This window comes from Pseudomonas sp. HY13-MNA-CIBAN-0226 (assembly GCF_040310305.1).
Lineage (GTDB): Bacteria > Pseudomonadota > Gammaproteobacteria > Pseudomonadales > Pseudomonadaceae > Aquipseudomonas > Aquipseudomonas gregormendelii.
Window position 1 is genome coordinate 1 of the sequence record NZ_JBEOPS010000025.1, and the last position, 55919, is coordinate 55919.

Here is a 55919-nt window from a genome sequence, read left to right on the forward strand (position 1 = left end):
TCGTTCATGGAACCTCCAAGTTGGCGAAATCATATCGCCCTTAAGAGGTGTCCGGAATTATTAGACCAGTTCAGGCTGGCTCCCACAGGGAATCTGCGGTGCACACAAATCAACTGTGGGAGTTAGCCTGTTAGCGGTTCAAGTAATTCTCCATTGCCTGTTCCGGCCTCATCGCCAGCAGGCTGGCTCCCACAGGGAACCTGCGGTGCACACAAATCAACTGTGGGAGCCAGCCTGCTGGCGATTGAACGATAACGCGGTCCCTCAGATAACAAACAAATCCACAAACCGATTCACCGGTGTCGCCTCAAGCCGAGCCTGATCCTTGCACAGCTCGAAGATCTCAGCGCTACGCTGGCGGGTGAATCGTGTCAGCAGGTTCGTCCTGAACTTGTCCTCCAGCAATGGTATGCCTTCGGCACGACGCCTGCGATGGCCGATCGGGTACTCCACCGCTACGTTCTCGGTACTGGTCCCGTCCTTGAAAAACACCTGCACCGCATTGGCGATCGAGCGCTTGTCGGCTTCCAGGTATTCACGGGTGTAAACCGGACTTTCGACGATGACCATTTTCTCGCGCAGCACATCGATGATCGGGTGCGCAGCGTGGAAGGCATCCTCGTAGTGCTCGGCCACCAGGTTGCCGAACGCCAGTGGCACGGCCGTCATGTACTGGATGCAATGATCGCGATCCGCCGCGTTGGCCAGCGGGCCGACCTTGGAAATGATGCGGATCGCCGACTCGTGGGTGGTGATGACGATCCGGTCGATTTCATGCAGGCGGTTGCGTACCTGTGGGTACAGGGTCACGGCCGCTTCACAGGCGGTTTGTGCGTGGAACTCCGCGGGAAAGCTGATCTTGAACAGCACGTTTTCCATCACGTAGGTGCCGTATGTGCGGGAGAAGCTGAACGCGCGCTTGTCTTGCGGCTTGAGCGCCAGATCGTTGTTGGTGTGGCTGAACAAGACGTCGTAGAACCCCCACTGCCGGGCCGTCAGCACCCCTGGAATGCCCATTTCCCCGCGCATGGCGATGTCCGCCAGGCGTACCCCGCGACTGGTGGCATCGCCTGCTGCCCAGGACTTTCGCGATCCGGCATTCGGTGCATGTCGGTAGGTGCGCAGGGCCTGGCCGTCGGCAAAGGCATGGGACAAGGCTGACAGCAGTTGCTCGCGATTGGCGCCCATGAGTTTGGCGGTGACGGCGGTCGAGGCGACTTTGACCAGGATGACGTGGTCCAGACCCACTCGGTTGAAGGAGTTTTCCAGGGCAATCACGCCCTGGATTTCGTGGGCCATGATCATGGCTTCAAGCACTGCGCGCAGGGTCAGCGGCGCTTCGCCATTGGCCAGGCGTTTTTGCGACAGGTGGTCGGCTACCGCGAGAATACCGCCGAGGTTATCCGACGGGTGACCCCACTCTGCGGCGAGCCAGGTGTCGTTGTAATCTAGCCAGCGCACGATGCAACCGATATCCCAGGCGGCCTTCACCGGGTCGAGGCGGTAGCTGGTGCCCGGCACCCGGGCGCCAAAAGGCACCACCGTGCCGTCGACGATCGGGCCCAGGTGTTTGGTGCACTCGGGGAAGCGCAGGGCCAGCAGGCCGCAGCCGAGGGTGTCGATCAGGCAGTTGCGGGCAGTGTCCAGGGCTTCGGCAGATTCAACCTTGAAGGTGAGGACGTAGTCGGCGATGTCCTGCAGGACGGAGTCGTAGTCGGGGCGGTTGTTCTGGTCGACGTTGGTGCTCATGTTCGATTCACTCTTGAAGTGGTTCGTTGATGGGACCTCGGTTCAGGGCAATCAAATTTTATTATTGAAATGCTTTCCCACTGTAGGAGCTGCCGAAGGCTCGGGCCGCGTTCGGACGATCTTTTGATCTTGATCGTAAAAACCAGGATCAAAAGATCGCAGCCTTCGGCAGCTCCTACAGGGGCTGCCGTGCCGGGTTAGAAGGAATCACCCGGTACGCGCACGAAGCCTTCCATCAGCACCCGCGCACTGCGGCTCATGATGGCTTTTTTCACGGTCCACTCGCCGTCAACCAGGCTCGCCTCGGCGCCTACGCGCAGGGTGCCGGATGGATGGCCGAAGCGCACCGCATTGCGTTCGGTACCGCCGGCGGCGAGGTTGACCAACGTGCCGGAAATCGCTGCCGCCGTACCAATGGCCACTGCTGCCGTGCCCATCATTGCGTGGTGCAACTTGCCCATGGACAGCGCGCGCACCAGCAGGTCGACATCCCCCGTCTTGATCGCCTTGCCGCTGGACGCTACGTAGTCCGCAGGCGCAGCTACGAAGGCCACTTTCGGTGTGTGCTGACGCGTGGCCGCTTCGTCGAGGTTCTTGATCAGGCCCATGCGCAGGGCGCCGTAAGCGCGAATGGTCTCGAACATCGCCAGCGCTTTGGGGTCGCCGTTGATCGCACCCTGCAGTTCGGTGCCGGTGTAACCGATGTCTTGCGCGTTGACGAAGATGGTCGGGATGCCAGCGTTGATCATGGTCGCCTTGAAGGTCCCCACGCCCGGTACTTCCAGGTCATCCACGAGGTTGCCGGTGGGGAACATCGAACCACCGCCACCCTCTTCTTCCGCAGCCGGGTCGAGAAATTCGACCTGGACTTCGGCCGCGGGAAAGGTCACGCCATCGAGTTCAAAATCGCCAGTTTCCTGCACCTCGCCGTGGGTGATCGGCACGTGGGCGATGATGGTCTTGCCGATGTTGGCCTGCCACACGCGAACCACGGCCACGCCGTTTTGCGGGACGCGGCTGGCGTCCACCAGGCCATTGCTGATGGCAAAAGAACCGACCGCCGCCGACAGGTTGCCGCAGTTGCCGCTCCAGTCGACAAAAGGCTTGTCGATAGACACTTGGCCGAACAGGTAATCGACGTCGTGGTCGGCCTTGGTGCTTTTCGACAGGATTACGGTTTTGCTGGTGCTGGAGGTGGCGCCGCCCATGCCGTCGATTTGCTTGTCGTAAGGGTCGGGGCTGCCGATCACCCGTAGCAGCAAGGCATCGCGCGCCGGGCCTGGAACCTGTGCCGCTTCGGGCAGGTCTTTGAGGCTGAAGAACACCCCCTTGCTGGTGCCGCCACGCATGTAGGTGGCGGGGATTTTGATCTGCGGTGCGAACGGGGTTGCGTGAGGCATGGTGCTCCTTAAAAGACGCGACGGAACCTGAAGTCCCGTCGCGGCATATCGAGTTGTTAAACGGCCACCGCCGACTCTTCGAGGAAGTCCTGGGCGAAACGTTGCAGCACGCCACCCGCCTCGTAGATCGACACTTCTTCAGCGGTATCGAGGCGGCAGGTCACCGGCACATCGACGCGCTCGCCGTTCTTGCGATGGATCACCAGCGTCAATTCGGCACGCGGCGTACGCTCGCCAATCACGTCGTAGGTTTCGCTGCCGTCGATGGCCAGGGTATGGCGGTCGGTGCCTGGCTTGAACTCCAGCGGCAACACGCCCATGCCCACCAGGTTGGTGCGGTGGATGCGTTCGAAACCTTCGGCGGCAATCGCTTCCACTCCGGCCAGGCGCACGCCTTTCGCCGCCCAGTCCCGGGAAGAACCCTGGCCATAGTCGGCGCCGGCGATGATGATCAGCGGCTGCTTGCGCTCCATGTAGGTTTCGATCGCTTCCCACATACGCATCACCTGCCCTTCCGGCTCGACGCGCGCCAGCGAACCCTGCTTGACCTTGCCGTTTTCCCGGACCATTTCGTTGAACAGTTTCGGGTTGGCAAAGGTCGCGCGTTGCGCCGTCAAGTGGTCACCGCGATGAGTCGCGTAAGAGTTGAAGTCCTCTTCCGGCAGGCCCATTTTCGCCAGGTATTCACCGGCGGCGCTGTCGAGCATGATCGCGTTCGACGGCGACAGGTGATCGGTGGTGATGTTGTCCGGCAGCACTGCCAGCGGACGCATGCCCTTGAGCGGACGGGCACCGGCCAGCGCGCCTTCCCAGTAGGGCGGACGGCGGATGTAGGTGCTCATCTCGCGCCAGTCGTACAGCGGCGTGACTTTCGGGCCGGTGTCTTCGTGGATGGCGAACATCGGGATGTAGACCTGGCGGAACTGCTCGGGTTTGACCGATGCCTTGACCACTGCGTCGATCTCTTCGTCGCTTGGCCAGATGTCCTTCAGGCGAATTTCCTTGCCGTCTGCGTCCAGGCCCAACACGTCTTTCTCGATGTCGAAACGGATGGTGCCGGCGATGGCGTAGGCGACCACCAGTGGCGGGGACGCGAGGAACGCATTCCTGGCGTACGGGTGAATCCGCCCGTCGAAGTTGCGGTTACCCGACAGCACGGCGGTGGCGTACAGGTCGCGGTCGATAATTTCCTGCTGGATCACCGGATCCAGTGCGCCAGACATGCCGTTGCAGGTGGTGCAGGCAAAGGCCACGACGCCGAAGCCCAGTTGCTCGAGTTCGTCGGTCAGGCCGGCTTCATCGAGGTACAGCGCGACGGTTTTCGAGCCCGGCGCCAGGGACGACTTGACCCATGGCTTGCGGGTCAACCCCAGCTTGTTGGCATTTCGCGCCAGCAGGCCGGCGGCGATCACGTTACGCGGGTTGCTGGTGTTGGTGCAGCTGGTGATGGCGGCGATGATCACGGCGCCGTCGGGCATCTGGCCTGGAACATCGTCCCACTGACCGGAGATGCCTTTGGCGGCCAGGTCTGACACCGCGACACGGGCGTGCGGGTTGCTCGGGCCGGCCATGTTGCGCACCACCGAAGACAGGTCGAAGGTCAACCCACGTTCGTATTGCGCATGCTTCAAGCTGTCAGCCCACAGGCCGGTAGTCTTGGCGTAGTTCTCCACCAGCTGCACCTGCTCGTCTTCACGGCCGGTGAGTTTAAGGTAGTCGATGGTTTGCTGGTCGATGTAGAACATCGCAGCCGTGGCGCCGTACTCCGGGGCCATGTTGGAGATGGTGGCGCGGTCGCCGAGGGTCAGCCTGGACGCGCCTTCACCGAAGAACTCCAGCCATGCGCCGACGACTTTTTGCTGGCGCAGGAACTCGGTCAGCGCCAGCACCATGTCGGTGGCGGTGATGCCCGGTTGCAGCTTGCCGGTCAGTTCAACGCCAACGCTTTCCGGCAGACGCATCCACGACGCGCGTCCAAGCATCACGCTTTCCGCTTCCAGGCCACCCACGCCAATGGCGATCACGCCCAGCGCATCGACATGCGGGGTGTGGCTGTCGGTGCCGACGCAGGTGTCGGGGAATGCCACGCCGTCGCGCACCTGGATCACCGGAGACATTTTCTCCAGGTTGATCTGGTGCATGATGCCGTTGCCTGGCGGGATCACATCAACGTTTTTGAAGGCTTTTTTGGTCCAGTTGATGAAGTGGAAACGGTCTTCGTTGCGGCGGTCTTCGATGGCGCGGTTCTTCTCGAACGCTTCCGGATCAAACCCGCCGCGCTCGACGGCCAGGGAGTGGTCGACGATCAGCTGAGTCGGCACTACCGGGTTGACTTGCGCCGGGTCGCCGCCTTGTAACGCGATGGCGTCGCGCAGGCCGGCGAGGTCGACCAGCGCGGTCTGGCCGAGGATGTCGTGGCAGACCACGCGCGCCGGGAACCATGGAAAATCGAGGTCGCGTTTGCGCTCGATGAATTGCTTGAGCGATTCGGTGAGCGTGGCCGGGTCGCAGCGACGCACCAGGTTTTCCGCAAGGACGCGGGAGGTGTATGGCAGGGTGTCGTAGGCACCCGGCTGGATGGCTTCGACAGCCGCGCGGACGTCGAAGTAATCCAGATGGCTGCCGGGCAGCGGTTTGCGAAATTCAGTGTTCATCGTCAGGACTCGGTCACGGTAGATGCAAAGGGTGGGGCCGGACATTAATGCTGAATGGACACCGATCCCCTGTAGGAGCTGCCGCAGGCTGCGATCTTTTGATCTTCGGCAATTTTTGAATCGCCAGAGAATCAAGATCAAAAGATCGCAGCCTGCGGCAGCTCCTACAAGGGTTCCCGGTTCATTCAGCAACCAGCGCGGGAGCCCCCACCATTCAGCGTTGTTCGATTGGCACGAACTTGCGCTGTTCGACGCCGGTGTACTCGGCGCTCGGGCGGATGATGCGGTTGTTGGCGCGTTGTTCGAAGACGTGCGCCGCCCAGCCGGTCAGGCGCGAGCAGACGAAGATTGGGGTGAACAACTTGGTCGGGATGCCCATGAAGTGGTACGTCGACGCATGGTAGAAGTCGGCGTTGGGAAACAGTTTTTTCTGCTCCCACATGGTCTTGTCGATCGCCTCGGACACCGGGAACAACACCGTGTCGCCGACTTCTTCGGCGAGCTTTTTCGACCAGCCCTTGATCACCTCGTTGCGCGGATCGTTGTCCTTATAGATCGCGTGGCCGAAGCCCATGATCTTGTCCTTGCGCTCAAGCATGCCGAGGGTGCCCTTGATCGCCTCTTCAGGGGACGAGAAACGCTCGATCATTTCCATCGCCGCTTCGTTGGCGCCACCGTGCAATGGTCCACGCAGCGAGCCGATGGCCGCGGTGATGCACGAGTAGAGGTCGGACAGGGTCGAGGCACACACCCGTGCGGTGAAGGTCGAGGCGTTGAACTCATGTTCCGCGTAGAGGATCAGCGAAACGTTCATCACCTTGACGTGCAGCTCGCTTGGTTTCTTGCTGTGCAGCAGGTGCAGGAAGTGACCACCGATGGATGGTTCGTCGCTCACGCAGTTGATGCGCTTGCCGTCGTGGCTGTAGCGGTACCAGTAGCACATGATCGCCGGGAAAGCGGCCAGCAGGCGATCGGTCTTGTCATGCTGCTCGGAGAAGTCTTTCTCCGGTTCCAGGTTGCCCAGGAACGAACAGCCGGTGCGCATCACGTCCATCGGATGGGCGTCGGCCGGAATGCGTTCCAGGACTTCCTTGAGCGCTTGCGGCAGGTCGCGCAGCTTGCCGAGTTTGTCCTGGTAAGCGGCGAGTTGTGCCTGGGTCGGCAGCTCGCCGTACAGCAGCAGGTACGCCACTTCTTCAAATTGTGCGTCTGCCGCCAGTTCGCGAACATCGTAGCCGCGATAGGTCAGGCCTGCGCCCGACTGGCCCACGGTGGACAGTGCGGTTTGCCCGGCAACCTGACCACGGAGCCCGGCGCCACTGAGTACTTTTGCTTCGGCCATTGCTGTCTCCAATTTTGAATTTGTTAGGGAATCTGCAATTTCTGGTGATGCTGAAAAGATCGCAGCCTTCGGCAGCTCCTACAGGACCGCGTTCGACGCACCCCGTAGGAGCTGTCGAGTGAAACGAGGCTGCGATCTTTACCGGTCATTTCTTGGCAGCAAACAACGCATCAAGCTTCTGCTCGAACGTGTGGTAATCGATGCGATCGTAAAGCTCCATGCGAGTCTGCATGGTGTCGATGACGTTTTGCTGAGTGCCGTCGCGACGGATCGCGGTGTAGACGTTTTCCGCCGCCTTGTTCATGGCCCGGAAGGCCGACAGCGGGTACAGCGCCAGGGACACGTCGGCACCCGCCAACTGCTCGGTGGTGTACAGCGGGGTCGCGCCGAACTCGGTGATGTTGGCAAGGATCGGCGCTTTCACGCGGTTGGCGAACAGCTTGTACATATCCAGTTCGGTGATGGCTTCCGGGAAAATCATGTCGGCACCGGCCTCGATGCACGCGGCGGCGCGATCCAGGGCAGACTCCAGGCCTTCCACTGCCAGGGCGTCGGTGCGGGCCATGATCACGAAACTGTCATCGGTACGCGCATCGACGGCCGCCTTGATGCGGTCGACCATCTCCTGCAGCGACACGATCTCTTTATTAGGGCGGTGACCGCAGCGCTTGGCGCCGACCTGGTCTTCGATATGAATCGCCGCCGCGCCAAACTTGATCATCGACTTGACGGTACGCGCGACGTTGAACGCCGAGGAACCGAACCCGGTATCCACGTCCACCAGCAGCGGAAGGTCGCAGACATCGGTAATGCGCCGTACGTCGGTCAGCACGTCATCCAGGCCGGTGATGCCCAGGTCCGGCACGCCGAGGGAGCCAGCCGCTACCCCGCCACCCGACAGGTAGATGGCCTTGAAACCGGCGCGCTTGGCCAGCAATGCATGGTTGGCGTTGATCGCGCCAACGACTTGCAACGGATGCTCGCTGGCGACCGCATCGCGGAAACGCTGGCCTGGAGTGCTCTTGTTGGAACTCATGACTCACCTCGTTCAGTGGCTGTCTGGTTAGCGCCGTCCTGGTAGTGACGGGCGATATTGCGTTTGGAGGCGCCGATATGGCGGCGCATCAACAACTCGGCCAGTTCACCGTCACGGTCGGCGATGGCATCGAGAATTCGGTGGTGTTCGGCGAACGCCTGGTGCGGGCGGTTGGGCGTGGTGGAAAACTTCATGCGGTACATGCGCACCAGTTGATACAACTCGCCGCAGAGCATCTGGGTCAGGGTGCGGTTGCCGCTGCCCTGGATGATCCGGTAATGGAAATCGAAGTCGCCTTCCTGCTGGTAATAACCGATGCCGGCCTGGAACGCCTCGTCGCGCTCATGGGTTTCGAGCACCCGGCGCAGTTCGTCGATTTCTTCCAGGGTCATGCGCTCGGCCGCCAGGCGGCAGGCCATGCCCTCCAGAGACTCGCGAATTTCGTAGAGTTCCAGCAGTTCGGCGTGATTGAGCGATACCACGCGCGCCCCGACATGCGGTACGCGCACCAGCAGGCGCTGGCCTTCCAGGCGATGGATGGCCTCGCGCAGCGGCCCGCGGCTGATGCCATAAGTGCGCGCCAGCTCCGGTTCGGAGATCTTGCTGCCCGGAGCGATCTCGCCCTTGACGATGGCCGCCTGGATGCGCCGGAAGACGTTCTCGGACAACGTCTCCGAATCGTCTTGGGCAATGACCGGGGGATCGAGTTGATCCAGCATATTGTCGACACCTTGAAAGCTGATACCGCGAAAACTAGCGAAAACGGTACGTACAGTCAAAGGAAATATGGATATTGTCGACAATCGTCTAATAAGCGTATGAAACCTACCGGCTCGGCATTAGAGGGTATAGCCCCCTGCCAGCGGTGGCGCCATAAAACCACCGTGCTAGAATGCCGCCCGCATTTGTTTGTGACATCTGCACGGCCTGTCATCACGTGATGGCTGGCATACGAGGGAGCTTGCGCAGCGATGCCAGGGCCTTGAATCAATACACGGACCGCTGCGCCCCAGGATTTATGACACTCAAGCCCTTTTTCACCTTCCTCTACCTCCTTTGCCTGCCCGGCGTCGCCGCGGCGGGGGAAAAGACCGTTTACGGCCTCAACGAATATGCGTCCCTCAATGGCATCGACCTTGAAGTCGCGGCCAAACTCGACACAGGCGCGAAAACCGCCTCGCTGAGTGCCCGGGATATCAAGCGCTTCAAGCGCAATGGCGAATCCTGGGTGCGCTTCTACCTGGCCATCGACACCGCGCACTCGCATCCGATCGAGCGGCCGCTGGCCCGCGTCAGCAAGATCAAGCGACGCGCCGGGGACTACGATCCCGATGAGGGCAAGAAGTACACCGCTCGTCCGGTGATCGAGCTGGATATTTGCATGGGTTCGGCTTTACGCAGCATCGAAGTGAACCTAACCGACCGCAGCGCTTTCCAATTCCCGCTCCTGATCGGCTCCGAAGCACTGAAACGCTTCGACGCGCTGGTCGATCCAAGTCTTAAATACGCTGCTGGCAAACCCGCCTGCGCCACCGACGCACATACCGCAGAGTAATTCCAATGCGCGCTCTTACACTCCATCTGAGAATCCTGATCGCCATCCTGGTGGTGCTGGGCATTTCAGTGACGGCCTATCAGATTTTCGTGCTCGGCATTCCCGTGACCGAAGACGCTACCGACGACTTGTGGAACATCGACGCCAAGGTCGAGTTCGTCGCCAGCGCCAAGGATCCGGTCAAGATCCAGATGTTCGTGCCGCCGTTGAGCCGCGACTATGTCAGCCTCAACGAAAGCTTCATTTCCAATAACTATGGGGTGGCGGTCAACCGTGTCGACGGCAACCGCAAGGTCACCTGGTCTGCGCGACGGGCAAAGGGCAACCAGACGCTGTACTACCGCCTGGTGCTGACCAAGCGCTACACCGGCGAGAAGGCCAAGATCAAGGGCCCCACCTTCCGCGACAGCATCGTGGTCGAAGGTCCGGAGAAAATCGCCGCCGAAGCCCTGCTCGCACCGATCCGCCAGCATTCGGCCGACGTCGAAACCTTTATTGGCGAGGCCATCAAGCGGGTCAACAACCTCAACGACGACAACGTGAAGCTGCTGCTGGGCGGTGATCCGTCCACCGTGCATAAGGCGCGGATCGTCGAGCTGCTGCTGTCGATCGCCCACGTGCCGATCGAGAAAGTCCACACCATCCGCCTGGTGGCCGACCAGCCGCAAGTGCCCGAACTGTGGCTGCGCAGCTTCAACGGCACCGACTGGCTGTACTTCAACCCGGAAACCGGCGAGCAGGGCCTGCCGACCGACCGCCTGCTGTGGTGGACCGGCGATGAAAACCTGATCACCGTCGAGGGTGGCAAAAAAGCCAACGTGACCTTCAGCCTGAACAACAGCGAAATGAACGCCATTCGCCTGGCCAAGCTGACGGATGAAAACACCGACGCCAACTTCCTCGAATATTCGCTGTATGGCCTGCCGCTGCAGACCCAGCAGACCTTCATGATCATGGTGATGATCCCGATCGGCGTGCTGGTGATCCTGATCCTGCGCAACCTGATCGGCCTCCAGACCCTCGGGACCTTTACTCCGGTACTGATCGCCCTGGCCTTCCGGGAAACCCAGCTGGGCTTCGGCATCGTGCTGTTCACCATCATCACTGCGCTTGGGCTGTCACTGCGTTCCTACCTCGAGCACCTGAAGCTGCAGATGTTGCCGAGGCTGTCGGTGGTGCTGACGTTCGTGGTGGTGCTGATTGCGGCGATCAGCCTGTTCAGCCACAAGCTCGGCCTGGAACGCGGGCTGTCGGTTGCGCTGTTCCCGATGGTGATTCTGACCATGACCATCGAACGTCTGTCGATCACCTGGGAAGAGCGCGGGGGTGGCCATGCCATGAAAGTGGCGGTCGGCACACTGTTCGCCGCCTCCCTGGCGCACCTGATCATGAGCGTGCCGGAACTGGTGTACTTCGTGTTCACGTTCCCGGCGATCCTGCTGATCCTGGTGGGCTTCATGCTGGCCATGGGTCGCTATCGCGGCTACCGCCTGACCGAGCTGGTGCGCTTCAAGGCGTTCCTGAAGAAGGCTGACGCCTGATGTTCGGTTTCTGGAAGACCTGGAAGGCCCTGGAAGCCCGGGGCATCATGGGCATCAATCGGCGCAACGCGGACTATGTGCTCAAGTACAACAAGCGCAGCCTGTACCCGATTGTCGATGACAAGATCATCACCAAGGAGCGCGCGATCGCTGCCGGCATCCATGTGCCGGAACTGTACGGGGTGATCTCCACCGAGAAGGAAATCGACAAGCTCGACGAGATCATCGGCGGGCGCACCGATTTCGTGGTCAAGCCGGCCCAGGGCGCTGGCGGTGACGGCATCATCGTGATCGCTGACCGCTTCGAGGGGCGCTACCGCACGGTGTCCGGGAAGATCATCAGCCATGAGGAGATCGAGCACCATATCTCCAGCATCCTCACTGGCCTGTATTCCCTGGGCGGTCACCGCGACCGCGCCCTGATCGAATACCGAGTGATCCCGGACCAGATTTTCAAGAGCATCAGCTATGAGGGCGTGCCGGACATCCGCATCATCGTGCTGATGGGCTACCCGGTCATGGCCATGCTGCGCCTGCCGACTCGCCAGTCCGGCGGCAAGGCCAACCTGCACCAGGGCGCCATCGGCGTAGGTGTCGACCTTGCCACCGGCCTGACGCTGCGCGGCACCTGGCTGAACAACATCATCACCAAGCATCCCGACACCACCAATGCGGTCGATGGCGTGCAACTGCCCTACTGGGACGGCTTCATGAAGCTCGCCGCCGGCTGTTATGAGCTGTGCGGGCTGGGCTACATTGGCGTGGACATGGTGCTCGACCAGGAAAAAGGCCCGCTGATTCTCGAGCTCAATGCCCGGCCCGGCCTGAACATCCAGATTGCCAACGATTGCGGGCTGACGCTGCGCACCCATGCCGTCGAGGCGCGACTGGAAGACTTGAAAGCCCGCGGCGTGACCGAGACGGTCGAGGAGCGCGTGGCGTTCGTGCAGGAAATGTTCGGGCATATTCCACCGGTTGAAGGCTGACCGTCCATGCCGACCTGCTCCGTACACCCGCTGCCCTATCGCGCCAATCCTGCCGAATATTTCGCGATCATTCGCCATGCCCCGGGCGCCGTGCTGCTCGACAGCGGCCGGCCGACCGCCGACCGAGGTCGCCATGACCTGCTCAGCGCCTGGCCGCTGGAGCAACTGGCGGTGCTGCCTGACGAAAGTGGCAGCGATTTCCTGCAACGCCTGCGGGACAACCTGACGCGCCTGGGTGAAGCCTCGGTACCGCTCGACCTGCCTTTCGCGGGCGGGCTGATCGGGTATCTGAGCTATGACTTCGGCCGTCATCTGGAGCAACTGCCAAGCGTGGCCAGGGACGATTTGCATCTGCCGGACGCTCGCTTCGGACTGTATGCCTGGGCCCTGATCAGCGACCACCAGCTGGCCACCAGCCAACTGGTATTTCACCCGACGCTGGCCGATAGCGAACGCCAGCGCCTGATCGAACTGTTCAGTGGAACAACCAGCGATGAAATCGAGCCGTTCCGGCTGACCGCGCCGATGAGCCCCGACCTGAGCGCCGACGAGTATCGCCAGGCGCTTGAGCGCATCCAGCAGTACATCCAGGCCGGTGATTGCTACCAGGTCAACTTCGCCCAGCGTTTCCGCGCCGAGTGCCAGGGCGATCCCTGGGCGGCCTATTGCGCCCTGCGAGCGGCCTGCCCGACGCCGTTTTCCGGTTTCCAGAGCCTGCCTGAGGGCGGCGCGGTGCTGAGCCTTTCACCCGAGCGTTTCGTCAAAGTCAGCCTGGGCCTGGTCGAAACCCGCCCGATCAAAGGCACGAGGCCCCGGGGCCAGACCGCAGCTGAAGACGCAGCCAACGCCGCTGAACTGCTGGCCAGCCCCAAGGATCGCGCCGAGAACCTGATGATCGTCGACCTGCTGCGCAACGACCTCGGCCGCACCTGCCGCATTGGTTCGGTGCGGGTGCCGGAGCTGTTCAGCCTGGAAAGCTACCCCAACGTGCACCATCTGGTGAGCAGCGTCACGGGTGAACTGGCCGCAGACCGCGACGCCCTGGACCTGATTGCCGGCAGCTTCCCCGGAGGCTCGATTACCGGCGCACCGAAAATCCGCGCGATGCAGATTATTGACGAACTGGAACCGACCCGACGGGGCCTGTATTGCGGCTCGCTGTTGTATCTGGACGTGCGCGGCGAGATGGACAGTTCCATCGCCATTCGCAGTTTGCTGGTCAAGGACGGGCAGGTGTGTTGCTGGGGTGGCGGCGGGATCGTCGCGGACTCGCAGTGGCAGGCCGAGTATGCGGAGTCGATCACCAAGGTGAAGGTACTGCTCGATACCCTGCAGAACCTTTAATCAATTGACTGAACAACACCTGATCAATCGACTGAACAACACCATCACTGTAGGAGCTGCCGCAGGCTGCGATCTTTTGACTTTGATTTTTAAGGTCAAGATCAAAAGATCGCAGCCTTCGGCAGCTCCTACGGGGGAGATCGGGGGATATGGGGGATTTGTGTTTACAAGGTCAGGGCCCGGTTCGAGGCCTTGATGAACTCCTGCTTGAGCTCCTCAAAGGTATGCACCGCCGGGAATTGCGGGAACTCGCGGATTACATTGTCCGGCGCATGGAACAGGATCCCCGCATCCGCTTCGCCCAGCATCGTCGTGTCGTTGTACGAATCCCCTGCTGCGATCACACGATAATAAAGGCTCTTGAAAGCCAGGACCGACTGGCGCTTGGGGTCTCTCTGACGCAACTGATAGCTCGTCACTCGACCGGCGTCATCGGTAATCAGCCGATGGCACAGCAGTGTCGGGAAACCCAGCTGGCGCATCAGCGGCTGGGAGAATTCGTAGAACGTATCTGACAGGATCACCACCTGAAAGCGTTCACGCAGCCAATTGACGAACTCCACCGCACCGTCCAGAGGCTTCAACGTGGCGATCACTTCCTGGATATCGGACAGCTTCAGGCCGTGCTCGTCGAGAATCCGCAGGCGCTGTTTCATCAGCACGTCGTAGTCGGGAATGTCCCGAGTGGTGGCCTTGAGGGATTCGATCCCGGTTTTTTCGGCGAAGGCGATCCAGATTTCGGGAACCAGTACCCCTTCAAGATCCAGGCAAGCAATTTCCACAAGACACTCCCATTTGTAGTGATTATTGAGTCGAGCGAGCAAAAAGACTGCCGAACTCTAACCACTCGCACTAGCCTGCGCAACGCAGAGGACGCGCCAGCGCTTGTCGGATTTTGTTACCATCAGCCCCATATAGAGCGCCCAGCGCCACCGACCTGTAGGAAGCCGCCCTGATGAGCCCATCGTTCGATGTCGTGGAACTCGCCACGACCTATGCCAATAAATCTGCCCAGGACATTCTCAAATTCGCGTTTGCCGAGTTCGGCGATGACCTGTGGATATCCTTCAGCGGCGCCGAAGACGTGGTGCTCGTGGACATGGCCTGGAAGCTGAACAAGAACGTCAAGGTGTTCAGCCTCGACACCGGCCGCCTGCATCCAGAGACCTACCGCTTCATCGATCAGGTGCGCGAGCACTACAAGATCGAGATCGAGCTCGTGTCGCCGGACTACACGAAACTGGAACCTTTCGTTAAGGAAAAAGGCCTGTTCAGTTTCTATAAGGACGGTCATGGTGAATGCTGTGGCATCCGCAAGATCGAACCGCTGCGGCGCAAACTGTCCGGCGTACGCGCATGGGCGACCGGCCAGCGGCGCGACCAGAGTCCGGGCACGCGCAGTGCGGTGGCCGTGATGGAAATCGACACCGCGTTTTCCACCCCCGAACGCACCCTTTACAAGTTCAACCCGCTGGCGCAGATGACCAGCGAAGAGATCTGGGGCTACATCCGCATGCTCGAACTGCCGTACAACAGCCTGCACGAGCGCGGCTTCATCAGCATCGGCTGCGAACCCTGCACCCGCCCGGTGCTGCCGAACCAGCATGAACGCGAAGGTCGTTGGTGGTGGGAAGAGGCGACGCAGAAAGAGTGCGGGTTGCATGCGGGAAACATCATCGGCAAGTCCAAGGCCTAATCTGCGCCTCACTAAAAAATGTGTACACACGACTGTCACCATCGGTGCCATTTGTGTGTGCACTTTTTGTTTCATCGCCCCAAAACGTTACATTTTCCCGCCCTCACCCCCTCCGCCGATCCGGTACTCACGCCCGCCTGTAGAAATAAATAGCTGATCAAACAGTCAGTTTATTTAGCCATATAATCAAAGAGTTAGCGAAATTTGATAACAAAAGGAAATTAACAGCCACTTTCATAGATCGCTCACTGGCACAGATCTCGCTTGAGTGCATACATGTTTTGTATACAACACGATCCAAAACATACACACACTTTAGATCCGCAAGCCTGAAGCGCCCTATCCCGTACAGGCTGCAGATGCCCCGAAACCAATGATGTTTGCCGTTCGCGACGAAGATTTGTCGAGCCCTTGCTCAAGCACAGTCATCGCAGCGCCAAGCTTCAGGAGCCTGCCGGAATGCGTACTAGCCTCTCCAATAACAATATTGCGCTGGATCTACACCTCCCTCCCTCATCCCTCGATCAACCTTGCGACGGCCCCGTTGTTCTCAGCCCGCGCCTGCACAACAAGGACCTGGCACCGACCAAGGCCGAGGGGCGGCGCTGGGGCCGCTACAGTATTTTCGCCCTGTGGACCAACGATGTGCACAACATCGCCAACTACTCCTTCGCCATCGGCCTGTATGCGCTGGGGCTCGGGGGGTGGCAGATTCTGCTGTCGCTGGGGATTGGCGCAGCTCTCGTTTACTTCTTCATGAACCTGTCCGGCTACATGGGCCAGAAAACCGGCGTGCCGTTTCCGGTGATCAGCCGGATCAGTTTCGGCATTCATGGCGCGCAGATTCCTGCATTGATCCGCGCCGTTATCGCCATCGCCTGGTTCGGCATCCAGACGTACCTGGCCTCGGTGGTATTGCGGGTGCTGCTGACGGCAGTACACCCTGGTTTTGCCGACTATGACCACAACTCGATCCTCGGCCTGTCGAGCCTGGGCTGGGTGTGTTTCGTCGCTATCTGGCTGGTGCAACTGGCCATCCTGGCCTACGGCATGGAGATGGTGCGGCGCTATGAAGCGTTCGCCGGCCCGGTGATACTGCTGACCGTTGCCGCCCTCGCCGGCTGGATGTACACCCAGGCCGATGCGACGATCGCCTGGTCGATCCGCGAACCGCTGAGCGGCGCCGAGATGTGGCGCAACATCTTTGCTGGCGGCGCCTTGTGGCTGGCCATCTACGGCACGCTGATCCTCAATTTCTGCGATTTTGCCCGCTCTTCGCCATGCCGCAAGACCATCAAGGTCGGCAATTTCTGGGGACTGCCGGTAAACATCCTGGTATTCGCCGCCATCACAGTCCTGCTGTGCGGCGCGCAATTCCAGATCAACGGCCGAATCATCGAAAGCCCGACCGAGATCATTGCTTCTATCCCCAATACCTTCTTCCTGGTGCTGGGCTGCCTGGCCTTCCTGATCGTCACCGTGGCCGTCAACATCATGGCCAACTTCGTCGCACCGGCTTTCGTGCTGAGTAACCTGGCACCGAAATACCTGACCTTCCGCCGCGCCGGCTTGATCAGCGCTACCCTTGCGGTGCTGATCCTGCCGTGGAATCTCTACAACAGCCCGCTGGTGATCGTGTACTTCCTGTCCGGCCTGGGCGCCCTGCTGGGGCCGCTGTACGGGGTGATCATGGTCGATTACTGGCTGGTGCGAAAAGGCCAGGTCAACGTGCCGCAGCTGTACAGCGAAGACCCCGACGGCGCTTATTACTACAGCCGCGGCGTCAACCTGCGCGCGGTGGCAGCGTTCATTCCTGCAGCGCTGATCGCCATCGTCCTGGCACTGGTGCCGGGCTTTCACAGCGTGTCCCCGTTTTCCTGGTTGATCGGCGCCGGGATTGCCGGAATGCTCTACCTGATCATCGCCCGGCGCGAGCCTCATTACGCTGACGTCAGCGGCGAATCCATCGCGGTCGACAACGCCAGTCACTAACCCTTGGCGGCCCGGCGACGTCGGGCTGCAGAACCACCTGCTATAAGGACTTCCCATGCGAATTCTCGTGGTCAACGTCAACACCACCGAGTCCATCACCCAGGCCATTGCCCGCTCGGCCCAGGCAGTGGCTGCCCCGGGCACCGAAATTATTGGCCTGACGCCCTACTTCGGCGCCGACTCCGTGGAGGGCAACTTCGAAAGTTACCTGGCAGCGATTGCCGTGATGGACCGGGTGATGTCTTACGACCAGCCTTTCGACGCGGTTATCCAGGCCGGCTACGGCGAGCACGGCCGCGAAGGCCTGCAGGAGCTGCTGGACGTGCCGGTGGTGGACATCACCGATGCCGCCGCCAGTACCGCGATGTTTCTCGGCCATGCCTACTCGGTGGTCACGACCCTGGATCGCACCGTGCCCCTGATCGAGGACCGGTTAAAACTCTCCGGCCTGTGGGATCGCTGCGCCTCCGTGCGGGCCAGTGGCCTGGCGGTGCTGGAGCTGGAATCGGATCCGCAGCGTGCGCTGGAAGCCATCGTCCGCCAGGCGGAATTGGCGGTGCTCGAAGACAAGGCTGAGGTGATTTGCCTGGGTTGCGGCGGGATGGCCGGGCTGGACGAGCAGATCCGCCAGCGCACCGGCGTGCCGGTCGTGGATGGCGTGACAGCGGCGGTCACCATTGCCGAATCACTGGTGCGACTGGGCTTGTCGACGTCCAAGGTGCGCACCTATGCGACGCCGCGGCCGAAGAAGATCATTGGTTGGCCGGGGCGGTTTGGTCGGTAGACCGAGGTGCCCCAATCGCGGGCAAGCCTGCTCCCACAGGTATCACCTGTAATTGGAGACTACATCGAGCCTGTGGGAGCAGCCTTGCTCCCACAGGCAGTACACATACTTGGAGCTAACATCGAACCTGTGGGAGCGGGCTTGCCCGCGATGGCTGCACCTCGGTCTATAGCCTTGCTCAGATAGCACTGAACCGCTGCCCCAACCCCTGCTGCGCAAACTGCTCAATCACAAAATCCACAAACGCCCGGGTCTTGCCCGGCAGCAACTTGTGTTCGGCGTAGTAGATGGAAATGTTGCCATCGTCGACGCACCAGTCCGGCAACACCCGCTGCAAGGTCCCCGCCTCCAGATACCCCAGCGCAAAAGGCATGCTGACCAAGGCCACGCCCAAGCCTTGGGCCGCCGTGGCACAGGCTGCTTCGGAATCGCTCATGGTCATCCGCGCCTTGAGCACCAGGGGACTGTGTTGCCGGGTGCGACTGGTCAACTGCCACGAGCGCACGCGGCCGGTTTGCGGTGAACGAATCAGGATACCGTCGTGATGCCCGAGATCTTCAGGCTCCAGGATCGGCGCCCGGCTCGACAGGTATTCGGCTGAAGCCACCAGCACCCGATGCGCCGGCGTCAGCTTGCGAGCGACCACGCCCTGGGGCAGGTCAAACCCGCCGCCAATCGCCGCGTCAAACCCTTGGGCGATCAGATCGACCTGGCGGTTATCGAAATGCCAGTCAGGGTTGATCGCCGGGAATCGCCGCAAAAACTCGCCTAGCAGGGGCACCACGTACAGCCGACCGAACATCGTGCCCATGCTGACCTTCAACGTCCCCGCCGGCAGCCCCTGCGCGCTCGCCAGGTTGGCCACGGCGTTCTGGATGGTGTTCAGGCTGGTGCTGACTTCGCCGAGGAACAGCTGGCCGGCTTCGGTCAACCTCAGGCTGCGCGTACTGCGCTGGAACAAGCGCACGCCCAGGCGCGCCTCCAGCTTGGCGACGCTCTTGCCCACCGCCGCCGGCGTAAGGCTCAGGCGCCGCGCGGCTTCGGCAAAGCTGCCGACTTCGGCACTGCGTACAAAGCATTCGATACTGCTGAAGGTTTCCATGAGGGACTGGCTATCGATTCATGCTGCGTTCGTAGGCTGCCAGAACGGTGCGCTCCGATTGCACCAGATAGGCTTCGAGCATCCGGGTCGCCTCCTCCGGTCGCCCCTCTTCTATGCAACGCAAGACTGAAATGTTCATGTCGACGTAAGGCATATGCAGGAATTCGGCGTCATCCAGCAGGCCGAACGCCAAGCGCAGCTCGGCCGATATCTGCCCATAGAACACCACCAATCGCGGACTGTCGGCGAGCTCGACGATAGCCTTGTGGAACATCATGTTAGCGGTGCCGACTGCTTTCCAATCCTTGGCTTCGCGCGCTTGCATGCCCGCCTCCACCGCCTGACGCATATGCAATGTTCCCGGGTGCAGCGGGTATCCCTGGGCAATGGCCTTGCATTCGATAAAGCGGCGTACACGATAGATGTCGATAATCGACGCCATATCAGGCACCGCCACAGTGACCCCGCGATTAGGCTCATGCTTGAGCAAACCCTCCCGGGTCAGGACCCTGAACGCCTCTCTGAGCGTGTTGCGGGAGATCTGCAGGCTATCGGCCAGCGCCGCTTCGGACAGCCGTTGGCCCGGTACCAATTCGCCTTCGACCAGCATCCTGCGGACCTCCTGGGTAATGGACTCACCCAGCGAGCGCGGAAGGGAATGTGCAACGTCGTTCATGTGCGGTCCAGAGTCAGGGAGAGTCATTTTGATGTTCTATCAGAGCTCAGCGCATAGCAAGAACCGAGGGTGCCGTGTGCATCAATAAGTAACACGCAGGAGTGATATGGTTACAAACTGATGCACATTGTGGAACCACCACCAATAGATTGTTCAACAATCAAATAGCCATGCATCAACACTTTCAGCCGTATGATTGAAACCTGGCACGCTCGTTGCTCAATCAAATCATCCCCTACCGAAGGAATGATGCCGTGACAGAGACAGCCGTGACACCGTCCGCCGGGACACAGACCGCTCAGGATTTTGCCAAGGCGCGACGGTCCTCCCTGATCGCCGCCATTTTCATGATGGCGACTTCTGCCATCGGTCCTGGATTCATTACCCAGACCGCCACCTTCACGGCCAAGATGGGTGCGGCATTTGCGTTCGGTATCCTGGCGTCGATTCTTATCGACTTCGTGGTGCAACTGAACGTCTGGCGCATCGTCACCCTGACCCGAATGCGTGCCGCAGACGTGGCCAATAAAGCGATTCCAGGCAGTGGGTACCTGCTGGCGGTGCTGGTGATCTTCGGCGGCCTGGTGTTCAACGTCGGCAACATCGCCGGTGCCGGGCTGGGCCTGAACGCGCTGATGGGGCTTGATGCAAAATGGGGCGGCAGCCTGAGCGCCCTGCTGGCCATCGGCATCTTCCTCTCCCACCGCGCCGGATTGGCCGTCGACCGGCTGATCGTCGTGCTGGGCCTGGTGATGATTGGCCTGACCCTGTTCGTGGCCTTTGCCTCTAACCCGCCACTGGGTGAAGCGCTCTACCAGACCGTACTTCCGGACCAGATCAACTTCGCCACCATTACTACCATTGTCGGAGGCACGGTCGGCGGTTACATCACCTATGCCGGGGCTCACAAACTGCTGGACCGCGGTACTACCGGCGTCGAAAACCTCCAGGTAGTGACCAGGGCGGCCCTGAGCGGCATCCTGGTCACCGGTCTGATGCGCTACGTCCTGTTTCTCGCCATCCTTGGCGTGGTGGCCAGCGGCGTCGTCATCGATACCTCGGGTCAGGGCGCCAATCCGGCCGCGCAAGCCTTCCAGGCAGCGGCTGGGCAAATCGGCCTGCGCGTCTTCGGCCTCATCCTCTGGGCCGCCAGTATCACCAGTGTGATCGGCGCTGCTTACACGTCCATTTCCTTCATCACCGTGTTTATGCCGAGCATCACCGAGAAGGGACGCAACCGCGCCACGATGGTGTTCATCGCCCTGTCGCTGCTGATCTTTATCCTGATGGGCACGGCTCCGGCGGCATTGTTGCTCTTCGCGGGCGGCTTTAATGGCCTGATACTGCCAATCGGCCTGAGCATCTTCATCTACGTCGGCTGGCGCCGGTCCGACCTCATGGACGGTTACCATTACCCACGCTGGTTGTTGCTGCTGGGCGCCGTGACCTGCCTGCTGACCTGGTACATGGCGATCAAATCCGTCGGGCCGATCTTTGCCTTCCTCAACATTGCGTGAGCCCGATGACGAACAAGGAGTCAAGTTAATGCCAACGATAGACATCAACAGCGACCTGGGCGAAAGCTTTGGCGCCTGGCGCATGGGCGACGATGCCGCGATGCTCGACGTCGTGACCAGCGCCAATGTCGCCTGCGGTTTTCACGCCGGCGACCCGGCCGGCATCCTGCAGACGCTGAAAGCTGCAGTGGCAAAAAAGGTCACCATTGGTGCCCATGTCGCTTACCCGGACAAAGTCGGCTTTGGCCGCCGCAACATGGACCTGTCCAGCGATGAACTGACGGCTGACGTGATCTACCAGATCGGCGCGCTGCAGGGCCTGGCCAAGGCCGCTGGCAGCAGCGTGCGCTATGTGAAGCCCCACGGCGCCCTGTACAACACCATTGCTCACGATCGTCGTCAGGCGTTGGCCGTGATCGAAGCCATCCGCGCGATCGACTCCAGCCTGGTATTGGTTGCATTGGCAGGCTCAAGCCTCATTGAACTGGCCCGTAACGAGGGCTTGCAGTGTATCGCCGAAGCCTTCGCTGACCGTGCCTATACGCCACAAGGCACCCTCGTCTCTCGCCGCGAGCCCGGCGCCGTGCTGCACGATCCCAAGCTCGTCGCCCAACGCATGCTGCATCTCGTGGAGCACGGCACCCTGGAAGCGATCGATGGCAGCCTGGTCAGCATCCAGGCCGACTCGATCTGCGTCCATGGCGATAGCCCGGCAGCGGTGGACATGGCCCGCGAACTGCGTCGCGTGCTGGAACAGGCCAACATGTCCCTGCAACCGTTTGCCGGAGGTCGTCCATGAACGCCCTGGAACGCGCTCGTCAGGCGGCCATCGCCGCTGGCCGTGAAGCTCGCTCGGCCTACCGCGGCGGCCTGGTCACCCCCACCGCCGGCATCGCCCCGGGCATGACTCAGGCGAACCTGATTGCCTTGCCCCGCGACTGGGCCTACGACTTCCTGCTGTATGCCCAACGCAACCCCAAGGCTTGTCCGGTGCTTGACGTCACTGACGCCGCAAGCCCCCACACCCGGCTGGCGGAAGGGGCGGACCTGCGCACCGATCTGCCCCTGTACCGTATCTGGCGTGACGGCAAGCTGGTGGAGGAAGTCAGCGACGCCACCCAGGCCTGGGCCGAACACGACGACATGGTGGCCTTCCTGATCGGTTGCAGCTTTACCTTTGAAACAGCCCTGCAAGAGGCAGGCATTGAAGTACGGCATATCGCCGATGGCTGCAACGTGCCGATGTACCTGACCAACCGTGCCTGCCGCCCGGCCGGGCGCCTGCAGGGTGAGATGGTGGTTTCGATGCGGCCGATCCCAGCTGATCGCGTGGCCGAGGCCTGCGGTATCTCCGGGCGCTACCCCTCGGTGCATGGGGCCCCGGTCCACGTCGGCGAGCCTGGCTTGCTGGGGATCGACGACCTGGCTAGGCCCGATTTCGGTGACGCCGTGCGCATCGAGCCGGGCGAGGTTCCGGTGTTCTGGGCTTGCGGCGTTACGCCCCAAGCCGCGGTCATGGCCTCGGGCGTACCCTTCGCAATCACCCATTCGCCCGGCCATATGTTCATCACCGACGTGCCCGACAGCACGTACCACGTCTAGGAGTCTGCTGTGCGTTTCTTACCGGTAAACCTGGACGCCCTGCTCGTCGAATTGAACGACCTGGATGAGACCCTGGCATTGTTCGACGCCCTGACGGCGGAGCCTATTGCGGGCGTGGAAGAAATCATTCCTGCCGCACGTACCCTGCTGATCCAGTTCCGCCCCAGCGCCATTGCGCGGCAGGCGCTGGTCAATCGTATCGCCGGCCAGGACCTGAGCCAGCGCCGCGCGATCGAGCATCGCCGGGTGGAAATTCCCGTTCATTACAACGGTGAAGACCTGGACGAAGTCGCAACGCTGCTGGGGATCAGCCGCCCCGAGGTGGTTCAACGCCACACCGCCCATGACTACAGCGTGGCTTTTTGCGGCTTCGCTCCGGGCTTCGCCTACCTGACCGGCGGTGCGGGTTTCCAGGTGCCTCGCCGACAAACGCCGCGCACCCGCATACCCGCAGGAGCGGTTGCCCTGGCGGGGGAATTCAGCGGTGTTTATCCACAAGCCAGCCCTGGTGGGTGGCAGATCATCGGCGTCACGCCGTTGCAGATGTGGGACCTGAACCGTGCTGAATCGGCCCTGCTTCGCCCCGGCTACAAAGTGCGGTTCACCGATGCCGGCCCGCTTCCGGCAGGTGGCCTGCCCGCCCCCACTGCGCAGGCAAGCGCCGCCGCCCCCAGCGGTGCCTACCTGCAAATCATTACGCCCGGCTTGCACTGCGTGTTGCAGGACATGGGCCGACCCGGCCAGACCGGCCAAGGCGTATCCCGCTCCGGCGCGCTGGACCTCGGCGCGCTGCGCGCAGCCAACCGCGCGGTCGGCAACCCTTCGGACATGGCCTGCGTGGAAGCGGTGCTCGGCGGCCTGAGCTTCATCTGTCATGGCCATGCGGTGATCGCAATCACCGGCGCGCAGACCCCGGTCATCATCACCAACGCCAGTGGCCTGCAATGGTCTGCCGACAACTACCAGCCCATCGAACTGGAGCCCGGGGACAAAGTCAGCCTGGGTTCACCTTCGGCAGGGTTGCGCAGTTACCTGGCGATTCGCGGCGGCTTTGAGGCCACTGCGGTGCTCGGCAGCCTTTCCACCGACACGCTCGCCCAGGTCGGCCCCCCTGCTCTCGCGGCCGGTGACCGACTGGGCTTTAACGCGCTGACGACAGGCACCAGCGTTTCGTTGAACGAATCTCCCGCCTTTGACCTGCCCACCGCGGCCAACATCGTGACCCTCGACGTGGTCATGGGGCCGCGCACTGACTGGTTTACCGAAGACGCCATCCAGCGTCTGGGCAGCCAGCTCTGGCGCGTCACCTCACAGTCCAACCGGGTTGGTATTCGCCTGGCGGGTGAAACGCCGCTGGAACGCAGCAACCACCAGGAGTTGCCCAGCGAAGGCACTTCCGTGGGCGCCATCCAGGTTCCGGCCAGCGGCCAACCGGTGCTGTTTCTCGCCGATCACCCGTTGACCGGTGGTTACCCGGTGATCGGCGCAGTCGCCAGCTACCACCTGGACCTGGCGGGCCAGATCCCGGTCAATGCGCAGATTCGCTTCAACCCTCTGGGTGGCTTCAAAGAGATGCAACCTGATACGCAAGCCTCTTCTTCAACTGCCGATGTGAACAAACTCCCATGAAGAAATTACTGATTGCCAACCGTGGTGAAATTGCTGTCCGTATCGCCCGCGCCTGCAGCGACTACGGCGTGCAGTCTGTGGCGGTGTATGCCGATGCGGACATCGACGCCCTGCACGTGCGCCAAGCCAACGAAGCCTATTCACTCAATGGCCAGCGCCCGGCCGAGACCTACCTGGACATCGGCAAACTGATCGCCATCGCCAAACGCAGCGGCGCCGATGCCGTGCACCCCGGCTATGGTTTCCTGTCTGAGAGGGCCGACTTCGCCCGGGCAGTGATCGAGGCCGGGCTGATCTGGGTCGGTCCCAACCCGGAGACCATCGACGTGCTCGGCGACAAGGTCGAGGCGCGAAAAATTGCCCACCTGGTCGGTGCCCCCCTGGTGGCCGGCACGCCTGGCCCGGTGGAAAGCGCCGCCGAAGTACTGGCCTTTGCCGAGCAGCACGGCCTGCCAATTGCCATCAAGGCAGCCTTTGGCGGCGGCGGACGCGGCATGAAAGTCGCCTGGCGTATGGATGAGGTGGCTGAATTGTTCGCCTCAGCCGTGCGCGAAGCAGAAGCGGCCTTTGGTCGTGGCGAATGCTACGTCGAGCAGTTCCTCGACCGCCCCCGGCACATCGAAGCGCAGATCCTCGCCGACAAACACGGCAAGGTCGTCGTCGTTGGCACGCGTGACTGCTCCTTGCAGCGGCGCAATCAGAAGCTGGTGGAGGAAGCGCCTGCGCCCTTTATCAGCGACCAACAGCGCCAGCGTATTCATCAGTCTGCCCAGGATATCTGCGCCAAGGCGGGCTACGTCGGTGCCGGTACTGTGGAGTTCCTGCTCAGCCAGGATGGCACCCTGTCGTTCCTTGAGGTCAATACCCGCTTGCAGGTCGAGCACCCGGTGACCGAAGAGACCACCGGGGTTGACCTGGTGATCGAACAATTGCGGATTGCCGATGGTTTGCCGCTGTCCTTCAGCGAGACGCCGAACCCGCGTGGGCACAGCTTCGAGTTTCGCATCAACGCGGAAGACCCGGGCAAAGGCTTCCTGCCCACCCCCGGTCAGATCACCGATTTCCTGCCACCGTCTGGCCCGGGCGTGCGCCTGGACAGCGGCGTTATAAGCGGCTCGCGAGTGCCCAGCACCTTCGATTCGATGATGGCCAAACTGATCGTCACCGGCGCCACTCGCGAACAGGCTATCGTCCGCGCCCGGCGCGCACTGGCTGAGTTCAACATCGAGGGCATCGCCTCGGTGTTGCCGTTCCACCGGGCCGTCATGGACCATGATGACTTCACCGGTACCGATACATTCGCCGTACACACGCGCTGGATCGAGACCGATTTCGCCGAGCAGATCACGCTCGCCCCACGTGCTGCTGTATCGGCCGACCCGGAAATACTGCGTACGTTTGTCGAGATCGACGGCAAACGCCACGAACTGGGCCTTCCGGCTGCACTGCTGCGCGGCGTCAGCCTGAATGCAGCGGGTACCACATGCGAAAGCGCGGCCCCATCCGAGGTCATTGACCCGCAGGCGGTACTGACCCCCGTGGCGGGTAATCTGCATACCTGGGTGGTCGAAGACGGCGAGTCGGTGAGTGCCGGGCAGGTCATCGCCGTTGTAGAAGCCATGAAGATGGAAACTTCGGTCCTTGCACCTTGTGAGGGCCAGGTGCAGATCGCCAAACAGGCAGGAGACTATTTTGAAGCCGGCTCGGTGATTGGCCGCATCAAGACCCTGGCTTGATTTAAAGCTTTTCCTTTTACAGGTAGTCGCGCAACGGGTTAATCACCCGTTTGCCGCGTGCTGCCCGCAGAAAAGTTCAGCTGTAACTTTTCATGAAAAAAACAATAAAACCTGACCATTAACAGCTGCCGTTTATCTGGAGCATCAAGAGCATGTCAATCAACAAGGCTTTTGCCATTGCGGGTACCTGCGCGCTGGTTTTACCAGTGACCGCCTCTGCCGACTTTATTGCCGACAGCAAAGCGAGTGTGGAACTGCGCAACTTTTACTTCAGTCGTGACTTTCGTAACGGCCCGCCCACGGCAGAGCGTGACGCTGCGGCGGAGTGGGCGCAGGGCGCGATGCTGCGCATCGAGTCGGGTTATACCGCAGGCACTATTGGCGTTGGCCTTGATGCCATCGGCATGCTCGGCATCAAGCTTGACGGCGGTGATGGGTCCGGTGGAACCGGCCTGTTGCCCGCTGACCTCAGCTCGAAGAACGGCCGCGGTTCGCAAAGCGAGTATTCCAAGCTGGGCCTGACGGCCAAGGCGAAGGTCTCTGCAACGGAACTCAAAGTCGGCTCCCTGGCTTTCCGTACGCCAGTAGTGTCGAGTAATGACACGCGCCTGTTGCCTTCGACCTTCGAAGGAGCGCTGCTGACCTCAAAAGATATCGACCAATTGGCCCTGCAAGGCGGCAAACTACAGCAAATCAAGTTTAACAGTTCTTCAAACTACCAGGACTTCACGGGTAACCGCATCGGCGGCGTCAGTGATGATTTCCGATTTGCCGGCGGCACCTACAGTTTTAATAAAGCCCTGAGTACAAGCCTGTTCTACGGCAACCTGGAAAATGTCTATCGCCAGTACTTTGGCGGCGTAGTTTATGAAATCCCTCTCGCCGCGCAACAGTCGCTCAAGTTCGACCTGCGTTATTCGAAAAGTACCGACGACGGTAATTTCCGCCCACTCGACAACCGTGCAGCGAACGGGCAAGTGGCCTACACCCTTGGCTCCAGCGTATTGACCGGCGCCTATCAGCGAATGAGCGGTGACGACCCGTTCCCGTACATCGCCAATAGCGACCCCTACCTGGTCAACTTTGTGCAGATCAACGACTTTGCCAACACCGATGAGCACTCATGGCAGGTGCGCTATGACTACAACTTCGCCGCACTGGGCATTCCCGGCCTCACCTTCATGACCCGTTACGTCAACGGCGACAATGTGCAGGTAGCGGGCAGTCATTCGGGGAAAGAATGGGAGCGAAACACCGATATCGGCTACGTGGTGCAAAGCGGTTCGCTGAAGAATCTTGGGGTCAAGGTTCGAAATGCGACGGTCCGCTCGAACTTCAGCAATGACCTGGATGAGACACGGCTGATCCTGAGTTACACATTGGCCTTGTGGTGAAGGCGGATCGCTTGACCGACGTTTGACAAAAGCCTTTTTTCAGCCCTGGGAAGCCCTCAGCATTCGATACTGCTGATGGTTTCCACAGCAGCCATTATAAACTTATGGTTTACACAGACTATCGTGATGACCGGCTACCCAGCAGGTAGTCCCGAACCGATACTAGGCTCCATCAACCGGGGCATCTCGCCCCGGCGACTTTGGAGACAGACATGACTACTCAGAACCTCAGCGGTAAAGTGGCTTTGATCCAAGGAGGGTCCCGCGGTATTGGCGCAGCCATCGTCAAACGCCTGGCCGCTGAAGGCGCAGCCGTTGCCTTCACTTACGTAAGCTCCACGGCAAAAGCCGAAGAATTGCAGAACAGCATCACCGCCAATGGCGGCAAGGCACTGGCCATCAAGGCCGACAGCGCCGATGCCGAGGCCATCCGTCACGCGGTCACGGCCACCGTCGAAGCCTTCGGCGCGCTGGATATCCTGGTCAACAACGCGGGTGTGCTGGCGGTTGCGCCACTGGAAGATTTCAAGCTCGAAGACTTCGACCAGACCCTGGCCATCAACGTACGCAGCGTATTCATTGCTACCCAGGCCGCTGCCAGGCATATGACCGAAGGCGGTCGCATCATCAACATTGGCAGCACCAATGCCGATCGCATGCCCTTCGCCGGTGGCGGTCCGTACGCCATGAGCAAGTCGGCGCTGGTCGGCCTGACCAAAGGCCTGGCACGCGACCTCGGCCCGCGCGGGATCACCATCAACAACGTGCAACCCGGCCCGGTCGACACCGACATGAACCCTGCACAGGGTGACTTTGCCGACAGCCTGATCCCGCTGATGGCAGTAGGTCGCTACGGTCATGCCGATGAAATCGCCAGCTTCGTGGCGTACCTGGTGGGCCCTGAAGCGGGCTACATCACGGGTGCCAGCCTGACCATCGACGGCGGCTTTGGCGCCTGATGGCGACACCTGCGTGAAAAAGCCGGCCACCTGATCAGGTGGCCGGCTTTTTCATGCCTGCTGGTTTACGCCCATTCCAACGCCGGCAAGCCGCAGTCAGCGGGCTTGAACGCCTTCAGCGTGCGCAGGATGCCATCGGCATGTGCGTACTTTTCATCCGCCATGGCCGCATCCGGGATGGCAATGGCGGTCATGCCCGCCGCCTTCGCTGCTGTGACGCCGAAGGGCGAATCCTCGAACACCAGGCAGTCGGCCGGATCGACACCCAGACGCCGCGCGGCGGTCAGAAAGATGTCCGGTGCCGGCTTGGCCGCGCCCACTTCCGGATCATCAGCCGTGACGATGAAATCGAATAAATCGAACCACTCCCGGTGCAGCGTGGTTTTCTGGCCGAACGACTGACGTGAAGAACTGGTGCCCACCGCGATGGGGATATTGTTCGCCTTCAAGTGCCGCACCAGTTCCTGTGCGCCGGGCATTGCCAGGGCGTGTGGAAAACGCTCACGCATCAGCGGTTCGCGAATCACCAGGAATTCTTCTGCGGAGATCGGCAGGTCCAGGGCCTCGACCACGTAGCGCGCCAGATCATTTGCGCCGCGCCCGATGATGTTCTGTTTGATGCTCCAGTCGAACACCCGGCCATAGCGCTGGACGATCATCGACGTGACCTCGGTGTAGATGCCCTCGGTGTCCAGCAACAAGCCGTCCATATCGAAAATCACAGCCTTGATCGGGCCGAATTCGTTCAGCGGTGCATTCATCGCGTCTGATCCGTTTTCAACAACAAGAGGACCCGCACGTTAGCACCGATTCTGCGACGGATTAAAGGGTTCAGCAGGATATTGACAGGGGGCAGGCCAGAGACTTGCGCACCCGACAGCCACGACGATTTCAGCTCGGTTCATCCGATGCATCATTATCGGCAATGTCCTGATCATCGGGAACGGCCTCTACATCCCCACGCTTCACATCATCCTCGGGCAACTGCTCCACGGCCGTGTCTTCGTCAGGCGGCCGTTGACCCCGACTCAGGGAGTCCGTGGGTGATGGCAGGGGATACTCAGGCGTTTCATCCGGGTCGAATGCTTTGGGAACAGGTTTCATGGGGCACCTCTCGACGGGCCTGCAATGGCAGGCCCTGACAGTTCGACGACCTCGGCGGCACGGCAGTGCTATGAGAGAGACAGTCGGTCGGCAGCTTATTGCTCGTCTTCGTCCAGCTCTTCGTCTTCGTAGTCGACATCGCCAGCGTCATCGGAGTCATTGAGCGGCACTGTCGCGTCATCCATGACCGACCCCGGATCTTCATTTCCCGGATCGTTGATAAACGGCAGTCCACTCGGACCTTTTTCTTCCTTGCCTTCTGTTTCAGGCGTCATGGGGCATACCTCGCAGGGTGCAGGGATGGATCAACGATGCTTATTCTTATATTTGTTTTTGTTCTTGTGCTTGTGATTGCCCTTGGAATGCGAACCACCGTCATCGGTACCCAGGTTGTTGCCGACGGCGCCACCGGCTGCGCCACCCAGGCCTGCGCCAATGGTCGAACCGGTCGAGCCGCCCAGGCTGTTGCCAATCACCGAACCACCCGCAGAACCCAAACCACCCCCCACCGCAGCTGCCGTGCGGCTGCCCTTGGGCGCACCTACCGCGCTACCCGCAGCCCCACCGACGCCTGCGCCGATGGCCGCGCCAGTGCTGCCGCCCATTTGCTGACCCACGACATTGCCTAGTGCCCCACCGAGGCCACCGCCGATTGCTGCGGTGCCGTCGCCAGCGGCCAAGGCGCCGTGGCTGACCATCAGTCCCAATACCAATGCAGACAACTTCAAGCCTTGACGACGACAGTCGCCTGGTTTGCTTTCGGATTTAGATGTCATGGTGCACCTCGCATGCGTTGGTGATGTAATGGCTTTGAGCCTCTGCGGACAGAAACGTTCATAAACGCAAAAGCCCGGCAATTAGCCATGATGCTCTGTTGTTAAGGCGCTTTTTGTAGGAGCGAGCTTGCTCGCGATGGTCGTTAACGATGACGCGGGGCCCCAGACACTCCGCGGCGTCCTCTGGTTTTTCGCGAGCGAGCTCGCTCCTACGGTGCTCAGCGCACTCCCGGCTTTTGTATCGATCCGCCAGGATCAGTGACGCTTGTGACCCTTGCCGAGGTTGCTGCCGACGCCACCGCCCAATGCACCGCCCAGGCCTGCGCCGATGGTGGAACCGGTCTTGCCGCCCAGGCTGTTACCAATCACCGAGCCACCTGCAGCGCCAACACCACCACCGATCGCAGCCTTGGTGCGGCTGCCTTTACGTGCCGCAACAGCGCTGCCGGCTGCGCCCGCGACGCCTGCGCCGACTGCTGCGCCCGTGCTGCCGCCCATGCTTTGGCCAACCACGTTACCCAAGGCGCCGCCCAGGCCGCCGCCGATCGCGGCCGTGCCATCGCCAGCGGCCATCGCGCCTTGCGCAACGAAAAGTCCCAGAACCAGAGCAGGCAGTGTTAAACGCATGACAAAAACCTCAAAAAATAGGGAGAATCCGAAACCCGGGCATTGAATGCTCCTGCGGAGGAAACGTCCACACAAATCCTCCGTTGCTGGAAACAGCGACGGTTGGACAGCGATATGGGAAAAGGTTTTATGACAGGCAAAAAAAAGCCCGCTGGGGAAACGGGCCAGGACTTGCTTTCTAACGGATGAGCTGAGACTACGCAAACCCTTGTGAAAAAGTTGTGAAAGAATTTGAGATCAACACGCCTGGTTAAATTGTTTCGGCGCACATAAAAAACCCCGCTGTTCAGCGGGGTTGTCAGATGGCTGCTTACTTTCTGGAAGCGGCCGCTACCCTGGGCAGGAACTTCGCCTTGGGGCCTTGGCTCACCATCGACTTGATCTTGCCAACCTGGTGCTTGTCCTCCCCAAAGCTGGCCACGTATTCGGTCTGGCCACACTGGACGCAATTGTTGATCGGAAACTCGGACCCGTCGTCTTCGATATACGGTTCAGTCATCACTTCGCCCCTTCAAACGCGGGATCGACACCGGCAAGCCCTATTTGCCCGAACCATATCGATCACCAAGGATTTTGAGACTAGTCGGTCACGACTGGACTTGTCATTCATATCACAGCGCGCCCGACGAATGGACTCTGGTTCTAGCGCGATAGATACCGAGCCAGCGCCTCGAAAGCCGGCAGCGTCACCGGATCATTGGCGGCGTTGGCTGCGACCGGGTGCGATGCATACCGCACGATCACCAGCTCGGCTTTGGGATCGACATAAATCCGCTGGCCATACACCCCGCGCGCCATGAACGCCCCGCCCTCCTTGTCCGTCACCCACCACATCGAGCGATAGCTCCAGCCCTTGAGCAAGTCATAACCGGCCTTGGCAAACGCCTGTTTATCGCCACCGCGACGGATGTCGTCGATCACCGCCTTCGGCACAATCTGCTGGCCATTGAAGCGGCCGTCATTACGCAACATCTCACCGAATCGCGCCAGATCACGCAGCCCGGTATTCAGCCCACCACCGGCGAACGGCGTGCCGATGGAATCAACGGTAAAATACCCATCCTGCTCCGCTCCCAAGCGGCTCCAGATACGCTCCGACAGCAACTGCGCCACGTTACGACCGGTCGCACGCGCGATAATCCAACCCAGGACATCGGTGTTCACCGTCTTGTAGGCAAACGCGGCACCGTGCTCACCCTGGGGCTGCACTGTCTGCAGGTACTCGAAGTAACTGCGCGGCCCGGTATAGTCCTTGGCGAAAGGCAACGGACTCCCCGCCCGGCCATGGGCCCAGACATCAGCCTTCGGGTCGGCGTAGTCTTCGCTGAATTTGAGGCCGGTGGTCATATCCAGGACCTGGCGCACCGTTGCATTGCCGAACGCCGATCCCGCCAGTTCAGGCACGTACTCGACCACTCGCTTGTTATCGTCAATCTGCCCTTCAGCCACCAACGTGGCAGCGAGTGTGCCCACCACCGACTTGGTCACTGACATCGCCGCGTGCTGCCCTTGCGGGCCCAGTACACCGAAATAACGCTCATAGACCAGCTTGCCGCGATGCAGCACCACAATCCCGTCAGTATAAGTAGCCGCCAGCGACTGCTCCCAGGTCATCGACTGCTGCGCACCCAGCGGGGTAAAACTCAGCGCATCGATGTCCTGGCGCAAAGCTGACTCCAGCGCAACAGGCGCACCCAGCCCGCGGGACACGTTGACGGTGGGCATCAGCTGCCGGAAGTTGGAAACACTCCAGCGCATCGCCGGAAACTGGAAATAACTACCATCGGCAAACCGCACGGTGCGCTCTGGGGGCGGCGGCGAGCCGACCATCCAGCCAAGTTTGGCGGGGTCGCTGGCTGCAGCGTCCGGGAAAGTTGTTGGCGTGACCGCGAAAGCCAGGCATGGCAGGATCGACATCAGCAGCGTGGCGGCCGACTTGGCGATTTTCGGGTAGGTGGTGTCAGGCAGTGGCATGAGGATCGATTCCATTCGAGAGGTGAGTGGCCAGGGCTGGATGTTAACAGCACACTTCACGAATTAAGATCCCCACCTTTCCACTGTCCTCCCGCTGGAGCAGGCCAGAGGGGCAGCACAAACAACGCCCATAAAAAACGCGGGTAACGGCTCATCACCGTTCCCGCGCTGCTGCCCCGACCTCTACGGGCGCCAGACTCCCGCCGACCTACTCCGGTCGGTGGCTATGCTTTCAAATCACCTGGTGTATGTGTCTTGAGCCAGTCGGCCAAGGCGGCATTCATCCGCGTTTGCCAACCTGGGCCAGATGCCTTGAATTGAGCCAACACGTCTGGCTCCAGTCGGATCGTGATCCGCTCGCGCACCACGTCCGCCTTGGGTCTACCGCGCCGGACAAGTCGCGTGCCGTTGAACTCGTCAGCGCGCTTAAAGAAAGCGTCTGTGAGCTCAGGTGCATCATCTGGGTCAACCCAGGCGGCTTCGGTATTGCACTTGTTCGCGTTCATTGGCTTTCCTCATAGAGATGATGCGGCGGGCCTCGCCGCGAGGTGTCCAGACAATTACAACCATTCGACCGATCAGCAGCCCCACGGTGATAAAGCGGACCTCTCCGTATTCCTGTCGTGTGTCTTCGCCTGTGAAGTGATGCCCGGCAAAAACGGCACCAGCGTCGGCAAAATCAACACCCCGCTCGAACAGGGTTTTGTCACGCTTGGCGGGATCGAAGGTTATTTGCATCGCTTTATTGTATGTACAAAAATCTATGGAGGCAAAATTTTTGTCATGACATTTAAAGAATACGAAACAGGCCTTCGAGCCCGCCGCATTCGCATGTCGTTCCCATACGGTCTTTTTCAGACACCAAAAACCACAAACCCCCGACTTTCTCTAGGAAAATCAGGGGTTTGTGTTTACTTAATGTGGCGGTGAAGGAGAGATTCGAACTCTCGATACAATTTCTTGTATACACACTTTCCAGGCGTGCTCCTTAAGCCACTCGGACACTTCACCGTATCTCTTCAAACATGTTCTGTCTGTCGAGGCGCGCTAATGTAGTCGAAAGCTTTTCCGATGGCAAATATTTTTTTCAGAATTTTCATGCGGTTAGCGATTTAGTTGTTCTGGCTACGCGCAGGCCATGGCAAACCTGCCAATCTCCGGCTTGGCCGCCCCTTCTATATAGAGGGGATGGCACAGCGGCGGCGGCTGGCCAGGCGGTGAGCGGCGGCACGGGGTGACCGGCGAGTCAGTCACGGCGCTTTACCTGGACTACGGTGGTGGGTAACGTCTGCCTCATCTTTCATACAAGGAACCGCGTCATGAGTGAGTTGATCTCCTACCACCTCGAAGACGGTATCGCGACACTGACCTTGAGCAACGGCAAGGTCAATGCGATCTCGCCGGACGTCATTGCCGCGTTCAATGCTGCGCTGGATCAGGCGGTGACTGATCGCGCGGTGGTGATCATCACCGGCACGCCCGGGATTTTGTCGGGGGGTTATGACCTGAAGGTCATGACGTCCGGTCCCAAGGAAGCCGTAGCCCTGGTCACGGCTGGCTCGACGCTGGCTCGCCGCCTGTTGGCGCACCCGTTCCCGGTGATCGTTGCATGCACCGGACATGCGGTGGCCAAGGGTGCGTTCCTGCTGTTGTCGGTGGATTACCGCATTGGGGTCGAGGGGGCTTTCAGCATCGGCCTTAACGAAGTGCAGATCGGCATGACCATGCACCATGCCGGCATCGAGCTGGCGCGCGATCGACTGCGCAAGTCGGCCTTCCACCGCTCCGTGATCAATGGCGAGATGTTCAATCCGCAAAGTGCCGTGGACGCAGGTTTCCTTGACGTCGTGGTGTCTGCCGATGAACTGCAAGGGGCTGCGCTGGCTGCTGCCCGGCAGTTGAAGAAGATCAACATGACCGCGCACAAGAACACCAAGCTGAAAGTGCGCAAGGCGCTGCTGGAGACGCTGGACAACGCCATCGTCCTGGATCAGCAACATATGGGCTAAGCCCGGACTGGCGCCACTGAGATGCCCGACCCTTGTGCGGTCATGCTGCTCATTGCAGGAGCGAGCTTGCTCGCGAAAAACGTCAACGATCACGCGTGAAGCCTGGGTAAACGCGGTGTCCATGAGTTCTTCGCGAGCAAGCTCGCTCCTGCAAAAGCATTCCGACTGATGAGAAATCCTACGACAGCTCTAGGACGCGTCTGACACACAAGTCGGAAACATGTGCTTAAACATCGCCTATCTCCGAACTCTATAGCGACAATTGCCGAAAACAGTGCACATCCGTACACTGCGCCACCTTTTGTCCCGGTGGGGCCTCTAAATGCTGTTCGCGTTTCGTATGTTATTGATGGGATTGCACTTTATTCTCGCAGGTGTGCTGGGCGTGATTCTCGGCCTGTGCCGACCTTTCAACCCGGACAACAGCCGCCTGTGCGCCCGCCTCTACGCCTGGCCGGCCATGTGTATCCTGCGCCTGCGGGTAAAGGCCGAAGTTGGCCCGTTGATGGACAAGCCTGCGAGCTGCGTGATCATCGCCAACCATCAGTCCAACTATGATCTTTTCGTGTTCGGCAATGTGGTTCCGTACCGCACCGTGTGCATCGGCAAGAAGAGCCTGAAGTGGGTACCGCTGTTCGGGCAGTTGTTCTGGTTGGCCGGTAACGTGCTGATCGACCGGGGCAATGCGCAGAAGGCGCGCAAGTCGATGTTGACGACGACTCATACGCTGCAGAATGAGAACACTTCGATCTGGGTGTTTCCGGAAGGCACGCGTAACCTGGGTGAAGATCTGCTGCCGTTCAAGAAAGGTGCGTTCCAGATGGCGATCGCTGCCGGGGTGCCGATTGTGCCGGTGTGCGTCAGCACTTATGTGAAGCACATGCGCCTTAATCGCTGGGATAGCGGGAAGATTCTGATCCGCTCTTTGCCGGCAATTCCTACGGCCGGGTTGAGCCTGGATGATATGCCGGCATTGATCGAGCAATGTCGCGAGCAGATGCGTGAGTGCATTGCTTCGATGGATCGGCAGATTCTGGCGGGCTAGTCGATCTTGGCCATGGATGGCCGAGCGTACAGGCGACAGTGTAAGAAGATCGCAGCCTCGTTTCACTCGACAGCTCCTACGGGCTAAGCTGGACACTGCCTGCTAATCAGAAGTGAACCAACACCATGGGTAGAGTTGTTGCGGCTGCGGTTTACAGCGCCGGGAAAAAAGTTACCAACATCACCCTCGACGAGGGCGCTGCCTGGGCTGCCAAGCCTGACCACTTTGTCTGGATCGGGCTGGAAGAGCCCGATGCCCAGGAACTGGCCAACCTGCAACGCCAGTTCAACCTGCACGAACTGGCCATTGAAGACGCCCTGGAGAAACACAGCCGGCCCAAGCTCGAGACCTTCGGCGACGCGCTGTTTATCGTCACCTATTCGCCCATCCGCGATGAACACGGAAAACTCGAGTTCATTGAAACCCACATCTTCGCCGGCAACGGCTACATCATCACTGCGCGAAATGGGCATTCGGCGTCCTACGCCTACGTCCGACAACGTTGTGAGGCACGTCCGCTGCTGCTGGAGCACGGGGAAGATTTTGTCCTCTATGCGCTCCTCGACTTCGTGATCGAAAACTACCAGCCGGTGGGCGAAGCGATCCACGCCGAGATCGATGAGCTGGAACGCAATGTGTTGTGCAGCGCGCTGAATGAACGCGATATCCAAAAGCTCCACGGCCTGCGTCGCGATGTCGTGCGCCTGCGGCGTTATGCAGCGCCCATGGTGGAGATTGGCGAGGAGCTGCAGAGGCTCAGCTTTCCTTTCATCGACAAAAACATGCGGCCGTACTTTCGCGACGTGCAGATCCACGTCACCCGGCAGATGGAAGACCTCACGACCCTGGCCGATATTGCCAGCCAGACGATCGAGGTCGGGGTGTTGCTGGAGGCATCACGCCAAAGCGTGGTGCAGCGCAAGTTTGCGGCATGGGCGGCGATTCTGGCGTTCCCGACGGCGGTGGCCGGGATCTACGGGATGAACTTCCAGAACATGCCGGAGCTGACCTGGCACTACGGATATTTTGCGGTGCTGGGGTTTATTGCGGTGGGCTGTGTGAGTTTATGGGCGAGTTTCAAGAGATCGGGGTGGTTGTAGGAGCAAGGCGAGCGTTGCGCACTCGATCGCGGGCAAGCCTTGCTCCCACAGTTTTGCGCTCACAAGCCTTGCTCCCAGAGCTTTCGGCTAGACCGCTTTGAGCTCTGGCTTGTGCGCCACGAACCGCATCATCCATTCGGCCACGGTCGCGCCGTGGTGCTGATGGTCCAGGCTGGCCACGCCCTTCTGGTAAATCTGCTCACCCAGGGCCTGCTGGCGGATCTCCAGCAGCGCTCGCGAGTAGTCGTGGATGAACTCTGGATGCCCCTGGAAGCACAGCACCTGATCGTTGATGTGATACGCGGCAAACGGGCAGAAATCGCTGGAGGCGATGACTGTGGCGTTTTCCGGTAGCGCGGTGACCTGGTCCTGGTGGCTGATCAGCAACGTCAGCTCTTCCACGACCGGGCTCATCCACGGCGCCTTGGCCGCGAGCTTGTAGTTGTGGGTGCCGACACCCCATCCTTGAGAGGCGCGCTCGCTCTTGCCGCCCAGCAGCAGCGCCAGCAACTGATGACCGAAACACACGCCGAGCAACTTGTCGCCGCGCTCGTAGCGCTTGAGCAGATAAGCCCGGAGGGTTTCTATCCAAGGGTCGGTGCCAAAGGAATCGGCCTTGCTACCGGTGACCAAATAAGCATCGAACACCTGCTCATCGTCGGGATACTCGCCCTGCATCACGTTGTACACCGTGAACTCGGCGGCAATTGGCTGCTGCGTGAACAGACGCTGGAACATCTGCCCGTAACCCTGATATTGATCGACCAGTTCCGGACGCAGGATGTCGGTTTCCAGAATGCAGATGCGTAACGACATAAAAAATACCTGACACGTGATGGGAATAATGCACACCCAGAGCCTGCCTCGAAACACCGTGACAAGGCAAGCCCCACAGGCATCATCGGTCCCCTAAAACGTCTCCCCCCGGGCCGCTTTTTCCAGCAGCAGTGCCGGCGGCGTGAATCGCTCGCCATATTGCTCGGCCAGGTACTGCGCGCGAGCGACGAAGTCTTGCACGCCGTACTGGTTGATGAACTGCAACGCGCCGCCGGTCCAGGCCGCAAAGCCGATGCCGAAAATCGAGCCGATGTTGGCATCCGCCGTCGAAGTCAGCACGCCCTCCTCCAGGCACCGCACGGTTTCGATGGCCTGCACGAACAGCAGGCGGTCGCGCACGTCCTTGGGCGAGATCTGCCCGTCGGCCGTTTCGAAGCGTGTTTTCAGTTCCGGCCACAGGTACTTCTGGCCACCACTTGGGTATTGATAGAACCCGCCGCCTGCGGCCTTGCCAGGACGCTTGTACTCGTTGAGCAACAGATCGATCACCGCAAAGGCTGGATGCTCGATCAGCGGTTTGCCCTCCGCCTGCAAGTCCTTGGCGGTTTGCTGGCGGATGTGGCTCATGAGGCTCAGGGAAACCTCGTCGGAAATCGCCAGCGGTCCAATCGGCATGCCCGCCTTGCGCGCCTCGGTTTCGATCATCGCCGCGCTGACGCCTTCGCCGAGCATGGCAATGCCTTCGTTGGTGAAAGTGCCAAACACCCGCGAGGTGAAGAATCCACGGCTGTCGTTGACGACGATCGGGGTTTTCTTGATTTGCAGGACGAAATCAAAACCCCGGGCCAGGGTTTCATCGCTGGTGCGCGAGCCTCTGATGATCTCCACCAGGGGCATTTTTTCCACCGGGCTGAAAAAATGCAGGCCGATGAACCGGGTCTGGTCGGGCACGGCGGTAGCGAGGCCGCTGATCGGCAAGGTGGACGTGTTGGAGGCAATCACCGCCTGGGCACCGACGACTTTCTGCGCGGCCGAGGACACTTTGGCTTTGAGCTCCCGATCCTCGTACACCGCTTCGATGATCAGGTCGCAGCCGGCCAGGTCAGCATCATTTTCGCTCGGTAGAATCCGCGCCAGAATCGCTTCGCGCTGCTCGGATGACAGCTGCCCGCGAGCGACTTTTTTATCCAGCAGTGTCGCCGAGTGGGCCTTGCCCTTCTCTGCTGCGGCCAGGCTGATGTCCTTGAGCACTACCTCGATACCCGCCGAGGCGCTGACGAAGGCAATGCCCGCGCCCATCATCCCGGCACCCAGCACGCCGACCTTGTGCGTGCTGAACGGGGCATGCCCCTGGGGCCTGGAGCCGCCGGCGTTGATTTCATTGAGCTGAAACCAGAAGGTGCCGATCAGGTTTTTCGACACCTGGCCGGTGGTCAACTCGGTAAAATAGCGGGTCTCTATCAGGTGGGCTGTGTCGAAATCAACCTGGGCCCCTTCCACCGCCGCACAGAGGATTTTTTCCGGTGCGGGCATGCAGCCCTGGGTTTTGCTGCGCAGGATCGATGGCGCGATCGCCAGCATCTGCGCGACCTTGGGGTGCGATGGCGTGCCGCCGGGAATCTGGTAGCCCTTCACATCCCATGGCTGCACGGCAGCCGGATTGGCCAGGATCCAGGCCCGGGCCTTGCTCAGCAACTCTTGCGGGTCCTGCGCCAGCTCGTCGATCAAACCGGCCTGCAGGGCCTGTTGAGGCCGCACCTTCTTGCCCTCCAGCAGATACGGCAAGGCTTTCTCGATCCCCAGCAGGCGCACCATGCGCACGACCCCGCCGCCGCCCGGCAGCAGGCCCAGGGTGACCTCCGGCAGGCCAAGCTGCACCGAGGAATGATCCAGCGCCACGCGGTGATGGCACGCCAGGCAGATTTCCCAGCCGCCGCCGAGCGCTGCGCCATTGATCGCGGCGACCACGGGTTTGCCGAGCGTTTCCAGGGCGCGCAGCTGGGCCTTGAGGGTCAATACCATGTCGTAGAAGGCTTTGGCCTCGGGCTTGCCGACCTTGATCAGTTCATTGAGATCGCCGCCGGCAAAGAAAGTCTTTTTCGCCGAGGTGATGATCACGCCGGCTATCGACGCTTTCTCTTCGACCAGGCGCTTCACGCAGTCCGCCATGGCGTCGCGGTACACAGCGTTCATGGTGTTGGCGCTCTGGCCCGGCATATCAATGGTCAGGACGACGATCTGGTCCTGGCCCTTTTCGTAACGGATGGCTTCGGTCATGACGATGTTCCTTGAAGTCGGGGCTCAGAGGCGTTCGATGATCGTGGCGATGCCCATGCCGCCGCCGACACACAGGGTCGCGAGGCCGTAGCGCAACTGGCGGGCTTCCAGTTCGTCGAGCAAGGTGCCAAGGATTGCGCAGCCGGTGGCGCCCAATGGGTGCCCCATGGCGATGGAGCCGCCGTTGACGTTGACCTTGTCCGGGTCGATGGCCATGTCTTTGATGAACTTCAGCACCACCGAGGCGAAGGCCTCGTTGACCTCGAACAGATCGATATCCTCGACCCGTAAACCGGCCTTCGCCAGGGCCTTGCGCGTGGCCGGGGCGGGCCCCGTGAGCATGATGGTCGGGTCAGTGCTGGTCACCGCCGCGGCAACGATCCGCGCCCGAGGTTGCAAGCCCAGCGCACGGCCCTTGGCCTCTGAGCCAATCAGCATCAGCGCTGCACCATCGACGATGCCGGAGCTGTTGCCGGGGGTGTGGACGTGGTTGATGCGCTCCACATGGCTGTAGACCCGCAGTGCAGTGGCGTCGAAGCCCAACTGGCCGATCATTTCGAAGCTCGGCTTGAGCTTGCCCAACCCTTCGAGAGTCGAATCGGCGCGAATGAATTCATCATGATCGAGCAGGACGATGCCGTTCTGATCCTGCACCGGCACCAGGGATTTACTGAACGAGCCATCGCCCCGAGCCCGCGCTGCCTTTTGCTGGGAGTGCAGCGCGTAGGCGTCGATCTGTTCACGACTGAAGCCTTCCAGTGTGGCAATCAGATCGGCGCCCACACCTTGCGGGGTAAAATGGGTATGCAGGTTGGTTTGCGGGTCCAGGGCCCACGCCCCGCCGTCGCTGCCCATGGGCACCCGGGACATGGATTCGACGCCGCCGACCACCACCAAGTCTTCAAAACCGGAACGCACTTTCATCGCCCCGAGATTCACCGCCTCGAGTCCCGAGGCGCAGAACCGGTTGATCTGCACGCCCGCCACGCTGATATCCCAATCCGCCACCAGCGTCGCCGTCTTGGCGATATCGCAGCCTTGATCACCGATGGGCGTCACGCACCCAAGCACCACGTCGTCGACCTGGCTGGTGTCCAGGGACATGCGCCGTTGCAGCGCGGTCATCAGGCCGGCGACCAGATTAATCGGCTTGACGCTGTGCAAGGCGCCATCAGCCTTGCCTTTGCCCCGGGGCGTGCGTAACGCGTCGAAAATCAAAGCTTGGGTCATGACGTCCTCGATTTCTTGTTCTTTTAGAAGCTTCACCTTATGCCCTGCGCCCTCAGATTCAATGACCACAACGCTCAGCACCATTGACGCACACGCTCAGACGAACGGTAGCGTGCTACGGGATTAACCGTTTCAGGTCGGCGAGAGGTCTAGCAAACGGGCGGCAAAGAAGCTGGCAATAGGCCTCATGCTATTTTCATAGCCTATGGATATCTCCCCATATGAAATGGATCTAAGCCAAGAGTGACGCGGGCCCTAAGGTAATCATGTACGAAGTTGTCGTCGGGTTTTGCCGAGGCGCTCGTCGGACAGGAAGTGCAACGCTCTGCCGTCATGGAGATATGCAGGCAGGCATCAGGAAATAACAATAAAGGCGGTCAAGCCATGTTCAAACAATCGAAAGTACGTCAAGCCGGGCTCATTCTTTTCGCCACCACGCTGTTGTTGATTTTGCCGAACCTGACCAAGGTCATCGGCTGATTTAAGCGCCTTTTGTTATCGCCGCCGTAGAAATGTGACTGGCCCGCTACCCGGGCCGGCGTGGGTGTGCCAACCTTTGCGGCACTCTCCACGACATGGACGGCGATCATTTGAAAACGCTCATTCTGCTCGGGGCCTTGCTGCTCAGTACGCCCCTTTCTGCCGCACAGCTGGATCTTCAGCTGGGCGAGAACTCGCGCACCTGGCAAACCGCCGAGCTGCTCAAGCATCCGCAGGTGCAGACCATCACCATCAGCAACGATGTGTCTTACAAGCGCGAGATGACCTACCGTGCCGTGCCCATCGCTGCGTTGCTGACCGGGATCAAGCCAGACGACCATCTGCAGGCAGTGGCGCTGGACGGATTTGCCGCAGAGCTCTCAGCCGCGCCCCTGCTCAATGCCCAGGGCGCCAGAGCCTGGCTGGCGATCGAGGATCCGGCCCGGCCATGGCCCGCCCTGTCTGCGGGCAAGCACAGCGCGGGGCCGTTTTATCTGGTCTGGACCGATCCCCAGGCAGGCAACATCAGCCCGGAGCAGTGGCCGTTCGAAGTCGCGAGCATCCGGCAACTGGCACCGGTGGCCCAGCGCTTCCCTGCTCTGCTGCCGGATCCGGCGTTGAAGGCCGACGATCCGGTGAACCTGGGATTTGCGCTGTTCCAGAAGAATTGCCTGGCGTGCCATCGGTTGAACGGCGCGGGGGATGCGCAGTTCGGACCGGATCTAAACATTCCGTTTAATCCCACCGAGTACTTCGGCGCTGATTTCCTCAAGCGCTACATTCGAGATCCGCAGAGCCTGCGGCAGTGGCCGCAGGCGAAGATGCCCGGGTTCAGTGCGCAGGTGCTGCCGGATCAGGATCTGGAGAGGCTGGTGGGGTATTTGAAGCATATGGCTGGGCGCAAGGTTCAGCCCTAGTTTTGTAGTGCCTGGGCTGACCTGATCGCGAGCAGGCTCGCTCCCACAGGGTTCTGCGGTGAATTTTGGATGGGGTTCACCGCTGGACAGTGTGGGAGCGAGCCTGCTCGCGATGTGGTCTCCCGGGTTACTGTTCCTGGACCGAAAACACCGGCAAAGGCGTCGGCGAGACGAACACTTTTGCGTGCATCTGTTCACAGCCGCCACCGCGGCGCATGCCGCGAACCGGGCAGGCGTCCAGGTAGTCCAGGCCCACGGCCAGTTTCAGGTGACGCTCGGGCCGGGCCAGTTCGTTGGTCACGTCGAAGCTGTACCAGGCGTCATCCAGCCATGCTTCGGCCCAGGCGTGGCTGGCCAAATGCTCGCTGTTCTCGCTGTACAAATAACCCGATACGTAACGCGCCGGAATCCCAAGGCTGCGGGCGCAGGCCAGGAAGGCGTGGGTGTGGTCCTGGCAAACCCCCGAGCGCCCGGCGAAGGACTGGGCCGCGCTGGTGTCGACCTCGGTCGAGCCCGGGGTGTAGGTCATGTGCGAGTTCAGGCCATGCATCAGGTCGATCAGCGCCGTGCGATCGCGGCGCTTCTTGCATTGCTTCTCCGCGAACGCGCGCAAGGCTTCATCCGGTTCGGTCAGGCGGGTGAACCGCAGGAACGGCAGCGCCGACTGGCTTTCATGCTCGGCTTCACGCAGCTCGTCGATGTCGACCTGACCACGAGCGCCGATGATGATGGCCTCGTGCGGTTCGTCCATGGTCAGCACATGCAGGATATTGCCAAACGGGTCGAGTTGCGCCCGCACCGGGCGCGGCAGGTCGAGCTGCCAGCTGAGCACATGCTGGCGCTCGCTGTCGTGGGGTGTCAGTCGCAGGTACTGGATGCTCGCCCGCACCTGATCTTCGTAGTGATAGGTGGTCTCGTGGCTAATGGAAAGTCTCATGCAGCCTCCAGGTAGGAACTGTGAATGGCGTTGCCCAGCTGGCGCACCAGCGGGATGAACTCGGTCAGCCAGGCATGCAGGCCCTCGTCGAGAATTTCGTTGATGCCGGTGTAGCGCAGGCGCGCGTCCATTTCTGCGGCCAGGCGTTGGGCCGGTCGGCCGTTGGCGCCTGGAAGCTGGGCGAGAATCTGGTCGATTTCTTCGGTACAGGCGCGCAGCGAACGCGGCACGTCGGCGCGCAACAGCAGCAATTCGGCAACATGGCGGGCGCCGGGAGCGTCGCGGTAGATCTCGGTGTAAGCCTCGAACGAAGACAGCGCGCGCAATAGCGCACTCCACTGGTAATAGGCATGTGCGGTGCCGTCGCTGACCGCTTCCGCCTGGTCACCGGCCATTTCGTAGCGCGCATCGAGCAGGCGCAGGGTGTTGTCGGCGCGCTCGATGAAAGTGCCCAGGCGAATGAAACGAAACGCATCGTTGCGCATGATGGTGCCGTAGGACGCGCCGCGAAACAGGTGGGAACGTTCCTTGATCCATTCGCAGAAGCGGCTCATGCCATAGCGGCTCAAGCCCTGGTCGGCGATACCGCGAATTTCCAGCCAGGTGGCATTGATGTTTTCCCACATGTCGGCGGTAATCCGCCCACGCACGGCATGGGCACTGGCCCGTGCAGAACCGAGACAACTGTAGATACTGGCCGGATTGGCCGCATCCAGGGCGAAGAAGTGCAGCAGGCGCTCGGCGTGCAGTTCGCCGTGGCGCTCAAGATAATCCTCAAGGGTGCCGGTGATCAGCAGCGGCATGGCCAGTTCGTGCAAGCCGTCGCCGCGGCCATCCTGTGGCATCAGCGATAGCGAATAACTGATGTCGAGCATCCGTGCGAGGTTTTCCGCCCGCTCCAGGTAACGCGACATCCAATACAGATCCGAGGCAGTTCTACTTAACATGGCAAGCTTCCTTCAATCCTCGACTACCCAGGTGTCCTTGGTTCCACCGCCCTGGGAGGAATTCACCACCAGGGAACCTTCGCGCAGCGCAACACGGGTCAGGCCACCGGGCACCACCCGGGTTTCACGGCCGGACAATACAAACGGACGCAGGTCGATATGCCGTGGCGCAATGCCGTTTTCGACGAAGGTCGGACAGGTCGACAGCGACAGGGTCGGCTGCGCGATATAGGCATGCGGCTTGGCCTTGATGCGCGCGCGGAATAACTCGATTTCCGCCGCCGTCGCGGCCGGCCCGACCAGCATTCCGTAGCCCCCCGAACCCTGGGTTTCCTTGACCACCAAGTCTGGAAGATTGGCCAGCACGTGGGAAAGTTCAGAAGGATTACGACACTGGAAGGTCGGAACGTTCTTCAGGATCGGTTCTTCATCCAGGTAAAAGCGGATCATGTCGGTAACAAACGGATACACCGATTTGTCATCCGCCACCCCGGTGCCGATGGCATTCGCCAGTACCACGTTGCCCGACCGGTAGGACGACAGCAGCCCTGGCACGCCGAGCATGGAGTCTGGATTGAACGCCAGCGGATCGAGGAACGCGTCGTCGAGTCGGCGATAGATCACATCGACCGCCTTCGGCCCGTCAGTCGTGCGCATAAAGACCATGTCGTCACGCACGAACAGGTCCGCGCCCTCGACCAGTTCAACGCCCATCTCCCGCGCCAGGAACGCATGTTCGAAAAACGCGCTGTTGAAGCGGCCCGGGGTCAGCACCACCACGCTGGGGTTGTCGATAGGACTTGAGCTTTTCAGGGTGTCGAGCAACAGGTTCGGGTAGTGGTCGATGGGGGCGATGCGCTGGGCCGAAAACAACTCGGGAAACAGGCGCATCATCATCTTCCGGTCTTCGAGCATGTAGCTGACGCCGCTGGGGGTGCGCAGATTGTCTTCGAGCACGTAGTAGGTGCCGTCACCGTCGCGCACCAGATCGACACCGGAGATGTGTGAGTAAATATCCCGGTGCAGGTCGAGCCCTTGCATCGCCAACTGGTACTGCTCGTTGGCCAGCACCTGCTCGGCCGGAATGATCCCGGCCTTGATGATGCGCTGCTCGTGGTAGAGGTCGGCGAGGAACATGTTCAACGCCTTGACCCGCTGGATACAACCGCGCTCGACCACCCGCCACTCGCTCGCGGGAATGCTGCGCGGGATGGTGTCGAACGGGATCAGGCGCTCTGTGCCCTGCTCGTCGCCGTAAAGCGTGAACGTAATACCGGCTCGATGAAACAGCAGATCGGCCTCGCGGCGCCGTTGGGCCAGCAATTCGTCAGGCGTCTCGGCCAGCCAACGGGCAAATTCCCGGTAATGCGGGCGGACCTGGCCGCCGGCATCGTACATCTCATCAAAATAGGTGCGGATCATGCCGTACTCCTTGTCACCCGGACATCTAGGCATCGCAAGGCCCGTGCCATCGGCATAAACGCTTTGATATCAATCAGTTGGATAAAAGCTGTAAAAACACCGCACCAATTGCGTGCGGCAAATGCCCCAACCTGATCGCCCCCGCTCCATTGCGAAGCAATGCTGTCGCTATCACCAGCATAGTCAGAGTTGATTTCACTGCCCGCCTGGCGATGGGGATAATTGGCTTATTCGCTGAAAAGCTCATCGAACTTCCCTTTTGGCCGCCTGTTTTGGGCGGTTTTTTTTTGCCTTTTTAAACGTTTTGGATCAAAAGCAGGATCAAAAGATCGCAGCCTGCGGCAGCTCCTACGGAGGGCGCATTCCAATATAGGAAGTGCCGAAGGCTCGGGCCGCGATTGGACGATCTTTTGATCATGCTTTTGAACGAAAAACGGCCAACCCTAAGGTCAGCCGTTGCTGGGTGTTGTTGCTGTTCATAATGTTATGCGAGTCGCCCTCGTACCTCCTGCTTCACGCCCCATCCTTCGATGATGCCGCCCAGAGGCTCTACCACTGCCTCGAATCCCTGTTCGAAATCGCCGATGTCATCGTAGGTGGCGTACATGACCTTGCTCAGTTCCAGCGCCCATGCGCCGTCGTCGCGCACACTGATCTGCGCGTTCAAGGACTCACCACGGTAATGACCTGCTGCCCTGCGGGCCCGCTCCTCGTCGGGGAAAATCGCGTAGAACTCGATGGGATGAAATTTTGAAAAATCGAAACCGCCTTCTTTCATGCGGCGCAACACGCTGCTGCTGATGTCTTCTTGATAGGCTGTGCTCATGAAACGTCCTCCTGAATCCGATGGATAGACTTTCCGTGCTCCCCGACGCCCCCAGCCGAATAGTGAGGACGAGCCGGTAACCAGGTCACCGATGGGAATCAAGCATGTAGCTGACAAGACCAGACCTTAGCGATCCAATCGCTGATCTCTTCTGCAGAGTAGCCCTTTGACCGAGCAGCTGCCAAGGCCTGGTTTAAATGTGACAGGAGTTGTATCAGACGGGAGTGATGCCGAGGATTTGTATGCTGTTCTGAGATTTAAGACTTTTGACGCTCGCGTCAGCGGTTCGCCCTTCCAGATCATTCAGATCCAGTTCTGCAGCGACAGGAAGCAGACGAGCCTTGATGAGCTTGGCGGCGTGCTCGTTGTCCGGGCACTCCTCGCACTCGAAGATTTCGTCGACTGTTTCACCGTGATCATCCACGAAAGTGATTTTCCACTTTTGCATCAGTGCCTCCTCGATAAAACCCGCAAGTGGGCTTACATCTATCTGGACTTTTGCACTGGGTGATCGTTCCCCCAGATTATTCACCGGTTGACACAAAAAAACGGTAGGAGCGAGCTTGCTCGCGATGGCTTTGAAGGCGCCACGTTTAATCTGGCAGCCCGCGTCATCGTTGACGTCCATCGCGAGCGAGCTCGCTCCTACAGTCAATGTGTGTGGCTTCAGTCGTTGCTTGGCTTGTTGATGGCCTGCAATACGTACTGCGGCAAGGCGAATGCGCCGATGTGGATTTCCGGGTTGTAGTAGCGGGTGATGATGCCGCTGCCGGCAAAGCGCTGCTGCAGGATTTCACGGGACAGTTTGCGATAGCGGGTGTCGGTCGCGCCCCAGGCAAAGGTCATAGAGCCGCCGATGTAGGTCGGTACGGCTGCCTGGTAGAAATGCCAGTCCGGGAACAGGCTGCGCAGGCGTCCGGCAGTGGTTTTGACTTCTTCGATCTGCATGAACGGCGTGCCGTTCTGCGTCACCAGGATGCCGCCTTCGTTCAGGCAGCGACGGCAAGCCTGGTAGAAGTTTTCCGAGAACAGCACTTCGCCCGGGCCGATCGGGTCGGTGGAGTCGGAGATGATCACGTCGAACTTTTCAGTGGTGGTCGCGACGAAACGCATACCGTCATCAATCACCAGGTTCAGGCGTGGATCGTCGAATGCGCCTTTGGAGTGGTTCGGCAGGAATTCCTTGCACATATCCACCACCGTGCCGTCGATCTCGACCATGGTGATGTGCTCGACGCCACGGTGCTTGGCCACTTCACGCAGCATGCCGCCGTCGCCGCCGCCGATAATCAGCACGCGCTTGGCAGTGCCGTGTGCCAGGATCGGCACGTGGGTGAGCATTTCGTGGTAGATGAATTCGTCGGCTTCGGTGGTCTGGATCACGCCGTCCAGCGCCATGACCCGGCCCATGCGCGGGTTTTCAAAAATCACCAGGTGCTGGTGTTCGGTGCGCACTTCGTGCAGCAGTTTTTCCATGCGAAAACGCTGGCCATAGCCTTCGTAGAGGGTTTCCAGGTATTCGCTGGTTGGGGTGGTGCTCATGGGAAGTGCTCCGATGAATGCGGTGGCAATGGACGGTTACCCGCCCATGATGGCCAATCGATTTGCTCGATTGCCCGGGAAAGGCGCGCATTCTACGACGCGGAAGATGACAGGTCGAACCTTCGTAATTTATGCCTATGTGCAAAACACTGTGGGAGCGAGCCTGCACGCGATGGCGTCTCCACATCCTGCATCAATGTGACAGACAGATTGCCATCGCGAGCAGGCTCGCTCCCACAGGGGAGATATGAAGATTTGACGACTGGATCAGATCCGCACATTACCCCGCGGACCGGCGATGGCCCAGATGATCAGGCCCAGGACCGGCAACAGCAGGATCAGCAGCACCCAGACGATCTTCATGCCGGTGGATGCGCCACTTTTCAGCACGTTGATGATGGCCCAGATGTCCAGGGCAAGAATAATCAGGCCAATCAGGCCGTTGAACGTGGAACCCATGGTGACGCTCCCTAAGAGTGGTTTGCCCTCTTAGGATAGCCGGCCAATGCCAGGGTTCCGTTTTATTGTATTAAACGTGGATGGCGACTTTCAGGGCTTCCAGGGATGGAGCGGCGGCGATACCGACCTCGGCGCACAATTCCAGCACCCGCGGCACGTCGTCGCCGTACACCAGCACCACCTGCAGTTCATCATCGAGCAACTGGCTGAAGTTCATGAGCGTGTAGCCGCCGTTTTCCTTGTTCATGCTGCCCATCTGCACCTGGATGCGATTGAGCGCCGTCAGGGCTTCGGTCTTGGCCAGTTGTTTGGGCTTGATGTTGAAGTCCACGCCCGGCCCGAACGAGGCGACGATCAGGGCGAACAGGTCCATGTAGTTATCGGCCTGGAACAGCACGGTTTCCGGCAGGCTGCCGACCACCACCCATTCGCCCAGCGGGATCGGGAAAGTGTCGTCGTAGTTGATGTCCGGATTCGCAGCCAGGAATGCCTGCGGGTCGGCGTAGGCCTGGGCCGCTTCGTCCGCCACCTTGAGGATTTCGTCAGCGCTCATGCACCCGGAGCTGATTTTGCTGATGAGTTCGACGAGTGCAGCTTTCATGGGACGCGATCCTGTAGCGAGAGAATTTTGAAGGCGCGCAGGATAGCGCATTACGCAGGCAATGGCTGTGTCCAGCCTGACCGGGAACCTTGATCCACATCAAGTCCCCACCGCCCGATCCCGGCACAATAATGGCACCTTGCCATAATTGTTTCCGCTATCAGAGAAGACCTCCATGGGTGCCTGGCTTAGCAACATCTCGTTGAAGTACAAATTCTGGGCGGTCAACGCCGTTGCCTTCGTCACGACCTTGTTGCTGGTGCTGTACGCCGTGCAACTCGAACAGCAGGTACGCGGTCACGCTGCCCAGGCGTCGGCGCAGGCCCAGGCGCGCCTCCTGAAAGCATGGCCGGACGGGCAACCGCTGCCGCAGGCCGACAACGTGCTGGCCTTCTCCAACGGGCAAGCGCCGATCATTGACGGACAACCGGTGCCGGCGCTGACCGGCGCCCGTGGCTGGGTCGAGGTCAATTCCCTGCCGCTGTTCGGCGATAATCCGTTGATGGGCGCTGAAGTCTTCAGTCGCCAGGATGGCCAGCAAGTCGCGATCATCGCCCATGGCCCGAGCCTGACCCAGGTGTTCGGCGAGCGCTTCGCCCACTACGCGGTGGCGGTGTTTATCTTGATGCTGGCCATGCTCGGCGCATCGCAATTGTTGATCCGCTTCCTGCTCAGCCAGCTCAACACGTTGAAAGACGTGATGCTGCACGTGGAAAAAACCGGCGACCTGTCAGCCCGCGTGCCCCTGGCCTGCACCGACGAGGTCGGGCAAATGGCCAATGCGTTTAACGCGATGCAGGCTGGTTATCAACGCGTGGTAAATACCGTGGCCAGCACCGCGCGGCAGCTGGATGACGGTGCAGCGCGGCTGGCCTCGAGCATGGACGAAGTGCGCCACGGCATGCTTGGCCAGCAAAGTGAAACCGACCAGGCCGCCACGGCGATCAACCAGATGACCGCGACGGTTTATCACATCGCCCAGCACGCCGGCGCGACCCGCGACCTGTCGCAAACCGCCGACACCCTGGCGGGCAGCGGGCAGGCAGTGGTCAGCCGCGTGCAGTTGTCGATTGCCGGGCTTTCGTCCGGTGTGCAGCAAACGGCCCAGATGATCCAGCGCCTGGCCGAAGACAGCCAGAAAATCAACAGCGTGGTCGGGGTGATTCACAGCATCGCCGAGCAGACTAACCTGCTGGCGCTGAACGCGGCCATCGAAGCGGCCCGGGCCGGAGAGATGGGCCGGGGTTTCGCGGTCGTCGCCGACGAGGTGCGCAACCTGGCCAAGCGCGTCCAGGCCTCCACCGACGAGATCACCCGCATGGTTTCGGCCCTGCAGGCGGGCACTCGCGATGCGGTGGATTTCATGCAGGAAAGTTCGTTCAAGGCCGACGACTGCGTACAGCAGGCGCAGGAAGCGGGCGCGGCGCTGGCGCAGATCACCAGTGCGGTGGCACAGATGCGCGATAGCAACACGCAGATCGCGGTGGCCGCCGAGCAGCAGAGCCAGGTAGCCGAAGAGATGAACCGGGCGGTGGTGAGCATTCGCGATGTGACCGAGAACACGGTGCAGCAGACGGTGAGTTCGGCGATGACCAGTAATGAGCTGGCGGCGTTGGCGGGGGAATTGAGCAAGGCGATTGGGCAGTTGAAACTCTGAGGGCATGATTGCCTGAACGCCGCCCGGAGCCAACCCGCTCCCGCAGGGATTTCAGGTGTTCAGACGCTATTTTTATCTCTAGGACACCTGTGGGAGCGGGCTTGCTCCGGGCGGCGTTCCGACGATGGCGTTGTCCTGATCAATACACAGCTTGAACCTTGCGCTATCACCCCGATAGCCAACCTCCATTCGCCGCCGTGCTGTCCCAAGCCTATTCTTCAATCATGTGTTCAACACGGATCGAGGATCAGCATCATGGGCAAGCGTCATCCCAACCTTCCCGCCTGGCAATGGCGGGAGTACCCCAACAATCACCAGCACCCGACCAATCTGGTGTTGCACTTGCTTGCGGTACCGCTGTTTATCCTGGCGTTCCTGCTGATCGTGACGGGTGTGTTCGGCTTGAGCTTCGTCAACTTTGCCATCGGCATCGTCGGGCTGCTCGCCGCCCTGGGCTTGCAGCGCCATGGGCATACCCTGGAAAAACAGGCTTCCGAACCCTTCAGCGGTCGCAAGGACGCCGTGTCGCGCCTGCTGGTCGAGCAGTTTGTGACCTTTCCGCGGTTCCTTCTCAGCGGCGGTTGGTGGCGCGCCTGGCGTGAGCGCCACCGCCGGCATTGATCAGGCGAAAATGGTCACTGTCTGGCGACTCATGGCGATCAATTGACCGTCGTGGCTCCACAGCTTGGCAGCCGCATGCCCGTAGCCATCCGCCGCGTATTCGATTTCAACCAGGTATTTGCACCAGTCCAGCGTGCTCACCTCCAGCAGCGGCTGAACGAATTCGATGGTCCAGGTCAGCGTACTGCCCATGGCCGGTTTTTTCAGATGCGGTAACAACGCCGGAGGCCAGGCATCGACCAGCGCCAGGATGTGCGACTCGGTGACCGGCTCTTCCTTGACGTCCCCGCGCAAGCGCACCCATCCCCCCATTTGACGCGAAGTATTGCCGGTGAACGGCAGCCCGCCGACGCTCCAGCGCATCGCCAGGTGGCGCATGAATTCCGGCGTGATGCCCTTGATATAGGGCAATTCCTGGCATTCTTCCCAATGTTTCATTTCCGGCGCCGGTTGTGCGCTCACCGCCACCTCCGACGGACGCGATCCGCCGAAGCTGCCTTGCACCAGGGTCACCACCTGGCCTTTTTGCATCGCCCGGCCCAACACCTGGCTGACGGCTTTACCTTCACGCAGCACATCCACTTCGAAACTGACCGGCACATCCGGCTCGACCGGCCCGACAAAGGTGATCGCCAGCGAGCGTACGGGACGATCTGCCGGCACCTGGGCACGCATCGCTTCGTACTGCAAAGCGGCCACCAGACCACCAAAACTGGCCCGGCCCTGGGCCCATTCGGCTGGAATACTCAGTTCCAGCGGTTGGCTGCGAACAGCGTCAAGCAGATCGGAGAAGCGCATGAAAACCTCGGAGCAGATGGGGATGCAGGGATGTTAACCAGACGCGGGAGGCGATACAGGGCTTATTCCGGACAAATCCACCGACAGATAGGCCGAGACGCACGCATATGCCGCAGGAGCTTCCGCCCCCCGGCTGCGATCATTTGATCTTGGGCGACAGCGATGACGCCAAAGATCAACGTCAAAAGATCGCAGCCTGCGGCAGCTCCTACGGGGGGCGATGCGGTCTCGAGTCAAAAGATCGCAGCTTGCGGTAGCTATCCCGGTTGTCAGGACTTGAAGCAGTCCGCACTGAGCTTGTCCAGCACCCGGTCGGCGCGGCTTTCGGCCTTGGCCATGGTGGTTTGCCAAGTGCTGATGCAGGGTTGCAGATCGGCCTCTTCCTCGGCGCGCACCAGCCACTGCCAGCAATCGTGCCAGTCACCCAGGGCCGCTTGCGCAGCTTTCAGGCGCGGCATGGCGGCCTTGGGCAAGCGGTCCAGTTCGGGATAGGCCTCGATGCCATAACGCACGCGCTTGATCAGCAGTCGCAGGCGATGACGGTCGTGGGCGGGATCGTGCAGGGCGGTGTCGAGCTTTTTCCACTGTTTCGCCAGGCGCTTTTCGATGTTTGGGCGCAGGCCCTTGAGCAGTCCCTGGCGCTGGGACGCCCGCAAGAATCGGGGAAACGCGTCGAGTATCTGCAGCAGTTGCGCCAGCTCGGTGCTGGCGGCGACTGCAGGATAAGCCTCGGCCATTTGCGCCATGCGCCGATGCGCCGCGTCCGGTTGATCGTGCTCGAGCAGGTAGGCGGCCAACACTTCGCGGTCGCGCAGCGGTGTAGTCAGGTCGCCGACCCGCGACGCCGCCGCTTCCAGCTGAGCGACGCCGGGCAAGCCGCGCAACGGCCGCAACAGGCTGCGCAGACGGCGGACCGTCGTGCGCAGATCGTGCAAGGCCTCAGGGTCGGTTCGCGCCTCCAGGCGCGCCTGACTCGCCATCAATCCGACTTCAAGGCCCATGACATGAGCCACTAACCGATCAACTAACCCGGACATCATTTGCTCCCTTTTTCCAATGGGGCGTTAGCCTTGCATCATGCCTTAACGTCCGGCGCGTGACTCACGAATGTAGAAGCGCGCTTTTTCGGCTTTCTTGGTGCAACCTTCGAATGCCTCGAATTGCTGCTGGGTCTTCGCACCGGTCAGCAACGACAGCGCCTTGGAGTAGCTGACGGTGCCGGCAAACCCTTCCGCCTTGGCCAGGTCCAGCTCATGCCAAGCCGCATCTATGCCACTCCCGCAGCTGTCGCGGTAGGCGGTCTTGCCGGCACAGCCGGCCAGTGCCAGGGCAATCAAGGGTACACAGATCCAGGCTTTCATCACTTACACCTCAAAAAATAGGAAAACGGTCGTGCAGGTAAGACGGCCTGGCGGTTGAAAAGTGCCTTGAGCGCCTTGCTGAAAGTGTCGCGCTGAGCAAGATACCCTTGCGCCGCCATGGAGTGTCGAAAAAACGACGTCTTCGCCTGCTTGAACGACCTTGGCGATTGAAGCGCGCCCCTCGTTGGGTGCATTGTTGAACCTTGTCAGACGAGGGCGATTCATGAAAAAGCGTGTCGCACTGGTACTGGGATCAGGTGGCGCCCGGGGTTATGCCCATATCGGCGTCATCGAGGAGATCGAACGGCGAGGCTACGACATCGCCTGCATCGCCGGGTGCTCCATGGGCGCGGTGGTCGGCGGGATCTATGCCGCCGGCAAACTCGAGGATTATCGCAACTGGATCGAGAGCCTGGATTATCTCGACGTCTTGCGTCTGGTTGACGTGAGTTTCCGACTGGGGGCGATTCGCGGCGAAAAAGTGTTCGGGCAAATTCGCAAGATCGTCGGCGAGATCAACATCGAGGAACTGCGGATTCCCTACACGGCGGTGGCCACCGACCTGACCAACCAGCAGGAAATCTGGTTCCAGGAAGGTTGCCTGCACCAGGCCATGCGCGCCTCGGCGGCGATCCCCAGCCTGTTCACCCCGGTGATGCAAGGCAATCGCATGCTGGTCGACGGCGGGATACTCAACCCCCTGCCGATCGTGCCGGTGGTCTCGAGCCATTGCGACCTGATCATCGCGGTCAATCTCAACTCCACCAACCAGCGGCATTATCAGCTGCCGGTGATCCCGCGCCCGCCTGCGTTCAAAAGTCGCTTCGACAGCCTGATCAATTCGCTGGGGTCGAAGTTACCGTTCCGACGCACGCAGGCCGAGCAATTGCTGGCGCTGGAGAAAGAAGCACTGAAGGCGCAAGGGGCGGGTATCAATCCGTGGATCGAATCCGCCGAGCCTGAAGCCCAGCAACCGGCCGCCGCTCCGGAGGCCGGTGGTGCGCCGAAGTCCGCCACCGGGTCGTTCATTATCGATAACGTCGGGCCGGCGTCGCTGCTGGATTTGATCAACCAGAGTTTCGAGGTGATGCAGACTTCGTTGGCGCAGTACAAGATTGCCGGGTATCCGCCGGATATCCTGATCAACGTACCGAAGCGGGTGTGCCGGTTTTTCGAGTTTTACAAGGCGCCGGAATTGATCGCGCTGGGGCGGGAAATTGCGCGCGATACCCTGGATCGGTATGAGGAAGAGCAGGGTCGCAGTCCCTAGACTTGTGCAGGATTCAAGGGCCTCATCGCGGGCAAGCCCGGCTCCCACAGGTTCGAGGGTGTCCACAAATATTGTGAATCAACTCATAACCTGTGGGAGCCGGGCTTGCCCGCGATGAGGCCGGAACATTCAACACACATATTACTGGTTGTCCCCGCCCAACAACCGATACCCCACCCCCGCCTCAGTCAAGATAAACCGCGGCTGGGTGGGGTCATCGGCCAGCTTCTGGCGCAGATGCCCCACCACAATGCGCAAATAGTGACTGTCCTCGGTGTGCGTCGGCCCCCAGATATCCTTGAGTAGTTGCTGCTGGGTAATCACCCGCCCCGGATGCCGGGCCAGTTGCGCCAGCACCGCGTACTCCTTGCGGGTCAATGCGACTTCGGCGCCGTCGAGCAGTACCCGGCGGTAGGCCAGGTCAACGGTCAGCGGCCCAAAGCTCAGTGCCGCCTGCTGCGATTCCCC

Annotated in this window: 54 protein-coding genes and 1 tRNA gene (1 of these 55 running past the window's edge); 21 read left to right on the top strand and 34 right to left on the bottom strand. The window is 60.6% G+C overall.

Annotation, left to right across the window (positions count from 1 at the left end; genetic code table 11):
• Window positions 1-264: 264 nt before the first annotated feature.
• The 6 genes from prpD to AAEZ05_RS24085 all read right to left on the bottom strand — a co-directional run bounded on the left by prpD (window position 265) and on the right by AAEZ05_RS24085 (window position 8897).
• A complete protein-coding gene (gene prpD / locus AAEZ05_RS24060; RefSeq protein ID WP_350649203.1) occupies window positions 265-1749 on the bottom strand; it encodes a 2-methylcitrate dehydratase in 1485 nt (494 codons plus the stop codon).
• A 197-nt stretch (window positions 1750-1946) separates the two neighbouring features.
• Window positions 1947-3149 carry a 2-methylaconitate cis-trans isomerase PrpF gene (gene prpF, locus AAEZ05_RS24065; protein ID WP_350601253.1) on the bottom strand — a complete coding sequence of 401 codons (1203 nt, stop codon included), beginning with the start codon at window positions 3147-3149 and terminating at the stop codon, window positions 1947-1949.
• A 56-nt stretch (window positions 3150-3205) separates the two neighbouring features.
• Window positions 3206-5803 carry a Fe/S-dependent 2-methylisocitrate dehydratase AcnD gene (acnD, locus tag AAEZ05_RS24070; RefSeq protein WP_045060989.1) on the bottom strand — a complete coding sequence of 866 codons (2598 nt, stop codon included), beginning with the start codon at window positions 5801-5803 and terminating at the stop codon, window positions 3206-3208.
• Window positions 5804-6017: 214 nt separating this feature from the next.
• A complete protein-coding gene (gene prpC / locus AAEZ05_RS24075; RefSeq protein WP_045060988.1) occupies window positions 6018-7145 on the bottom strand; it encodes a bifunctional 2-methylcitrate synthase/citrate synthase in 1128 nt (375 codons plus the stop codon).
• Window positions 7146-7290: 145 nt separating this feature from the next.
• Window positions 7291-8181: a methylisocitrate lyase gene (gene prpB, locus AAEZ05_RS24080; protein WP_350649205.1), complete on the bottom strand. Its 891-nt coding sequence runs from the start codon at window positions 8179-8181 to the stop codon at window positions 7291-7293.
• A complete protein-coding gene (locus AAEZ05_RS24085) occupies window positions 8178-8897 on the bottom strand; it encodes a GntR family transcriptional regulator (protein ID WP_177328579.1) in 720 nt (239 codons plus the stop codon). Before AAEZ05_RS24085 ends, prpB begins: the two co-directional genes overlap by 4 nt.
• Window positions 8898-9199: 302 nt before the next feature.
• Between AAEZ05_RS24085 and rloA the strand changes: the two genes are divergently transcribed.
• From rloA to pabB, 4 genes are read left to right on the top strand one after another with little or no spacing between them, the layout of a single operon-like run.
• Complete coding sequence (gene rloA, locus AAEZ05_RS24090) at window positions 9200-9736, top strand: retropepsin-like aspartic peptidase RloA (protein ID WP_045060985.1); 537 nt, start codon at window positions 9200-9202, stop codon at window positions 9734-9736.
• Between the two features lie 5 nt (window positions 9737-9741).
• Window positions 9742-11277 carry an osmotic stress tolerance membrane protein RloB gene (gene rloB, locus AAEZ05_RS24095; protein ID WP_045060984.1) on the top strand — a complete coding sequence of 512 codons (1536 nt, stop codon included), beginning with the start codon at window positions 9742-9744 and terminating at the stop codon, window positions 11275-11277.
• On the top strand, window positions 11277-12263 hold the full coding sequence (locus tag AAEZ05_RS24100; RefSeq protein ID WP_045060983.1) for an alpha-L-glutamate ligase-like protein: 987 nt from the start codon (window positions 11277-11279) through the stop codon (window positions 12261-12263). Before rloB ends, AAEZ05_RS24100 begins: the two co-directional genes overlap by 1 nt.
• A gap of 6 nt (window positions 12264-12269) precedes the next feature.
• Entirely contained in the window at window positions 12270-13607 is a 1338-nt protein-coding gene (pabB, locus tag AAEZ05_RS24105; RefSeq protein ID WP_350649207.1) for an aminodeoxychorismate synthase component I, read from the top strand.
• A 164-nt stretch (window positions 13608-13771) separates the two neighbouring features.
• Here the strand turns inward: pabB and thrH are convergent, their stop codons facing one another.
• Window positions 13772-14389, bottom strand: a complete 618-nt coding sequence (gene thrH / locus AAEZ05_RS24110) for a bifunctional phosphoserine phosphatase/homoserine phosphotransferase ThrH (protein ID WP_045060981.1) — start codon at window positions 14387-14389, stop codon at window positions 13772-13774.
• A gap of 173 nt (window positions 14390-14562) precedes the next feature.
• On the opposite strand from thrH, the gene AAEZ05_RS24115 reads away from it, so the two are divergent.
• The 3 genes from AAEZ05_RS24115 to AAEZ05_RS24125 all read left to right on the top strand — a co-directional run bounded on the left by AAEZ05_RS24115 (window position 14563) and on the right by AAEZ05_RS24125 (window position 18079).
• Entirely contained in the window at window positions 14563-15303 is a 741-nt protein-coding gene (locus tag AAEZ05_RS24115; protein WP_350649209.1) for a phosphoadenylyl-sulfate reductase, read from the top strand.
• A gap of 459 nt (window positions 15304-15762) precedes the next feature.
• Window positions 15763-17295 (top strand): NCS1 family nucleobase:cation symporter-1, encoded by a 1533-nt coding sequence (locus tag AAEZ05_RS24120; protein ID WP_350649211.1) that lies wholly within the window; start codon window positions 15763-15765, stop codon window positions 17293-17295.
• A 55-nt stretch (window positions 17296-17350) separates the two neighbouring features.
• Entirely contained in the window at window positions 17351-18079 is a 729-nt protein-coding gene (locus AAEZ05_RS24125; protein WP_045058990.1) for an aspartate/glutamate racemase family protein, read from the top strand.
• A 178-nt stretch (window positions 18080-18257) separates the two neighbouring features.
• On the opposite strand, the gene AAEZ05_RS24130 is transcribed toward AAEZ05_RS24125, so the two are convergent.
• Window positions 18258-19181 carry a LysR family transcriptional regulator gene (locus AAEZ05_RS24130; RefSeq protein ID WP_045058989.1) on the bottom strand — a complete coding sequence of 308 codons (924 nt, stop codon included), beginning with the start codon at window positions 19179-19181 and terminating at the stop codon, window positions 18258-18260.
• 10 nt (window positions 19182-19191) lie between these two features.
• The gene (locus tag AAEZ05_RS24135) at window positions 19192-19857 is read right to left on the bottom strand and encodes a GntR family transcriptional regulator (RefSeq protein WP_082069157.1); all 666 of its coding nucleotides are present in this window, start codon (window positions 19855-19857) and stop codon (window positions 19192-19194) included.
• A gap of 254 nt (window positions 19858-20111) precedes the next feature.
• Here AAEZ05_RS24135 and AAEZ05_RS24140 point away from each other — a divergent pair, with 254 nt between their 5' ends.
• The 7 genes from AAEZ05_RS24140 to AAEZ05_RS24170 all read left to right on the top strand — a co-directional run bounded on the left by AAEZ05_RS24140 (window position 20112) and on the right by AAEZ05_RS24170 (window position 28694).
• Entirely contained in the window at window positions 20112-21374 is a 1263-nt protein-coding gene (locus AAEZ05_RS24140; RefSeq protein ID WP_236695849.1) for an NRAMP family divalent metal transporter, read from the top strand.
• Window positions 21375-21402: 28 nt separating this feature from the next.
• Window positions 21403-22173, top strand: coding sequence for a LamB/YcsF family protein (locus AAEZ05_RS24145; protein ID WP_205892506.1), 771 nt, complete (start codon window positions 21403-21405; stop codon window positions 22171-22173).
• The gene (locus AAEZ05_RS24150) at window positions 22170-22976 is read left to right on the top strand and encodes a putative hydro-lyase (protein WP_350649214.1); all 807 of its coding nucleotides are present in this window, start codon (window positions 22170-22172) and stop codon (window positions 22974-22976) included. Before AAEZ05_RS24145 ends, AAEZ05_RS24150 begins: the two co-directional genes overlap by 4 nt.
• Window positions 22977-22985: 9 nt before the next feature.
• Window positions 22986-24605: a 5-oxoprolinase subunit B/C family protein gene (locus AAEZ05_RS24155; protein ID WP_350649216.1), complete on the top strand. Its 1620-nt coding sequence runs from the start codon at window positions 22986-22988 to the stop codon at window positions 24603-24605.
• A complete protein-coding gene (locus tag AAEZ05_RS24160) occupies window positions 24602-26341 on the top strand; it encodes an acetyl/propionyl/methylcrotonyl-CoA carboxylase subunit alpha (protein WP_350649218.1) in 1740 nt (579 codons plus the stop codon). Before AAEZ05_RS24155 ends, AAEZ05_RS24160 begins: the two co-directional genes overlap by 4 nt.
• A gap of 152 nt (window positions 26342-26493) precedes the next feature.
• Entirely contained in the window at window positions 26494-27735 is a 1242-nt protein-coding gene (locus AAEZ05_RS24165) for an OprD family porin (protein WP_350601264.1), read from the top strand.
• A gap of 212 nt (window positions 27736-27947) precedes the next feature.
• Window positions 27948-28694, top strand: coding sequence for a 3-oxoacyl-ACP reductase family protein (locus AAEZ05_RS24170; RefSeq protein ID WP_045058982.1), 747 nt, complete (start codon window positions 27948-27950; stop codon window positions 28692-28694).
• Between the two features lie 65 nt (window positions 28695-28759).
• Here the strand turns inward: AAEZ05_RS24170 and AAEZ05_RS24175 are convergent, their stop codons facing one another.
• The 10 genes from AAEZ05_RS24175 to AAEZ05_RS24220 form a co-directional block, all read right to left on the bottom strand.
• Entirely contained in the window at window positions 28760-29455 is a 696-nt protein-coding gene (locus AAEZ05_RS24175; RefSeq protein ID WP_205892511.1) for an HAD-IA family hydrolase, read from the bottom strand.
• Window positions 29456-29585: 130 nt separating this feature from the next.
• Window positions 29586-29798, bottom strand: a complete 213-nt coding sequence (locus tag AAEZ05_RS24180; RefSeq protein ID WP_350649220.1) for a hypothetical protein — start codon at window positions 29796-29798, stop codon at window positions 29586-29588.
• Window positions 29799-29893: 95 nt separating this feature from the next.
• Window positions 29894-30073 (bottom strand): hypothetical protein, encoded by a 180-nt coding sequence (locus AAEZ05_RS24185; protein WP_045058979.1) that lies wholly within the window; start codon window positions 30071-30073, stop codon window positions 29894-29896.
• A 30-nt stretch (window positions 30074-30103) separates the two neighbouring features.
• Window positions 30104-30574 carry a glycine zipper domain-containing protein gene (locus tag AAEZ05_RS24190; RefSeq protein WP_350649222.1) on the bottom strand — a complete coding sequence of 157 codons (471 nt, stop codon included), beginning with the start codon at window positions 30572-30574 and terminating at the stop codon, window positions 30104-30106.
• 255 nt (window positions 30575-30829) lie between these two features.
• Window positions 30830-31201 carry a hypothetical protein gene (locus tag AAEZ05_RS24195; RefSeq protein WP_045058977.1) on the bottom strand — a complete coding sequence of 124 codons (372 nt, stop codon included), beginning with the start codon at window positions 31199-31201 and terminating at the stop codon, window positions 30830-30832.
• 310 nt (window positions 31202-31511) lie between these two features.
• Window positions 31512-31700 (bottom strand): hypothetical protein, encoded by a 189-nt coding sequence (locus AAEZ05_RS24200; protein WP_201147202.1) that lies wholly within the window; start codon window positions 31698-31700, stop codon window positions 31512-31514.
• A gap of 143 nt (window positions 31701-31843) precedes the next feature.
• Window positions 31844-33118, bottom strand: a complete 1275-nt coding sequence (locus tag AAEZ05_RS24205; protein ID WP_350649285.1) for a serine hydrolase domain-containing protein — start codon at window positions 33116-33118, stop codon at window positions 31844-31846.
• A 281-nt stretch (window positions 33119-33399) separates the two neighbouring features.
• A complete protein-coding gene (locus tag AAEZ05_RS24210) occupies window positions 33400-33681 on the bottom strand; it encodes a BrnA antitoxin family protein (RefSeq protein WP_205892514.1) in 282 nt (93 codons plus the stop codon).
• Window positions 33641-33913, bottom strand: a complete 273-nt coding sequence (locus tag AAEZ05_RS24215) for a BrnT family toxin (protein WP_350649224.1) — start codon at window positions 33911-33913, stop codon at window positions 33641-33643. The genes AAEZ05_RS24210 and AAEZ05_RS24215 overlap by 41 nt, the downstream gene beginning before the upstream one ends.
• A 183-nt stretch (window positions 33914-34096) precedes the next feature.
• Window positions 34097-34186 (bottom strand) — tRNA-Ser (locus AAEZ05_RS24220).
• Window positions 34187-34494: 308 nt separating this feature from the next.
• Here AAEZ05_RS24220 and AAEZ05_RS24225 point away from each other — a divergent pair.
• From AAEZ05_RS24225 to AAEZ05_RS24235, 3 genes are all read left to right on the top strand, one after another.
• The gene (locus AAEZ05_RS24225) at window positions 34495-35184 is read left to right on the top strand and encodes a crotonase/enoyl-CoA hydratase family protein (RefSeq protein ID WP_045058973.1); all 690 of its coding nucleotides are present in this window, start codon (window positions 34495-34497) and stop codon (window positions 35182-35184) included.
• A 322-nt stretch (window positions 35185-35506) separates the two neighbouring features.
• Window positions 35507-36229 (top strand): 1-acylglycerol-3-phosphate O-acyltransferase, encoded by a 723-nt coding sequence (locus AAEZ05_RS24230; RefSeq protein WP_045058972.1) that lies wholly within the window; start codon window positions 35507-35509, stop codon window positions 36227-36229.
• A gap of 125 nt (window positions 36230-36354) precedes the next feature.
• The gene (locus tag AAEZ05_RS24235; RefSeq protein ID WP_045058971.1) at window positions 36355-37329 is read left to right on the top strand and encodes a magnesium and cobalt transport protein CorA; all 975 of its coding nucleotides are present in this window, start codon (window positions 36355-36357) and stop codon (window positions 37327-37329) included.
• A gap of 87 nt (window positions 37330-37416) precedes the next feature.
• Here the strand turns inward: AAEZ05_RS24235 and AAEZ05_RS24240 are convergent, their stop codons facing one another.
• The 3 genes from AAEZ05_RS24240 to AAEZ05_RS24250 form a co-directional block, all read right to left on the bottom strand.
• A complete protein-coding gene (locus tag AAEZ05_RS24240) occupies window positions 37417-38145 on the bottom strand; it encodes an amidotransferase (RefSeq protein WP_350601271.1) in 729 nt (242 codons plus the stop codon).
• 93 nt (window positions 38146-38238) lie between these two features.
• The gene (locus AAEZ05_RS24245; protein WP_350649226.1) at window positions 38239-40383 is read right to left on the bottom strand and encodes a 3-hydroxyacyl-CoA dehydrogenase NAD-binding domain-containing protein; all 2145 of its coding nucleotides are present in this window, start codon (window positions 40381-40383) and stop codon (window positions 38239-38241) included.
• Window positions 40384-40407: 24 nt separating this feature from the next.
• Window positions 40408-41613: an acetyl-CoA C-acetyltransferase gene (locus AAEZ05_RS24250; RefSeq protein WP_350649228.1), complete on the bottom strand. Its 1206-nt coding sequence runs from the start codon at window positions 41611-41613 to the stop codon at window positions 40408-40410.
• 575 nt (window positions 41614-42188) lie between these two features.
• On the opposite strand from AAEZ05_RS24250, the gene AAEZ05_RS24255 reads away from it, so the two are divergent.
• The gene (locus AAEZ05_RS24255; RefSeq protein ID WP_205892519.1) at window positions 42189-43010 is read left to right on the top strand and encodes a c-type cytochrome; all 822 of its coding nucleotides are present in this window, start codon (window positions 42189-42191) and stop codon (window positions 43008-43010) included.
• A 127-nt stretch (window positions 43011-43137) separates the two neighbouring features.
• On the opposite strand, the gene AAEZ05_RS24260 is transcribed toward AAEZ05_RS24255, so the two are convergent.
• The 8 genes from AAEZ05_RS24260 to AAEZ05_RS24295 form a co-directional block, all read right to left on the bottom strand.
• A complete protein-coding gene (locus AAEZ05_RS24260; protein ID WP_045058967.1) occupies window positions 43138-43947 on the bottom strand; it encodes a transglutaminase family protein in 810 nt (269 codons plus the stop codon).
• Window positions 43944-44894 carry an alpha-E domain-containing protein gene (locus tag AAEZ05_RS24265; RefSeq protein ID WP_045058966.1) on the bottom strand — a complete coding sequence of 317 codons (951 nt, stop codon included), beginning with the start codon at window positions 44892-44894 and terminating at the stop codon, window positions 43944-43946. The genes AAEZ05_RS24260 and AAEZ05_RS24265 overlap by 4 nt, the downstream gene beginning before the upstream one ends.
• 12 nt (window positions 44895-44906) lie before the next feature.
• The gene (locus tag AAEZ05_RS24270) at window positions 44907-46316 is read right to left on the bottom strand and encodes a circularly permuted type 2 ATP-grasp protein (protein ID WP_350649231.1); all 1410 of its coding nucleotides are present in this window, start codon (window positions 46314-46316) and stop codon (window positions 44907-44909) included.
• A gap of 484 nt (window positions 46317-46800) precedes the next feature.
• Window positions 46801-47142, bottom strand: coding sequence for a ribonuclease E inhibitor RraB (locus AAEZ05_RS24275; protein WP_045058964.1), 342 nt, complete (start codon window positions 47140-47142; stop codon window positions 46801-46803).
• Window positions 47143-47356: 214 nt separating this feature from the next.
• A complete protein-coding gene (locus AAEZ05_RS24280) occupies window positions 47357-47590 on the bottom strand; it encodes a hypothetical protein (RefSeq protein ID WP_045058993.1) in 234 nt (77 codons plus the stop codon).
• Between the two features lie 218 nt (window positions 47591-47808).
• A complete protein-coding gene (speE, locus tag AAEZ05_RS24285; protein WP_045058963.1) occupies window positions 47809-48684 on the bottom strand; it encodes a polyamine aminopropyltransferase in 876 nt (291 codons plus the stop codon).
• 267 nt (window positions 48685-48951) lie between these two features.
• A complete protein-coding gene (locus AAEZ05_RS24290; protein ID WP_028622263.1) occupies window positions 48952-49143 on the bottom strand; it encodes a PLDc N-terminal domain-containing protein in 192 nt (63 codons plus the stop codon).
• Window positions 49144-49213: 70 nt separating this feature from the next.
• Entirely contained in the window at window positions 49214-49744 is a 531-nt protein-coding gene (locus AAEZ05_RS24295) for a hypothetical protein (RefSeq protein WP_045058962.1), read from the bottom strand.
• Window positions 49745-49919: 175 nt separating this feature from the next.
• Between AAEZ05_RS24295 and AAEZ05_RS24300 the strand changes: the two genes are divergently transcribed.
• Window positions 49920-51401 carry a methyl-accepting chemotaxis protein gene (locus AAEZ05_RS24300; protein WP_350601282.1) on the top strand — a complete coding sequence of 494 codons (1482 nt, stop codon included), beginning with the start codon at window positions 49920-49922 and terminating at the stop codon, window positions 51399-51401.
• 255 nt (window positions 51402-51656) lie between these two features.
• Window positions 51657-52022, top strand: coding sequence for an Mpo1-like protein (locus tag AAEZ05_RS24305; protein WP_045058960.1), 366 nt, complete (start codon window positions 51657-51659; stop codon window positions 52020-52022).
• Here the strand turns inward: AAEZ05_RS24305 and AAEZ05_RS24310 are convergent, their stop codons facing one another.
• The 3 genes from AAEZ05_RS24310 to AAEZ05_RS24320 all read right to left on the bottom strand — a co-directional run bounded on the left by AAEZ05_RS24310 (window position 52023) and on the right by AAEZ05_RS24320 (window position 54181).
• Window positions 52023-52820: an acyl-CoA thioesterase gene (locus AAEZ05_RS24310; protein ID WP_350601283.1), complete on the bottom strand. Its 798-nt coding sequence runs from the start codon at window positions 52818-52820 to the stop codon at window positions 52023-52025.
• Between the two features lie 269 nt (window positions 52821-53089).
• Window positions 53090-53857, bottom strand: a complete 768-nt coding sequence (locus tag AAEZ05_RS24315; RefSeq protein WP_350649233.1) for a CHAD domain-containing protein — start codon at window positions 53855-53857, stop codon at window positions 53090-53092.
• A gap of 45 nt (window positions 53858-53902) precedes the next feature.
• Complete coding sequence (locus AAEZ05_RS24320) at window positions 53903-54181, bottom strand: hypothetical protein (RefSeq protein ID WP_045058957.1); 279 nt, start codon at window positions 54179-54181, stop codon at window positions 53903-53905.
• Window positions 54182-54404: 223 nt separating this feature from the next.
• Between AAEZ05_RS24320 and AAEZ05_RS24325 the strand changes: the two genes are divergently transcribed.
• Window positions 54405-55451 carry a patatin-like phospholipase family protein gene (locus AAEZ05_RS24325; RefSeq protein WP_045058955.1) on the top strand — a complete coding sequence of 349 codons (1047 nt, stop codon included), beginning with the start codon at window positions 54405-54407 and terminating at the stop codon, window positions 55449-55451.
• A 141-nt stretch (window positions 55452-55592) separates the two neighbouring features.
• Here AAEZ05_RS24325 and AAEZ05_RS24330 read toward each other — a convergent pair whose 3' ends face one another.
• Window positions 55593-55919, bottom strand: the 3' portion of a protein-coding gene (locus AAEZ05_RS24330) for a response regulator (RefSeq protein WP_350649287.1). 372 nt of this gene lie beyond the right edge of the window; only the last 327 of its 699 coding nucleotides appear in the window; the start codon falls outside the window, past its right edge; it ends in the stop codon at window positions 55593-55595.

What these genes read in the sequence shown, in the direction of transcription:
- AAEZ05_RS24180 (WP_350649220.1), bottom strand. Translation starts at nt 29,798, where the DNA reads ATGAAACCTGTTCCCAAAGCATTCGACCCGGATGAAACGCCTGAGTAT.
- AAEZ05_RS24310 (WP_350601283.1), bottom strand. Translation starts at nt 52,820, where the DNA reads ATGCGCTTCTCCGATCTGCTTGACGCTGTTCGCAGCCAACCGCTGGAA.
- prpD (WP_350649203.1), bottom strand. Translation starts at nt 1,749, where the DNA reads ATGAGCACCAACGTCGACCAGAACAACCGCCCCGACTACGACTCCGTC.
- AAEZ05_RS24265 (WP_045058966.1), bottom strand. Translation starts at nt 44,894, where the DNA reads ATGTTAAGTAGAACTGCCTCGGATCTGTATTGGATGTCGCGTTACCTG.
- AAEZ05_RS24145 (WP_205892506.1), top strand. Translation starts at nt 21,403, where the DNA reads ATGCCAACGATAGACATCAACAGCGACCTGGGCGAAAGCTTTGGCGCC.
- AAEZ05_RS24270 (WP_350649231.1), bottom strand. Translation starts at nt 46,316, where the DNA reads ATGATCCGCACCTATTTTGATGAGATGTACGATGCCGGCGGCCAGGTC.
- AAEZ05_RS24115 (WP_350649209.1), top strand. Translation starts at nt 14,563, where the DNA reads ATGAGCCCATCGTTCGATGTCGTGGAACTCGCCACGACCTATGCCAAT.
- AAEZ05_RS24240 (WP_350601271.1), bottom strand. Translation starts at nt 38,145, where the DNA reads ATGTCGTTACGCATCTGCATTCTGGAAACCGACATCCTGCGTCCGGAA.
- AAEZ05_RS24245 (WP_350649226.1), bottom strand. Translation starts at nt 40,383, where the DNA reads ATGACCGAAGCCATCCGTTACGAAAAGGGCCAGGACCAGATCGTCGTC.
- AAEZ05_RS24325 (WP_045058955.1), top strand. Translation starts at nt 54,405, where the DNA reads ATGAAAAAGCGTGTCGCACTGGTACTGGGATCAGGTGGCGCCCGGGGT.
- AAEZ05_RS24255 (WP_205892519.1), top strand. Translation starts at nt 42,189, where the DNA reads ATGGACGGCGATCATTTGAAAACGCTCATTCTGCTCGGGGCCTTGCTG.
- AAEZ05_RS24295 (WP_045058962.1), bottom strand. Translation starts at nt 49,744, where the DNA reads ATGAAAGCTGCACTCGTCGAACTCATCAGCAAAATCAGCTCCGGGTGC.
- speE (WP_045058963.1), bottom strand. Translation starts at nt 48,684, where the DNA reads ATGAGCACCACCCCAACCAGCGAATACCTGGAAACCCTCTACGAAGGC.
- prpB (WP_350649205.1), bottom strand. Translation starts at nt 8,181, where the DNA reads ATGAGTTCCAACAAGAGCACTCCAGGCCAGCGTTTCCGCGATGCGGTC.
- prpC (WP_045060988.1), bottom strand. Translation starts at nt 7,145, where the DNA reads ATGGCCGAAGCAAAAGTACTCAGTGGCGCCGGGCTCCGTGGTCAGGTT.
- AAEZ05_RS24165 (WP_350601264.1), top strand. Translation starts at nt 26,494, where the DNA reads ATGTCAATCAACAAGGCTTTTGCCATTGCGGGTACCTGCGCGCTGGTT.
- rloB (WP_045060984.1), top strand. Translation starts at nt 9,742, where the DNA reads ATGCGCGCTCTTACACTCCATCTGAGAATCCTGATCGCCATCCTGGTG.
- AAEZ05_RS24135 (WP_082069157.1), bottom strand. Translation starts at nt 19,857, where the DNA reads ATGAACGACGTTGCACATTCCCTTCCGCGCTCGCTGGGTGAGTCCATT.
- AAEZ05_RS24120 (WP_350649211.1), top strand. Translation starts at nt 15,763, where the DNA reads ATGCGTACTAGCCTCTCCAATAACAATATTGCGCTGGATCTACACCTC.
- AAEZ05_RS24195 (WP_045058977.1), bottom strand. Translation starts at nt 31,201, where the DNA reads ATGCGTTTAACACTGCCTGCTCTGGTTCTGGGACTTTTCGTTGCGCAA.
- AAEZ05_RS24175 (WP_205892511.1), bottom strand. Translation starts at nt 29,455, where the DNA reads ATGAATGCACCGCTGAACGAATTCGGCCCGATCAAGGCTGTGATTTTC.
- AAEZ05_RS24300 (WP_350601282.1), top strand. Translation starts at nt 49,920, where the DNA reads ATGGGTGCCTGGCTTAGCAACATCTCGTTGAAGTACAAATTCTGGGCG.
- AAEZ05_RS24185 (WP_045058979.1), bottom strand. Translation starts at nt 30,073, where the DNA reads ATGACGCCTGAAACAGAAGGCAAGGAAGAAAAAGGTCCGAGTGGACTG.
- rloA (WP_045060985.1), top strand. Translation starts at nt 9,200, where the DNA reads ATGACACTCAAGCCCTTTTTCACCTTCCTCTACCTCCTTTGCCTGCCC.
- AAEZ05_RS24150 (WP_350649214.1), top strand. Translation starts at nt 22,170, where the DNA reads ATGAACGCCCTGGAACGCGCTCGTCAGGCGGCCATCGCCGCTGGCCGT.
- AAEZ05_RS24280 (WP_045058993.1), bottom strand. Translation starts at nt 47,590, where the DNA reads ATGCAAAAGTGGAAAATCACTTTCGTGGATGATCACGGTGAAACAGTC.
- AAEZ05_RS24200 (WP_201147202.1), bottom strand. Translation starts at nt 31,700, where the DNA reads ATGACTGAACCGTATATCGAAGACGACGGGTCCGAGTTTCCGATCAAC.
- AAEZ05_RS24210 (WP_205892514.1), bottom strand. Translation starts at nt 33,681, where the DNA reads ATGAACGCGAACAAGTGCAATACCGAAGCCGCCTGGGTTGACCCAGAT.
- AAEZ05_RS24305 (WP_045058960.1), top strand. Translation starts at nt 51,657, where the DNA reads ATGGGCAAGCGTCATCCCAACCTTCCCGCCTGGCAATGGCGGGAGTAC.
- AAEZ05_RS24290 (WP_028622263.1), bottom strand. Translation starts at nt 49,143, where the DNA reads ATGGGTTCCACGTTCAACGGCCTGATTGGCCTGATTATTCTTGCCCTG.
- AAEZ05_RS24190 (WP_350649222.1), bottom strand. Translation starts at nt 30,574, where the DNA reads ATGACATCTAAATCCGAAAGCAAACCAGGCGACTGTCGTCGTCAAGGC.
- acnD (WP_045060989.1), bottom strand. Translation starts at nt 5,803, where the DNA reads ATGAACACTGAATTTCGCAAACCGCTGCCCGGCAGCCATCTGGATTAC.
- AAEZ05_RS24260 (WP_045058967.1), bottom strand. Translation starts at nt 43,947, where the DNA reads ATGAGACTTTCCATTAGCCACGAGACCACCTATCACTACGAAGATCAG.
- AAEZ05_RS24130 (WP_045058989.1), bottom strand. Translation starts at nt 19,181, where the DNA reads ATGGAAACCTTCAGCAGTATCGAATGCTTTGTACGCAGTGCCGAAGTC.
- prpF (WP_350601253.1), bottom strand. Translation starts at nt 3,149, where the DNA reads ATGCCTCACGCAACCCCGTTCGCACCGCAGATCAAAATCCCCGCCACC.
- AAEZ05_RS24225 (WP_045058973.1), top strand. Translation starts at nt 34,495, where the DNA reads ATGAGTGAGTTGATCTCCTACCACCTCGAAGACGGTATCGCGACACTG.
- AAEZ05_RS24160 (WP_350649218.1), top strand. Translation starts at nt 24,602, where the DNA reads ATGAAGAAATTACTGATTGCCAACCGTGGTGAAATTGCTGTCCGTATC.
- AAEZ05_RS24170 (WP_045058982.1), top strand. Translation starts at nt 27,948, where the DNA reads ATGACTACTCAGAACCTCAGCGGTAAAGTGGCTTTGATCCAAGGAGGG.
- AAEZ05_RS24205 (WP_350649285.1), bottom strand. Translation starts at nt 33,118, where the DNA reads ATGTCGATCCTGCCATGCCTGGCTTTCGCGGTCACGCCAACAACTTTC.
- AAEZ05_RS24235 (WP_045058971.1), top strand. Translation starts at nt 36,355, where the DNA reads ATGGGTAGAGTTGTTGCGGCTGCGGTTTACAGCGCCGGGAAAAAAGTT.
- AAEZ05_RS24100 (WP_045060983.1), top strand. Translation starts at nt 11,277, where the DNA reads ATGTTCGGTTTCTGGAAGACCTGGAAGGCCCTGGAAGCCCGGGGCATC.
- AAEZ05_RS24215 (WP_350649224.1), bottom strand. Translation starts at nt 33,913, where the DNA reads ATGCAAATAACCTTCGATCCCGCCAAGCGTGACAAAACCCTGTTCGAG.
- AAEZ05_RS24125 (WP_045058990.1), top strand. Translation starts at nt 17,351, where the DNA reads ATGCGAATTCTCGTGGTCAACGTCAACACCACCGAGTCCATCACCCAG.
- AAEZ05_RS24320 (WP_045058957.1), bottom strand. Translation starts at nt 54,181, where the DNA reads ATGAAAGCCTGGATCTGTGTACCCTTGATTGCCCTGGCACTGGCCGGC.
- AAEZ05_RS24250 (WP_350649228.1), bottom strand. Translation starts at nt 41,613, where the DNA reads ATGACCCAAGCTTTGATTTTCGACGCGTTACGCACGCCCCGGGGCAAA.
- AAEZ05_RS24315 (WP_350649233.1), bottom strand. Translation starts at nt 53,857, where the DNA reads ATGTCCGGGTTAGTTGATCGGTTAGTGGCTCATGTCATGGGCCTTGAA.
- AAEZ05_RS24230 (WP_045058972.1), top strand. Translation starts at nt 35,507, where the DNA reads ATGCTGTTCGCGTTTCGTATGTTATTGATGGGATTGCACTTTATTCTC.
- AAEZ05_RS24275 (WP_045058964.1), bottom strand. Translation starts at nt 47,142, where the DNA reads ATGAGCACAGCCTATCAAGAAGACATCAGCAGCAGCGTGTTGCGCCGC.
- pabB (WP_350649207.1), top strand. Translation starts at nt 12,270, where the DNA reads ATGCCGACCTGCTCCGTACACCCGCTGCCCTATCGCGCCAATCCTGCC.